Source organism: Pseudoalteromonas sp. SR43-3, from assembly GCF_014163875.1.
GTDB classification, from domain to species: Bacteria; Pseudomonadota; Gammaproteobacteria; order Enterobacterales; family Alteromonadaceae; genus Pseudoalteromonas; species Pseudoalteromonas distincta.
In genome coordinates this window covers 1-56,062 of sequence record NZ_JACJEC010000023.1, presented here as the reverse complement: position 1 = coordinate 56,062, position 56,062 = coordinate 1, and the positions used below count along the sequence as shown (strand labels likewise).

General features: G+C 39.8%; 52 protein-coding genes. 21 read left to right on the top strand and 31 right to left on the bottom strand.

The features are described from left to right. Positions 1-578 precede the first annotated feature (578 nt). From H5088_RS18160 to rpmH, 24 genes are all read right to left on the bottom strand, one after another. Positions 579-2,372: a choice-of-anchor I family protein gene (locus H5088_RS18160; protein ID WP_182754050.1), complete on the bottom strand. Its 1,794-nt coding sequence runs from the start codon at positions 2,370-2,372 to the stop codon at positions 579-581. 156 nt (positions 2,373-2,528) lie between these two features. Further along, positions 2,529-3,134 carry a DUF1240 domain-containing protein gene (locus H5088_RS18155; protein WP_182749652.1) on the bottom strand — a complete coding sequence of 202 codons (606 nt, stop codon included), beginning with the start codon at positions 3,132-3,134 and terminating at the stop codon, positions 2,529-2,531. A 138-nt stretch (positions 3,135-3,272) separates the two neighbouring features. After that, complete coding sequence (locus H5088_RS18150; protein ID WP_149605240.1) at positions 3,273-3,878, bottom strand: DUF1240 domain-containing protein; 606 nt, start codon at positions 3,876-3,878, stop codon at positions 3,273-3,275. Then, positions 3,878-4,816 (bottom strand): hypothetical protein, encoded by a 939-nt coding sequence (locus H5088_RS18145; protein WP_182754048.1) that lies wholly within the window; start codon positions 4,814-4,816, stop codon positions 3,878-3,880. The genes H5088_RS18150 and H5088_RS18145 overlap by 1 nt, the downstream gene beginning before the upstream one ends. 111 nt (positions 4,817-4,927) lie before the next feature. Next, complete coding sequence (glmU, locus tag H5088_RS18140) at positions 4,928-6,286, bottom strand: bifunctional UDP-N-acetylglucosamine diphosphorylase/glucosamine-1-phosphate N-acetyltransferase GlmU (RefSeq protein ID WP_182754046.1); 1,359 nt, start codon at positions 6,284-6,286, stop codon at positions 4,928-4,930. A 304-nt stretch (positions 6,287-6,590) separates the two neighbouring features. After that, entirely contained in the window at positions 6,591-7,013 is a 423-nt protein-coding gene (locus tag H5088_RS18135; RefSeq protein ID WP_004335277.1) for a F0F1 ATP synthase subunit epsilon, read from the bottom strand. A 13-nt stretch (positions 7,014-7,026) separates the two neighbouring features. Further along, positions 7,027-8,412 carry a F0F1 ATP synthase subunit beta gene (atpD, locus tag H5088_RS18130; RefSeq protein WP_004335274.1) on the bottom strand — a complete coding sequence of 462 codons (1,386 nt, stop codon included), beginning with the start codon at positions 8,410-8,412 and terminating at the stop codon, positions 7,027-7,029. A gap of 33 nt (positions 8,413-8,445) precedes the next feature. Next, positions 8,446-9,306 (bottom strand): F0F1 ATP synthase subunit gamma, encoded by an 861-nt coding sequence (atpG, locus tag H5088_RS18125; RefSeq protein ID WP_182673049.1) that lies wholly within the window; start codon positions 9,304-9,306, stop codon positions 8,446-8,448. A gap of 60 nt (positions 9,307-9,366) precedes the next feature. Continuing rightward, positions 9,367-10,908 carry a F0F1 ATP synthase subunit alpha gene (gene atpA, locus H5088_RS18120; RefSeq protein ID WP_004335270.1) on the bottom strand — a complete coding sequence of 514 codons (1,542 nt, stop codon included), beginning with the start codon at positions 10,906-10,908 and terminating at the stop codon, positions 9,367-9,369. A gap of 14 nt (positions 10,909-10,922) precedes the next feature. Further along, positions 10,923-11,456: a F0F1 ATP synthase subunit delta gene (gene atpH / locus H5088_RS18115; protein ID WP_004335267.1), complete on the bottom strand. Its 534-nt coding sequence runs from the start codon at positions 11,454-11,456 to the stop codon at positions 10,923-10,925. A 16-nt stretch (positions 11,457-11,472) separates the two neighbouring features. Further along, complete coding sequence (gene atpF, locus H5088_RS18110; RefSeq protein ID WP_004335264.1) at positions 11,473-11,943, bottom strand: F0F1 ATP synthase subunit B; 471 nt, start codon at positions 11,941-11,943, stop codon at positions 11,473-11,475. Between the two features lie 41 nt (positions 11,944-11,984). Beyond that, the gene (gene atpE, locus H5088_RS18105; RefSeq protein ID WP_008112128.1) at positions 11,985-12,227 is read right to left on the bottom strand and encodes a F0F1 ATP synthase subunit C; all 243 of its coding nucleotides are present in this window, start codon (positions 12,225-12,227) and stop codon (positions 11,985-11,987) included. Positions 12,228-12,287: 60 nt separating this feature from the next. After that, positions 12,288-13,145, bottom strand: coding sequence for a F0F1 ATP synthase subunit A (atpB, locus tag H5088_RS18100; RefSeq protein WP_024597178.1), 858 nt, complete (start codon positions 13,143-13,145; stop codon positions 12,288-12,290). A 14-nt stretch (positions 13,146-13,159) separates the two neighbouring features. After that, positions 13,160-13,540: an ATP synthase subunit I gene (locus H5088_RS18095; protein ID WP_182754044.1), complete on the bottom strand. Its 381-nt coding sequence runs from the start codon at positions 13,538-13,540 to the stop codon at positions 13,160-13,162. A 142-nt stretch (positions 13,541-13,682) separates the two neighbouring features. Continuing rightward, entirely contained in the window at positions 13,683-14,609 is a 927-nt protein-coding gene (locus H5088_RS18090) for a ParB/RepB/Spo0J family partition protein (RefSeq protein ID WP_154904168.1), read from the bottom strand. Positions 14,610-14,629: 20 nt separating this feature from the next. Then, a complete protein-coding gene (locus H5088_RS18085; RefSeq protein WP_004335235.1) occupies positions 14,630-15,415 on the bottom strand; it encodes a ParA family protein in 786 nt (261 codons plus the stop codon). A 14-nt stretch (positions 15,416-15,429) separates the two neighbouring features. Then, a complete protein-coding gene (gene rsmG, locus H5088_RS18080) occupies positions 15,430-16,050 on the bottom strand; it encodes a 16S rRNA (guanine(527)-N(7))-methyltransferase RsmG (RefSeq protein WP_004335232.1) in 621 nt (206 codons plus the stop codon). Positions 16,051-16,065: 15 nt separating this feature from the next. Further along, on the bottom strand, positions 16,066-17,955 hold the full coding sequence (gene mnmG / locus H5088_RS18075) for a tRNA uridine-5-carboxymethylaminomethyl(34) synthesis enzyme MnmG (protein WP_004335230.1): 1,890 nt from the start codon (positions 17,953-17,955) through the stop codon (positions 16,066-16,068). A gap of 428 nt (positions 17,956-18,383) precedes the next feature. Next, positions 18,384-18,833, bottom strand: a complete 450-nt coding sequence (gene mioC, locus H5088_RS18070; protein ID WP_024604761.1) for an FMN-binding protein MioC — start codon at positions 18,831-18,833, stop codon at positions 18,384-18,386. A 1,062-nt stretch (positions 18,834-19,895) separates the two neighbouring features. Continuing rightward, the gene (mnmE, locus tag H5088_RS18065) at positions 19,896-21,260 is read right to left on the bottom strand and encodes a tRNA uridine-5-carboxymethylaminomethyl(34) synthesis GTPase MnmE (protein ID WP_007584209.1); all 1,365 of its coding nucleotides are present in this window, start codon (positions 21,258-21,260) and stop codon (positions 19,896-19,898) included. Positions 21,261-21,655: 395 nt separating this feature from the next. Then, on the bottom strand, positions 21,656-23,293 hold the full coding sequence (yidC, locus tag H5088_RS18060; protein WP_024597181.1) for a membrane protein insertase YidC: 1,638 nt from the start codon (positions 23,291-23,293) through the stop codon (positions 21,656-21,658). 8 nt (positions 23,294-23,301) lie between these two features. Then, a complete protein-coding gene (yidD, locus tag H5088_RS18055) occupies positions 23,302-23,577 on the bottom strand; it encodes a membrane protein insertion efficiency factor YidD (protein ID WP_004335219.1) in 276 nt (91 codons plus the stop codon). 129 nt (positions 23,578-23,706) lie between these two features. Then, a complete protein-coding gene (rnpA, locus tag H5088_RS18050) occupies positions 23,707-24,129 on the bottom strand; it encodes a ribonuclease P protein component (RefSeq protein ID WP_004335217.1) in 423 nt (140 codons plus the stop codon). Between the two features lie 7 nt (positions 24,130-24,136). After that, on the bottom strand, positions 24,137-24,271 hold the full coding sequence (gene rpmH / locus H5088_RS18045) for a 50S ribosomal protein L34 (protein WP_004335215.1): 135 nt from the start codon (positions 24,269-24,271) through the stop codon (positions 24,137-24,139). Between the two features lie 518 nt (positions 24,272-24,789). Here rpmH and dnaA point away from each other — a divergent pair. The 7 genes from dnaA to H5088_RS18010 all read left to right on the top strand — a co-directional run bounded on the left by dnaA (position 24,790) and on the right by H5088_RS18010 (position 34,476). Continuing rightward, the gene (dnaA, locus tag H5088_RS18040; protein WP_182754042.1) at positions 24,790-26,172 is read left to right on the top strand and encodes a chromosomal replication initiator protein DnaA; all 1,383 of its coding nucleotides are present in this window, start codon (positions 24,790-24,792) and stop codon (positions 26,170-26,172) included. Positions 26,173-26,185: 13 nt separating this feature from the next. Further along, on the top strand, positions 26,186-27,289 hold the full coding sequence (dnaN, locus tag H5088_RS18035) for a DNA polymerase III subunit beta (protein ID WP_182754040.1): 1,104 nt from the start codon (positions 26,186-26,188) through the stop codon (positions 27,287-27,289). A 15-nt stretch (positions 27,290-27,304) separates the two neighbouring features. Then, complete coding sequence (recF, locus tag H5088_RS18030; RefSeq protein ID WP_182754038.1) at positions 27,305-28,399, top strand: DNA replication/repair protein RecF; 1,095 nt, start codon at positions 27,305-27,307, stop codon at positions 28,397-28,399. A gap of 12 nt (positions 28,400-28,411) precedes the next feature. Then, complete coding sequence (gene gyrB / locus H5088_RS18025; protein ID WP_024597183.1) at positions 28,412-30,838, top strand: DNA topoisomerase (ATP-hydrolyzing) subunit B; 2,427 nt, start codon at positions 28,412-28,414, stop codon at positions 30,836-30,838. A gap of 140 nt (positions 30,839-30,978) precedes the next feature. Next, positions 30,979-31,881 (top strand): glycine--tRNA ligase subunit alpha, encoded by a 903-nt coding sequence (gene glyQ / locus H5088_RS18020; RefSeq protein ID WP_004335201.1) that lies wholly within the window; start codon positions 30,979-30,981, stop codon positions 31,879-31,881. 1 nt (position 31,882) lies between these two features. Further along, positions 31,883-33,952: a glycine--tRNA ligase subunit beta gene (gene glyS, locus H5088_RS18015; protein WP_182754036.1), complete on the top strand. Its 2,070-nt coding sequence runs from the start codon at positions 31,883-31,885 to the stop codon at positions 33,950-33,952. 74 nt (positions 33,953-34,026) lie between these two features. Then, positions 34,027-34,476, top strand: a complete 450-nt coding sequence (locus H5088_RS18010) for a hypothetical protein (protein WP_004335197.1) — start codon at positions 34,027-34,029, stop codon at positions 34,474-34,476. 197 nt (positions 34,477-34,673) lie between these two features. Here H5088_RS18010 and tusA read toward each other — a convergent pair whose 3' ends face one another. The 3 genes from tusA to fadB all read right to left on the bottom strand — a co-directional run bounded on the left by tusA (position 34,674) and on the right by fadB (position 38,539). Beyond that, the gene (gene tusA, locus H5088_RS18005) at positions 34,674-34,913 is read right to left on the bottom strand and encodes a sulfurtransferase TusA (protein ID WP_182696209.1); all 240 of its coding nucleotides are present in this window, start codon (positions 34,911-34,913) and stop codon (positions 34,674-34,676) included. A gap of 292 nt (positions 34,914-35,205) precedes the next feature. Then, a complete protein-coding gene (gene fadA / locus H5088_RS18000; protein WP_024597185.1) occupies positions 35,206-36,375 on the bottom strand; it encodes an acetyl-CoA C-acyltransferase FadA in 1,170 nt (389 codons plus the stop codon). A gap of 4 nt (positions 36,376-36,379) precedes the next feature. After that, positions 36,380-38,539 (bottom strand): fatty acid oxidation complex subunit alpha FadB, encoded by a 2,160-nt coding sequence (gene fadB / locus H5088_RS17995; RefSeq protein ID WP_138489862.1) that lies wholly within the window; start codon positions 38,537-38,539, stop codon positions 36,380-36,382. Positions 38,540-38,732: 193 nt separating this feature from the next. On the opposite strand from fadB, the gene H5088_RS17990 reads away from it, so the two are divergent. The 8 genes from H5088_RS17990 to H5088_RS17955 all read left to right on the top strand — a co-directional run bounded on the left by H5088_RS17990 (position 38,733) and on the right by H5088_RS17955 (position 46,528). Beyond that, positions 38,733-40,619 (top strand): transglycosylase SLT domain-containing protein, encoded by a 1,887-nt coding sequence (locus tag H5088_RS17990; protein WP_182754034.1) that lies wholly within the window; start codon positions 38,733-38,735, stop codon positions 40,617-40,619. Positions 40,620-40,929: 310 nt separating this feature from the next. After that, positions 40,930-42,252 (top strand): Xaa-Pro dipeptidase, encoded by a 1,323-nt coding sequence (gene pepQ, locus H5088_RS17985; RefSeq protein WP_182754032.1) that lies wholly within the window; start codon positions 40,930-40,932, stop codon positions 42,250-42,252. Between the two features lie 86 nt (positions 42,253-42,338). Further along, positions 42,339-42,953, top strand: a complete 615-nt coding sequence (locus H5088_RS17980) for a YigZ family protein (RefSeq protein WP_182734642.1) — start codon at positions 42,339-42,341, stop codon at positions 42,951-42,953. 96 nt (positions 42,954-43,049) lie between these two features. After that, positions 43,050-44,501, top strand: coding sequence for a TrkH family potassium uptake protein (locus tag H5088_RS17975; RefSeq protein ID WP_004335179.1), 1,452 nt, complete (start codon positions 43,050-43,052; stop codon positions 44,499-44,501). Between the two features lie 45 nt (positions 44,502-44,546). Beyond that, entirely contained in the window at positions 44,547-45,206 is a 660-nt protein-coding gene (locus H5088_RS17970; RefSeq protein WP_182754029.1) for a flagellar brake protein, read from the top strand. 465 nt (positions 45,207-45,671) lie between these two features. Next, positions 45,672-45,884 carry an EF-hand domain-containing protein gene (locus H5088_RS17965; RefSeq protein WP_004335175.1) on the top strand — a complete coding sequence of 71 codons (213 nt, stop codon included), beginning with the start codon at positions 45,672-45,674 and terminating at the stop codon, positions 45,882-45,884. A gap of 140 nt (positions 45,885-46,024) precedes the next feature. Continuing rightward, positions 46,025-46,237, top strand: a complete 213-nt coding sequence (locus H5088_RS17960; RefSeq protein WP_004335174.1) for a calmodulin — start codon at positions 46,025-46,027, stop codon at positions 46,235-46,237. Positions 46,238-46,312: 75 nt separating this feature from the next. After that, the gene (locus H5088_RS17955; protein WP_024597191.1) at positions 46,313-46,528 is read left to right on the top strand and encodes an EF-hand domain-containing protein; all 216 of its coding nucleotides are present in this window, start codon (positions 46,313-46,315) and stop codon (positions 46,526-46,528) included. An 81-nt stretch (positions 46,529-46,609) separates the two neighbouring features. Here the strand turns inward: H5088_RS17955 and trkA are convergent, their stop codons facing one another. The 4 genes from trkA to def all read right to left on the bottom strand — a co-directional run bounded on the left by trkA (position 46,610) and on the right by def (position 50,842). Beyond that, entirely contained in the window at positions 46,610-47,986 is a 1,377-nt protein-coding gene (gene trkA, locus H5088_RS17950; RefSeq protein WP_154904167.1) for a Trk system potassium transporter TrkA, read from the bottom strand. 86 nt (positions 47,987-48,072) lie between these two features. Next, complete coding sequence (gene rsmB, locus H5088_RS17945; RefSeq protein ID WP_004335167.1) at positions 48,073-49,368, bottom strand: 16S rRNA (cytosine(967)-C(5))-methyltransferase RsmB; 1,296 nt, start codon at positions 49,366-49,368, stop codon at positions 48,073-48,075. Then, positions 49,361-50,314 (bottom strand): methionyl-tRNA formyltransferase, encoded by a 954-nt coding sequence (fmt, locus tag H5088_RS17940; protein ID WP_182738246.1) that lies wholly within the window; start codon positions 50,312-50,314, stop codon positions 49,361-49,363. The genes rsmB and fmt overlap by 8 nt, the downstream gene beginning before the upstream one ends. Positions 50,315-50,335: 21 nt before the next feature. Continuing rightward, complete coding sequence (gene def / locus H5088_RS17935) at positions 50,336-50,842, bottom strand: peptide deformylase (protein ID WP_004335162.1); 507 nt, start codon at positions 50,840-50,842, stop codon at positions 50,336-50,338. A gap of 118 nt (positions 50,843-50,960) precedes the next feature. Between def and H5088_RS17930 the strand changes: the two genes are divergently transcribed. From H5088_RS17930 to hemF, 6 genes are all read left to right on the top strand, one after another. Then, entirely contained in the window at positions 50,961-52,079 is a 1,119-nt protein-coding gene (locus tag H5088_RS17930) for a LysM peptidoglycan-binding domain-containing protein (RefSeq protein WP_004335161.1), read from the top strand. 31 nt (positions 52,080-52,110) lie between these two features. Then, entirely contained in the window at positions 52,111-53,202 is a 1,092-nt protein-coding gene (gene dprA, locus H5088_RS17925) for a DNA-processing protein DprA (RefSeq protein WP_182693018.1), read from the top strand. Between the two features lies 1 nt (position 53,203). Next, positions 53,204-53,677, top strand: coding sequence for a DUF494 family protein (locus H5088_RS17920; protein ID WP_004335158.1), 474 nt, complete (start codon positions 53,204-53,206; stop codon positions 53,675-53,677). Positions 53,678-53,791: 114 nt separating this feature from the next. After that, entirely contained in the window at positions 53,792-54,367 is a 576-nt protein-coding gene (locus H5088_RS17915; protein WP_004335155.1) for a type I DNA topoisomerase, read from the top strand. A gap of 25 nt (positions 54,368-54,392) precedes the next feature. After that, positions 54,393-54,956 carry an L-threonylcarbamoyladenylate synthase gene (locus H5088_RS17910; protein WP_004335153.1) on the top strand — a complete coding sequence of 188 codons (564 nt, stop codon included), beginning with the start codon at positions 54,393-54,395 and terminating at the stop codon, positions 54,954-54,956. Between the two features lies 1 nt (position 54,957). Further along, positions 54,958-55,908, top strand: coding sequence for an oxygen-dependent coproporphyrinogen oxidase (gene hemF / locus H5088_RS17905; RefSeq protein ID WP_024594982.1), 951 nt, complete (start codon positions 54,958-54,960; stop codon positions 55,906-55,908). The last annotated feature ends 154 nt before the right edge of the window (positions 55,909-56,062 follow it).

Here is a 56,062-nt window from a genome sequence, read left to right as displayed (position 1 = left end):
CTGAATTTTTTAATATCTTTCGATATTGAATTGACTGTGCCGAAGCAACTTATAAATAAGTTACTTCTGTTGGTCACTCAGTTTTCAATTGAGACTCTAATTTGTTTGCCTCGCTACCTAAGTAGGTTGGCTGTTAGAACTCAATCTGTACGAGTGCCCACACAGATGATTGCTTTATATTGTTAAAGAACGTTTTGAGTCGCTTTAGCGTCTCAAGGGATGCGAATAATACACCCTTTATTTTTCGAGTCAACACTTTGTTTTAAACTTTCTTTTTAGAAGATTTAAAACCGAAGTTTTATTTAACTCTGTGAGTAGTTCGTGCCTCGCTATGCGTTGCTGTTTCCCGTCTCAGTGGGGTCGCATTATAGGGAGATTCGAGCGGGGGTCAATGTTTTATTTCAGCTTTTTGACAATTAAATGAATTTAGTATGAAAGCTATACAAATAAAGGGCTACAGGATACTTTTAGTTTAAAAAACACGCACAATATAAGTATCTATTGATGAGGTATTAGTAAGGTTTAAACTAAGCTGTATGTTAAACAAACAACACACAGCTTTATTTTAAATTAAAGGTTTATTTAGATGCTATTTCCCATACGGCAATGGAGCCTGATATTTCATTTCCAACGATTAATAGTGGGTTTCCTGTAGCACTTTGCTCAGCTGGAACGAATTCCATTCCTTCAGGCGCTAAATCGCCTGTAATATTAGCGTCTTTAATTAAGCCTCTATTATAGAAGTAGTCTTCAAACTGCACATTATATGGATTGGTAATATCATAAACCATAATCCCACCCATACGCTCGAGCCCTATAAAAGCAAATGTACGATCGTCAATTTTACCAATAGTCAGCGCTTCTGGCTCTGCGCCTTTATCATCTGAACGTGAGTCACCTTTGTTTTCATCTTCATTGTTGTTAAATGCTTCACCATGAACCGATGCAGTAATACGACCTATATCATCGCCTGAATCAAACACCACCAGCCCATTGCTGTCCAAAATGGTAAACGAACGTGCACCATAAGCATAAAGCGATTCGTATTGACCATCATTATTAGTATCGCCTTTTATTGTTGTTACTTTTAAGCGACCAATATCATTATCGTCGTTATTTAAGTAATCAAAATTAGCTGCAAGCGTTAAGTCTTCAACGCGGCTCTCATCTATATAAGCTAAGCAGCCGTCGTCTTTATCGTAATCAAGTCCCCCCTTTGCTATACAATCTGCTTCATCCGTTGTATCAAAAAAGTATTCTCTTGCGTCACCTTCGTTGGCAGTGACTATAAAGTTAGCGCCTTTCCAACTAAAGCTTGAGATAGTATCGGGCTGGTACATACCATAGAGCCCTGGGTATGATTTAAAATTAACGCCGCCATCTTTATCTGAGGCATCAAGTTGTAAGCTTGACCAATCTTTAAAGCCTAAGCCCTTTAGCTCAAGGCTGTTGTCTTGTAGGTTAACTATTGCAAGTGCATTGTTTTCTTGAATAGATACATAAGCGTATTTGTTATCTTTAGAAATGCTAACGTACTCGGGTTCTAAATCCATAGCTACGGTGGTATTTATTAGATTACCGTTAATAGTACGACCATTGGGGTTTGCAAAAACTACCCCTTGTGCTTCTAGTTCGGTTTGTTTGTTGTTATAGGCTTTAAAATCAATATTTATTGCCGTATCGGCTATTACATTATTTGTTATATCGATAATACTAATAGAACCTTCAGGATCTACGCTGTAGTCGCCACTTGGTTCACCTTCGTTAGCAACCACTGCCTTTGCGCCATCGTGGGTGAACGTCACCATGTCTGGTAAAAATCCGACTGTAACATTTTTAATAAATACAGGTGAGTCGCCGCTTATATCGTAAAAAGCAATTTGACCTGCATCACCCGTGCTTTTAGCAGCCATTGCGACCGCTAGTAAATTATTATTTTCATCAATAGCAATGCTGTTTGCATCGCCTTGGGTATGCTCGTTTAAAGACAACGTAATAACGGGCGTTAAATTTGTGCCGTTTATAACCCCTTCGTTATCTTTAACAAGTGCGGCAGTATCAAAGGTATCGGCGGGTAAAATATTAATAACAGCGTCATCGCCTGAACTGTTAATAGCGTAAATCCATTTTTTAGATGCTTGGTAAGCAACTATTTCAGCGGCACCTTCTGGACTTTGTGCATTTAATACTCCTCTTCCTACGAGGCTAATATTTAATACTGAATTAGCATTTACACCATTTATCCCATTAATGCCATTTGCGCCTTGTTCTCCCTGTAATCCTTGAGAGCCGTTTTGGCCATCGTCACCATCAAGTGAGCAACCAGTAAGAACAGATATAAGTGACAGCGTAATAATTGATTTTTTAAACATGTGATTTTCCTTAGTATTGTATTTGCTAAATATCAACACACAGGCATGACAAGATTATGGCAATTTTATTTTGATTAGCTTTCGGCAATAAAAAAGCGAGTATATAACTCGCTTGAAGCTAAGGAGTACTTATTGCCCATGAAAGCAGGTTTGTAGCTAAAACCTATTAATATACTCATTACGCCTTTTTCGAGTTTCTTTTATAAACTCTTTTAGCTCATCAACAGAAGGCTCAATACCTTGTTGGTTTTTTTGCTCGAACCAATCGGCTATATCACTGATTATGACAGAGCCATCTTGTAAGCATAACTCATCGTTTTTTAGCCAAACATCAGGCGCTCGAAGTGAGGATCCTGTATACCAACTACAATAAGTGTAACCTTTGCTTTTTAAATTAGACTCTATGACAAGATTCGTCGGGATTGATAGAATTAATAAAACAATTAAACCTACAACTGCACTTTTAAATGCATTAATTAAAGTTAACTTTATATCAAACCCCAAAAAACGCTGTAAAGTCGATAAAAACGTTAGAAATAAGCAAGGTAATAATAAAAAAGATAATAGTATGGTGGCTTGCTCTTTGATAAAAAATTGAGGCTGACTAACTAAAAATATAGTTTCCACTTCGGAAAAAAAGTTTAAGGCTATTTTGTAGCACAGTCCCCCACTAACAATTAACAAGAAAAAAACAGATGCTAATTCTTTCATATTTGCAAGATATAACTTTTTATCTGCTTTTTTCCATTCTAAAATAGGCATTAGTTATAGCTCATTTCTGTTTCAACTTATATTCATCAACTACACTACAATTAACACAGCCCCTCGGTTGCATAAAAGTGAGCCATGAAATAGTTCTACATAGATGTTAGCTTATTACTCTTTAATGGTGACTTTTCACTACTTATAATTAGTATAATCATCACGACTTTTTCTAGTTTCTTTTATAAACTCTTTTAGCTCATCAACAGAAGGTTCAATACCTTGTTGATTTTTTTGCTCGAACCAATCGGCTATATCACTGATTATGACAGAGCCATCTTGTAAGCATAACTCATCGTTTTTTAGCCAAACATCAGGACCTCTAAAAGATGGACTAGTATACCAATGACAAAAACTATAACCCTTCCCTATTAATTTAGACTCGATATAAAAACTATTAGTAATAGATAAAGTTATATATAGAGGAATTGCCCAAAGCATAAGTTTTACCATTAGCTTTATTGTTTTCTCGTTGCGAAAATTGAATACCTTTTGAAAACCGGCAATTGTCATAAGCACAGGAAACGGTGTCATTGCTATTATTGGAGCCAACAGGCCACTTTCTCTAATATAATAAAGCGAGTCATCAAAATAAACATTTTCAACAAACCCGTAATAAGAGAAATAAAATAAAGTCATTGAGAATAATACAAACACAACCAAGCCTATAACAACTGTTAGCTTATGCTCGAAAGTTTGTTCTAAAAAGCGTTCTTCAGATTTCTGCCATTCTAAAATAGACATCAATTGTACTCATTTTTACCACGATTAAGATTTATTGTTGGAACTCCAAACATAAAGTTAAAAAAAGCATAAGGATCTTCACTAAAACCCTTTTCTAATTTTTTATTAACCTCAATAATCTCAGAGCGAAGATTGCTTTCAAGTTCTCGCAACTTATAAGCAATGGCATCCGCTATAGGATCTGTTGAAAAAACCATAGTTAAGGCAGTAAAAACTATACCTACACTGACAACAATAAGGAGAGGTATTGCAGCAGTAGTAACAATAATGGCCCCAGCAAAAGCGGTTGCAAAATAAGTAACTGCAAATGTTGTAGCTATAGCAGCTCCAACAACTGCCATATCGACAGCTATACCTGCGACTAAGTCATGCCATGTTTTTTGATCATTTAAAAACAAATCTACACTGTGGAATGTAACTGAAATTAATAAACTAACTACAAAGCCTCCTTTCATTGCTTTAGAAGCTTCTAGCTTGCCTACGCCGATAGTAAAAAGCCTAGGATTACTTGCTAAATAATGAGTTCCCGTTAAATGAGCTCTGATACCAGGGTAAGAAGTCATTATAATAGCGGGGGAACCATTATAAACTTTAATTTTAAACTTACCGAAAACATTACCTTGGCGCTGCATTGCAGCCGCTATAATGGCTAATGCCTTCATATCACCAAATAAAGGGTATAACCCACCTCCTGTCTTTAATGGATCTCTAATTCGTTTCCATTTACTTGATAGTGAATTATGCTCTTCCAGTAACTCATCAAGCCAATCAACCACTTCTGAACGAGATTTACCTTGCTTCATCTTTACAGAAATAATGTAGTCTACAAACTCTGCAGAGTTCATTTGTATCAGCGTGTGATTGTTACCTGATAGAAGACTTTTAATTTGATTTTGACGTTGCCTTTCGGCAATAGCACGGCGAGCATATGCAGACATAAGAGTCCTTGAGTGTATTTTTTAATCCGTTAACCATTAGTTTAAATAACAGCCAAAATATAAACAATAAAAAAGCGAGTATATAACTCGCTTTAAAAAGGTGTTGGCTTATTATTTTTTAACTGGGCGTTTCCAACCCGTTAAATTACGCTGTTTAGAGCGTGCTATTGCTAATTGGTCATCTTCAACGGTACTGGTGATCACAGAGCCTGCACCAATTGTTGCAGTTGCGCCTATATTTACTGGGGCAACGAGTGATGAATTAGAGCCAATAAAAGCATTATCGCCAATAATAGTTTTTGATTTATTAACACCATCGTAGTTGCAGGTAATAGTGCCAGCGCCAATATTCACTTTTTCGCCAATTTCAGCATCACCTAAATAACTTAAGTGGTTGGCTTTTGAGCCTTTGCCTAAACGGGTTTTTTTCATCTCAACAAAGTTACCAATGTGCGAGTCTTCTTCCATAACAGCGCCAGGGCGAAGGCGAGCATAAGGGCCCAGCGTACATTTAGCAGCTACGCTTGCATCTTCAATTAAGGTATTAGCTTTTATTACCACGTTATCGCCTATGGTACAGTTTTTAAGTACACAGTTAGGGCCAATTTGTACGTTGTTACCAAGGGTTACATTACCTTCAAAGATAACGTTTACGTCGATAAGTACATCTTCACCGGTAGTAACTGTTCCACGCACATCTATACGGGCAGGGTCGGCAAGTGTTGCGCCATTTAACATTAACTCTTCTGCTTGCCATGCTTGGTAAGCGCGCTCTAAGCCTGCAAGTTGTACGCGGTTATTTGCGCCTTCAACTTCCATTGCATGATCTGGTTGCGCTGAAGTGATCTCTACGCCTTCACTGTGAGCCATTGCAACGATATCTGTTAAGTAGTACTCGCCTTGTGCATTATTGTTAGATAAGTTACCTAACCATGTTTTTAATAGCTTACCGTTAACAGCCATAATGCCTGTATTTACTTCGTTAATAAGTAACTGCTCTGAGCTTGCATCTTTTTGCTCAACAATACCGACTAACTTACCACCAACACGAAGCATGCGACCATAGCCATTTGGGTTTACCAAATTTACCGTTAATACCGCTAAACCATTTTTAGGTGTTGCAGCTAATAAACGCTCTAGAGTTGATTGTTTTGTTAGCGGTACATCGCCGTATAAAATCAATACTGTGTCTTCATCGTTAATATGAGAGTTGGCTTGCGCTACTGCGTGGCCAGTACCGAGTTGTTCTGCTTGAAGTACCCAATTTACATCGTTATCGGCAAGTTGTTGTTGTAATAGATCGCCGCCGTGTCCGTAAACTAAGTTTGTAGTCGTTGCACCTAATGCCATCGCATTATCAATAACGTGCTGTACCATTGGTTTACCTGCAACATTGTGCAAAACTTTAGGTAGAGCAGAGCGCATACGAGTACCTTTACCCGCAGCAAGAATAACAGTTGTTAGAGCCATTAAAACAATTTCCTTTTTCCGTTGTTTTAGCTAAATAAGTATTATGTTTGTGCAGAAGATTACGTAAATCACTTCTTGTGCAGATACTCAGTAGGTTAGTTTATTCGTACTGAATCTTGACTGAAAAACACACTTAATTGGATGACGTTATTGTAGCGAGGATTGGTGAAGGATATAAGTGATAAAGCACAGATAATAGTCTGATAGACCTGTTATTTAACAATTATAAATAAGCGATACACCATGTTTAAATTACAGACACAAAAAAGCCCACATAAAGTGGGCTTTTCAAAACCGGATAGGCTTACTTGTGACGTAATTGCTGAATTACGCGTAACTGAGCAACTGCTTCTGCCAGTCGCGTAGCCGCTTGTTGATAATCAAACTCAACAGCTGACGAATTCGCCATATGTTCTTCAGCTTCACGTTTAGCTTTTTGTACAGAATCTTCATCTAAATCTTCACCACGAACCGCAGTATCTGCAAGAATCGTGATGTGATTTGGTTGAACTTCTAATGTACCGCCAGCAACATATAACACATCTTCGTGACCATATTGCTTAACTAAACGTACCATACCAGGTTTAAGGGCAGTTAGTAGTGGAGCATGACCTAGGTTTACACCCAGCTCGCCTTCACTACCAGATACTTGAATCGATTCAACAAGACCAGAGAACAAGCTCTGCTCTGCGCTTACTACGTCAAGATGTACAGTCATAGCTGTCATACTACCCTCCTAGTTACATGCCTTTGGCTTTTTCTTGAGCTTCTTCGATAGAGCCAACCATGTAAAACGCTTGCTCTGGAAGCTCATCAAACTCGCCGTTTAAAATGCCTTTGAAGCCAGCAATTGTATCTTTCAGTGATACGTATTTACCAGACGCGCCTGTAAACACCTCTGCCACGAAGAATGGCTGAGATAGGAAACGTTGGATTTTACGTGCACGAGATACAAGTTGCTTATCTTCGTCAGAAAGCTCGTCCATACCTAGGATTGCAATGATGTCCTTAAGTTCTTTGTAACGCTGAAGAACTGTTTGAACGCCACGTGCTGTATCGTAGTGCTCTTGACCAATTACTTGTGGGTCAAGTTGACGTGAAGATGAATCAAGTGGGTCTACCGCAGGGTAGATACCAAGTGATGCGATATCACGTGAAAGTACTACTGTTGCGTCTAAGTGAGCAAATGTAGTTGCTGGAGATGGATCCGTTAAATCATCCGCAGGTACGTATACCGCTTGGATTGATGTAATTGAACCAGTCTTAGTTGAAGCGATACGCTCTTGAAGCACACCCATTTCTTCAGCAAGTGTAGGCTGGTAACCTACCGCTGATGGCATACGACCAAGAAGTGCAGATACTTCTGTACCAGCAAGTGTATAACGGTAGATATTATCTACGAAGAAAAGTACATCGCGACCTTCATCACGGAACTTTTCAGCCATAGTAAGACCTGTTAACGCTACGCGTAAACGGTTACCTGGAGGCTCGTTCATCTGACCGTATACAAGCGATACTTTATCAAGTACGTTTGAATCGTTCATCTCATGGTAGAAATCGTTACCCTCACGTGTACGCTCACCAACACCTGCGAATACTGAGTAGCCGCTGTGCTCGATTGCGATGTTACGGATAAGTTCCATCATGTTTACAGTTTTACCAACACCGGCACCACCGAATAAACCAACTTTACCACCTTTAGCAAACGGACATACAAGGTCGATAACCTTGATACCAGTTTCTAAAAGCTCAACTGAACTTGATTGCTCTTCGTATGAAGGCGCTGCACGGTGAATAGACATACGGTCTTCTTCGCCGATTGGACCCGCTTCATCGATTGGCTCACCAAGTACGTTCATGATACGACCAAGTGTTGCTTTACCAACTGGAACTTGAATCGATTCACCTGTATTCATAACTAAAGCACTACGACGTAAACCATCAGTAGTACCCATAGCGATAGTACGCACTACACCGCCACCTAGCTGTTGTTGAACTTCTAAAGTCAAACCAGCTAAATCGCCATCTGTTACTCTTAGTGCGTGGTATACCGCTGGCACGCTATCTTGTGGAAATTCAATATCCACAACGGCGCCGATAATTTGGACGACCTTACCTAAACTCATGTCTATTCCTCTCGTTAATCTTTACCTGAAGCATTAAACTGCTGCTGAGCCAGAACAAATCTCACTAATTTCTTGTGTGATTGCTGCTTGGCGAGCCTTGTTATAAACAAGCTGTAGCTCGTCCATAAGGTCACCTGCGTTATCAGTTGCAGCTTTCATTGCAACCATACGAGCAGCCTGTTCTGAGGCAGCATTTTCTACCACACCTTGGTATGCTTGAGACTCAATAAAGCGTACTAACAAAGACTCTAAAATAGCCTCTGGGTTTGGCTCGTATAAGTAATCCCATGTGTGAGCAGATACTTCTTCTTCAGCTTTTGGCAAAGGGAGTAACTGATCTATAATTGGCTCTTGCTTCATGGTATTAACGAATTTGTTATATACCAAGAATAAACGGTCTATTTTGCCTTCAGAAAATGCATCAAGCATAACTTTTACAGGACCAATAACGTCTTGTACTGAAGGTTTATCTCCTAGGCCCGCTTTTTTAGCGAGTAGTTGACCACCAAAACGTTGAAAGAAGCCAGCTGCCTTACTACCTAAAGTAGCAAATTCAGCATCAACACCTTTCTCTTTCCACGCTTTAACATCAAGTGCAACTTTCTTAAACTCGTTTGAGTTTAGGCCGCCACACAGACCACGGTCTGTAGAGATAACAATATAACCAACTCGTTTCACTTCACGTTCTTTTAAGAACGGGTGAGTAAAATCAAGATTTGCTTGAGCAACACGACCAATTACTTCACGTAATTTATTAGCGTATGGACGGCTTGAAGCAACGCGTTCTTGCGCCCTTTTCATTTTAGACGCAGCAACCATTTCCATTGCGCTAGTGATCTTTTGAGTGTTTTTAATACTCCCGATCTTGCTTTTAATCTCTTTTCCGCTGGCCATGACTCTCTCTCCGAATCAAGGTGTGCTTTAGTTTCCTAAAGCGCACCATTAATAACTAAATTACCAAGTTTGCGTAGACTTGAACTTCGTAAGAAGTTCTTTAAGCTGCGCTTCGATCTCGGCATTCAAGTTACCAGTTTCATTGATTTGAGCCACAAGCTCTGCGTATGTGCTAGTTGCATAAGAAAGTAAAGCTGCTTCAAAGTCACCGATTTTCGCGATTTCGATGTCTTGAAGGAAGCCTTTTTCAGCGGCAAATAACGACAAAGACATTTCAGCAACAGACATTGGCGCGTACTGTTTCTGCTTCATTAGCTCTGTTACACGCTCACCATGCTCAAGTTGAGCACGAGTAGCATCATCAAGGTCAGACGCGAACTGCGAGAACGCAGCTAATTCACGGTACTGAGCTAGGGCTAGACGAATACCGCCACCTAGTTTCTTAACGATTTTAGTTTGTGCAGCACCACCAACACGCGATACCGAGATACCAGCATTTACTGCTGGACGGATACCTGAGTTGAATAAGTCAGTTTCTAAGAAGATCTGACCATCGGTGATAGAGATAACGTTAGTCGGTACGAACGCAGAAACGTCGCCGCCTTGAGTTTCAATGATTGGCAATGCCGTCAATGAACCAGTTTTACCTTTCACTTCACCATTAGTGAACTTTTCAACGTAATCTGCGTTTACACGCGATGCACGCTCTAAAAGACGAGAGTGAAGGTAGAATACGTCACCTGGGTATGCTTCACGGCCTGGTGGACGCTTAAGTAGTAATGAAATTTGACGGTAAGCAACTGCTTGCTTAGACAAATCATCATATACGATTAATGCGTTTTCACCACGGTCACGGAAGTATTCACCCATAGTACAGCCCGCGAACGGTGCTAAGTACTGAAGTGCCGCAGATTCAGAAGCAGATGCAACAACTACGATAGTATTTGCTAGTGCACCATGCTCTTCTAATTTACGAACTACGTTTGCAATAGTAGATGCTTTTTGACCAATCGCAACGTACACACACTTAACGCCTGTGTCTTTTTGATTGATGATTGCATCGATTGCTAGTGCAGTTTTACCTGTTTGACGGTCACCGATGATAAGTTCACGTTGACCACGACCAACTGGAATCATCGCATCGATAGATTTATAACCAGTTTGAACTGGCTCATCTACTGATTTACGCTCGATTACACCAGGTGCAATTTTTTCTACAGGTTCAAACCCGTCGTTATCTAAAGCGCCTTTACCATCGATTGGAGCACCTAGTGTGTTTACAACACGACCAAGTAGACCAGGACCAACAGGAACTTCTAAAATACGACCAGTTGTATATACTTTTACGCCTTCAGTAAGGTCAGCGTACGGACCCATTACTACTGCACCAATTGAGTCGCGCTCAAGGTTTAGTGCGATAGCATAACGGCTGCCAGGAAGCTCAATCATTTCACCTTGCATACAGTCAGCAAGACCGTGGATGCGGATGATACCGTCAGTAACAGATACAATAGTACCTTCGTTACGAGCTTCACTTACAACTTCGAACTTCTCAATACGTTGTTTGATCAGATCTGAAATTTCAGTGGAATTAAGTTGCATGCTCTTTTTCCCAATTACGATTGTAGTGTTGTAGCTAAGCGGCTTAATTTACCGCGAATAGTACCGTCGATTACAGTGTCGCCAGACCTAATAATAAGTCCACCAACCACTGACGCGTCTTCACTACAATTCAGCTTAACTTTGCGTGCGAAACGTTTTTCAAGTGCCGCTACCAATGACTCTTGTTGCGCAGCAACAAGAGGAGTTGCAGAAATCACATCTACTTCGATTTCTTTATCGTATTCTGCTTTAAATTCAGCAAATAACTCAGCAACGTCAGGTAGAGCTGTCAAACGTCCATTTTCAGCCATCACCTTAACTAGGTTCTGACCTTGTTCGTTGAGCTGCTCAGCACAAAGTTGAATAAATAATTCAGCTTGTGCAGTAGCTGTAGGCATACCTGCTAAAGCAGATGATGCTTGTTCATTGCTGGCTACGTGGCCTGCAAAGAACAACATATCATTCCAGCTTTCTAGAGTGCCTTTCTCAACGGCAAGTTCAAAAGCCGCTTTAGCGTATGGGCGAGCGATAGTAGTCAAATTAGACATGCTCATACCCTCCTAATTACAGCTCAGCGACAAGTTTTTCAACGATGTCACTATGTGCGGCTTGATTAATTTCACGCTCTAAAATACGTTCTGCACCAATCACTGCCAGAGTTGCTACTTGCTTACGTAGCTCTTCTGTTATGCGATTACGTTCAGACTCAACTTCAGAGTGCCCTTGAGCAATGATACTTTCACGCTCTTGCTGACCACGAAGTGTTTCTTCGTCAACAATTAGCACTGCACGCTTTTTAGCTTGATCAATGATATCAGCCGCTTGAGCTTTTGCATCTTTAAGCTGTTCAGCAGCTTTCTTTTGCGCAAGTTCTAAGTCTTTTTCGGCTCTATCAGAGGCAGCTAAACCATCTTCGATTTTTTTCTGGCGAGCTTCAATTGCACCGTTTAGTGGTGGCCATACGTATTTCATACAAAATAATACGAACACCGTAAACGCAATCAATTCACCGATAAGAGTGGCGTTTAAATTCACAACCGCTCCTCCTTAAATAGTAAGCTGTTCAAAAAATAAAATTAAAGTACGAACAACAATACCATAGCGATACCAACACCAATCATTGCTACAGCATCGATTAGACCAGCAAGAATAAACATCTTAACTTGTAGCGAAGGTGCAAGCTCAGGTTGACGCGCACATGCTTCAAGGAATTTACCGCCCATGTTACCAAAACCGATTGCAGTGCCGATTGCACCAAAACCGATTAGTAAAGCTACTGCGATGTATTTTAAGCCGTTTAATAATTCTAAAGCTTCCATTTATTTCTCCAAAGTTTCAATTGTAAAGTTAAAAGTAAAAGTAAAATTGTAAATATAAAATTAGTGATTATCTGAGCTAGCCATGCTTAGGTATACGATTGTTAGCATCATAAATACGAATGCTTGCAATACAATTACTAAGATGTGGAATACAGCCCAAACAAAATGCAATGGTAATTGCATAAATCCGATAGCGCCGATCAAGATGAAAATCAATTCACCTGCATATAAGTTACCAAACAGACGTAGCGCTAATGAAAACGGTTTAGAAACCAGCGCAATCAGTTCAAGTAATAAGTTAAACGGGATTAAAAGGATTTGTAATGCAGTATTATTTGAACTAAACGGATGAAGTGTTAGTTCTTTAATAAAACCACCGATTCCTTTTATTTTAATTGAGTAGCCTATCATTAAAATAAATACACCCAGCGCTAGCGCTGCAGTCATATTAATGTCAGTCGTTGGTACAATTTTCATGTACACATCGTGTGAATCCATACCAAACGCAGTTTCACCAACAAAACCAGCTAATGCAGGTAAAAAGTCAACCGGTATTAAATCCATTAAGTTCATTAAAAATATCCAAACGAATATTGTTAATGCTAATGGTGCAATAAGCTTGCTTTTACCATGGAAAGTATCACGTACGTTGTCACCAACAAACTCTACTACCATTTCAATGAAACATTGAAATTTTCCAGGTACACCTAGTGTTGATTTTTTAGCGGCACTACGAAAGATCCATAAAAATATAAGACCTAAACCGATAGACCATGCGAGGGTATCTATATGCCATGTCCAGAAACCACTATCCGTACATGCTTTATTGAAGGCGAGACCTGTATCGGTCGAACACATCTTAGCATTGGTCAAATGGTGCTGGATATGGCCAGATAGAGTAACTTCTTCTGCTGCCATGTTATATCCCAAAGTTAATGTTTAAAAAAAACGGGTGCGAACAATCCAGTAAAGAGCGCCAGTATATAAGTACTAAAAAAGGGTAATAAAATTACCGGAAAATGCTTCAGTACTAGCGCAAACAATACAATTGTTAGCATAAATTTTAATCCGTTGCCGCGTTTCAACGAGGCATACGCTTGATTTGCTCGACTTGCACCCATATGTCTGAATGCATAAAGACCAAATACAAAGTGCGGAAGTACTGCGACAACTCCACCAGCGAGTGATGAAAGCGCGGCATTGACTCCCGAACTAAAACAAATAATTACAGCAGCAACTAATGCTACAAAACCCTGAAGGCAAATTAACTTTAATACGGCAAGTCGATATGGACTCGCTAACTTATCAGTCACGTTTAGTTAACCTTTATTGCGTTCTAATTGTTAGGGTGTGAAAACTGGCGAAATTATACTTAATCCTGCCAGTTTTGCAACTTGAGTAGACGCTTTGTAACACGAAATAGCTACAAATGTCCCTTTTTAGACATGTAGAAAACTAATGGTGGGTATTGTCTTGATTAATGCGATTTAAAATGCCGTCAAGTTCGTCCAAATTAGTATAAGAAATAACAAGCTTACCTTTGCCTTTTTTGTTGTAATTTATTTCTACTTTGGCACCTAGGTTTTCAGCGAGTTGTTGCTCTAACTGTTTAACGTCTGGATCTTTTTCAGCTATTTCTTTAGCTGGCACGGGTTCTAAAATTGAACGAACTAACTTCTCGGTTTCACGAACGGTTAATGCTTTAGCAACAGCTAAACGAGCAGCATCTGATTGTGCTTCTCCTTCAAGGGCTAATAAACAACGAGCGTGCCCCATTTCAATGTCGCCATGTTCTAACAGAATTTTTACATCACTGTTTAAATTATTTAAACGAAGTAAGTTAGTTACTGTAGTGCGTGATTTGCCCACCGCATCTGCTACTTGTTGATGTGTTAGTTCAAATTCATTAAGTAAGCGATTTAACGCAACCGCTTCTTCCATGGCATTTAAGTCTTCACGTTGAATATTTTCTATTAGCGCAATAGCAACTGCAGCTTCATCTGGTACGTCTTTAATAATACAAGGTACTGTTTCAAGCTTAGCTATTTGCGCTGCACGCCAACGACGCTCACCGGCGATAATTTCAAAACTATTATGTGCAATAGGGCGCACGACTATAGGTTGAATAATACCTTGTGAGCGAATAGAACTAGCAAGCTCTTCTAGTGCCTCTTCGGACATGTCTTTACGAGGTTGATATTTACCAGAGTGTAAAAACTCGATTGGGAGTTTTTGTAATTCACTGTTATTTGGCCCAGCCGCATTTTTTACAGCTTCAGTCACGTTTGATGTGTCTTGTTCCTTGCTTGCGCTCGGTGTAGGCTTTGACGAACTTAAAAGTGCATCGAGTCCTCGGCCTAAACCTCGTTTTTTAGCAGACATGTTATTTTTTTACCTCAAAGTTAGGCGACAACGGACGCTGTTTTTTCTTTTCTACGTAACATTTCACCAGCGAGTGCTAAATATGCTTTAGCGCCACTTGATGCCCGGTCATAATACATAGCAGGTGTACCAAAACTAGGTGCCTCTGCTAAACGAACATTACGCGGGATCACCGTACGGTATACTTTGTCGCCAAAATGTTGTTTTAATTGTTCTGATACGTCATTCGCTAAACGGTTACGCGGATCGTACATAGTACGAAGTATGCCTTCAATTTGTAAGCTAGGGTTTACTAACTTAGCAAGCTGCGTAATCGTATCCATTAATGCGGTTAACCCTTCAAGTGCATAATACTCACACTGCATTGGCACTAAAATAGAATCAGCTGCGGCCATTGCGTTAACAGTTAACATATTTAAAGAGGGTGGACAGTCGATAAAAATAAATTCGTACTGATCCTGAATTTTTTCAAGTGCGTTACGTAAGCGCACTTCACGGGCAAATAATTCCATAAGTTTAACTTCTGCAGCGGTTACATCACCATTTGCAGCAATCATATGGTATTCGCCAGACGTTTCTTTGATAATAACGTCTTCTATAGGTTTATCTTCAATGAGTAAGTCGTAAATAGTTGGTACGTCGCCGTACTTATCTACGCCACTTCCCATAGTCGCATTGCCTTGCGGATCGAGATCAATTAACAGCACTTTACGTTTCGTTGCAGCCATAGACGCAGCGAGGTTTACAGCGGTTGTAGTTTTACCCACTCCACCTTTTTGATTTGCTAATGCGATGACTTTTGCCACAGTGTCTCTGATCCCTAGTCTTTAGAAAGAATAATTAAATGTCGTTGTGCATCTAACTTAGGTACTTCTAATGCAATTTTTTGCTCAAACTTAACGCCAGTAGGTAATGACTCTAGCTCTTCACTAGGGAACACACCTTTAAGCGCTATAAATTTACCCGAATGATCAATTAAGTGCGAACACCAGTCAACCATATCTTGTAATGAAGCAAATGCACGACTGAGTACGCCATCTAATTTAACACTTGGCTGATATTCTTCAACTCTTGACTGAACAGGTGTTACGTTATCAAGGCCAAGCTCATGTTTAACATGCATTAAAAAGCGAACGCGTTTACCTAGACTATCTAGTAACACAAATTGTGTGTTAGGTAATGCAATCGCTAATACAATGCCCGGAAGGCCAGGCCCTGTGCCAACATCAATATAATGATGACCGGGTAAGTGAGGTGCAACAACTAAACTATCCATAATATGCTTAATCATCATTTCTTCAGGTAAGCGTACCGAAGTTAAATTATAAGCTTTATTCCACTTATCTAATAACTCGACGTAACGAACTAGCTGTTGCTGTTGTTTTTCCGTTAGCGCAATATCAGTTTGCGCTAACAATGTAGTTAATTGTTGCTGTAACACTATGTACCCTTATCGTTACGCAGATTTGCGTAATAAGCCTTGCTTCTTCAGATACACTAATAATAGCGAAATCGCCGCTGGGGTGATACCAGAAATACGCGATGCTTGGCCAATAGTGTCTGGACGTGACTCAATAAGCTTAGCAACAACCTCATTTGATAAACCTGATACAGTTTTGTAATCAAACTCTTTTGGTAAAATTGTTTGCTCATGACGAAGCTGCTTATTGATCTCATCTTGTTGACGCGCAATATAGCCTGCGTACTTAGTATGGATCTCAACTTGTTCAAGTGCTGCTACGTTTGTAAATTCAGATCCTAAACCGTCAATAGCCATAAGATCGTTATAACGAATCTCTGGACGACGAAGTAATTCTTCTAAACTTGCTTCACGAGTTAATGGTGTTTTTAGTAATGCATTTACTTGATCAACAACGACGTGATCTTTATGAATCCACGTATCTTTAATGCGTTGTTTTTCTTTCTCAATTACTTCCATTTTTTCGTTAAATGCCTGCCAACGTTCGTCATTAACTAAACCCAGCTCACGGCCTTTTTCAGTTAAGCGAATATCTGCATTATCTTCACGAAGTAGTAAACGGTATTCGGCACGGCTAGTAAACATGCGGTACGGTTCTTTCGTACCCAGTGTTGCTAAGTCGTCGATTAATACACCCACGTAAGCTTCATCGCGACGTGGCGTCCAAGAATCTTTACCTTGCACTTTTAACGCAGCATTCATACCTGCGATTAAGCCTTGTGCACCCGCTTCTTCATAACCGGTAGTGCCGTTAATTTGACCCGCGAAAAATAAGCCTTCGATAAATTTTGTTTCTAAAGACTGTTTTAAGTCGCGTGGATCAAAGTAGTCATATTCTATTGCATAGCCTGGTCGACAAATATGTGCATTTTCAAAACCAGAAATAGATTGCACAATCTCAAGTTGTACATCAAACGGTAAACTAGTAGAAATACCATTTGGATATAATTCGTATGATGTTAAGCCTTCAGGTTCAACAAATATTTGGTGCTTATCTTTATCCGCAAAACGTACAATTTTATCTTCAATTGATGGGCAGTAGCGTGGACCAATACCTTCAATAACACCTGAGTACATAGGTGAGCGATGTAGGTTTTTACGAATAACATCATGTGTTTTTTCGTTTGTGTAAGTGATGTAACACGGTATTTGTTGTGGGTGATCTGATTGTTTACCCATAAATGAAAATACAGGTGTTGGCATATCACCAGGCTGTGCTTCCATTTTTGTAAAATCAACAGTACGTGCATCAATACGTGGCGGAGTACCTGTTTTTAAGCGATCCACTCTAAAAGGGTGTTCGCGTAAACGTTCAGCCAATGCAATTGATGGTGGATCACCAGCACGACCGCCTTTGTAATTTTCTAAACCAATGTGTATTTGGCCACCTAAAAAAGTACCCACGGTTAAAACAACACTTGGAGCACTAAAACGTAAACCCATTTGAGTTACTACGCCAGTAACACGATCGTTTTCAACAATAAGATCATCACATGATTGTTGAAAAATCTTAAGGTTATCTTGATTTTGTAATGTTGTTTGAATAGCTGCTTTGTACAAAGCGCGATCTGCTTGTGCTCGAGTTGCACGAACAGCAGGTCCTTTTGAAGAGTTTAGTGTGCGAAATTGGATCCCGCCTTTGTCAATGGCCTGTGCCATTGCACCGCCAAGCGCATCAATTTCTTTTACCAAATGACCTTTGCCAATCCCACCAATCGCTGGGTTACAAGACATTTGACCAAGGGTATCCATATTGTGAGTCAGTAGCAGGGTATTCATCCCCATACGGGCAGCTGCTAATGCGGCTTCAGTGCCAGCATGTCCACCACCTACTACGATAACGTCAAAATTTTCGTGAAAAATCATTAATGGGATCCTACTTAAATCAAACCGGTAAACTTCAAAAGGGAGCGTATTCTACCTAGAAATTGGCAGAAGATAAATGATTAAACAAAGAGCAAGATCTAAGTATGTGATCTCTAATAATATAAAGGATCTTTTAAAGAGATCTTTTATTACTATAACTACTACTGATCAGCTTTTCTGTTGATAAGGTTTAGATCTTCATTTAAAACATGAAATTAGATCAGATCTAAAGGTGTTAATATGATCGGATCATCCCGCAAATAAGCTCTGATCAAAAAGGCACCTTATGCACAGGGCTGAATCAGTTGGATCTTATCCCATGGATAAGCATGCTTTAAAAAGCAGTTTATTCAATCTTTATCCACAAAATCTATTAAATTATTAGTAAATTGTGGGTAACTTTATATATAACTTTTTACTTGATCTATCTATTTTAAGCCTGTTTTGGTTATCCAAGAGTCTAACCATGCTAATGCTGTGTCTTCTGGTAGTGCTTCATCGAGAATATTAAGCTCTAAGCGTTCTGCTACTTTTATAGCGCCTTTTTGAGATAATAAGGCATCTATATTACGTCCAGCTTGGTTATAAGTGTCATAACTGGTATCACCTAAAGCGATTACTGAGTATTTTAATTCTGATAAATCATTAGCTTGAGTCACATCTTCAACAAAGCTAATAAAGTTTTCAGGATAATCACCTGCACCATAAGTAGATGTGCAAATTAACCAAATGGTATTTTGCTGATCAATATCGCTAAATTCAGGTTGATCATGTAGTTGTGTAGTAATACCAAGGTTATTAAGCGCGTCGCTTAGTTGCTCTGCAACATACTCGGCTGATCCCATTTGGCTGCCAACAATAAGATTTACTGAACTCATGAATATTAGTGATCACATTGGTTTTAATTGCTGCCTATGATAACTGAGTGTGAGTAACAGTAAAGTTAAGAGTGCTTTTTTGTATAACTATTTTTGTGCTAATTTTACTCTTATTTGAAAGCGCCTCCTTAAGTTGTTGATATTATAGAAATTAACAAAATATCTTTAAATGTAATCTTCTGATCAAGTTGTTGATAACATTGGGGAAAGCTCTGTTTAAACACACCTTTTAGGTTGTTTAATAATCGCTAAGTTATTGATATTACTATTTAGTGAAAGATTTAATTATAAATCTAGGCATAAAAAGCACAAGGTGATCATAATGTGGATATAAAGGTTGTTGATAACCTTAAATTTAGATCGAAAATAATTTTATTAAATGATCTAATTGAGCTGATCTAACGAAATTAATTAAAAATAAGCTTATAAACAGATAATTTTTAATAGAGCATTAGGTTTTTCTCTGCGAGGTGGCTCAATTTACTATTTATTTGAGCTAAAAATTAGGTTTTGTGGATAAGTGATCTCAATATATTTAATTTAATGCGTATTTATAGCTGCTTTTTTTATGTATTTTGCTGGTGGATTAGTAGATCAAAAGTTTGATGCACTCAAATCTCGAGTCATTTTTATTAAAAAGCCGCAGTGATCGTCTGTCCATATGTTGTATAAAGTTGATTATTTAGAGTGCTTATCGTCACGTTTTAGCTCTTAAATTGAGCAAATAATATTAGTTTTTATGAGCTAGGTAATTATAAAAAAGCTATTTATAACTAACTTTTGTGTGGAGGATAACGATTTTAAAACGTATTTTTGTTTGAAATCTGTATCGGTTTTGACCTTAAAATGGGTATTACTTGCGCTATTAATACCTTACTTAAAGGCTCTTTTCACTGTCTAATCTACATGATCTGGCTGGTAATAATTATCGCTTTGGGTATGATTTTATTGGCAGAACTGGCTGGGATTGACGGTACAAATACATATTTTATAGTGAATATTTTACATAAAAAAAGAGCACCTAAGTGCTCTTATAATAAACATATATCTGTAATAAGGTGCTTATTTACCAATACAAAATGAGCTAAATATCTTGCCAAGTAAGTCGTCTGAGGTAAATTCACCGGTTATTTCGTTTAAATACTGCTGTGTTAAACGCAGTTCTTCAGCCAATATTTCACCAGCAATGTGCATTTCTAATTGTGTTTTACCTGTTTCTAAATGATACGCAGCACTCTCTAGTGCATCCAAATGACGACGGCGCGCCATAAAGCCACCCTCTGTTGCGCCTTGAAAGCCTATACAGGCTTTTAAATGCTCGCGAACAAGTTCAATACCGTCAGCATTTTTAGCACTTAAGCTGATGACCGGGTATTGTTGCTCTTGCTCCATTCCGACTATATCACCCGATAAATCAGCTTTATTTCTGATGACCGTAACCCCCATACCTTCTGGTAATTTGGCCATAAATTCAGGCCAAATTTTATGCGGGTCAGTATCTATAGTGTCAGTGCCATCAAGCATAAATAAAACGCGATCGGCTTGGTTTATTTCATCCCACGCCCGTTCAATACCTATTTGTTCTACGCGGTCAGGGCTCTCTCGTAGGCCTGCGGTATCTATAATATGCAGTGGCATACCATCTATGTGTATATGCTCTCGTAGTACGTCGCGAGTGGTACCAGCTATTTCTGTTACGATTGCAGCTTCACGACCGGCTAGGGCGTTTAGTAGGCTTGATTTACCGGCATTTGGGCGACCAGCAATAACAACACGCATACCTTCGCGCATGATGCTGCCTTGCTTGGCTTGGTTGGTTACAGTGTTAAGCTGAGTAATAATAGCGTCTAAGTCGCCTGATACCTTACCGTCTGATAAAAAATCAATTTCTTCATCTGGAAAATCTATTGCCGCTTCTACATACATACGTAAGTGAATTACTTTTTCTACAAGCGTTTCTATGTGTTTAGAAAATTCACCTTGGAGAGACTGTAGGGCGCTTTTGGCAGCTTGTTCGCTCGTAGCATTAATTAAGTCGGCGATGGCCTCTGCTTGTGTTAAATCAAGCTTGTCATTCATAAATGCGCGTTCAGAAAACTCACCAGGCTTTGCTAAACGAACGCCCTCTATTTTACTAATTTCTTTAAGTAACATATCCAACACTACAGGACCGCCGTGGCCTTGTAGTTCAAGTACGTCTTCGCCTGTAAATGAGTTAGGACCTGCAAAGTAAATGGCAATACCTTGATCAAGTTGCTCGCCAGCTAGGCTTTTAAATGGCACGTAATCGGCGTAGCGAACTTTAGGAATTTTACCTACTACTTTTTCGGCGACACTTTTAGCAAGGCTGCCTGAAACGCGAATAATACCAACACCACCACGTCCTGGGGCAGTTGCTTGTGCTGCAATTGTATCTTGATTGATCATGCTATTAATTTGCCAACGATAAGTAACTTTATGGCGGTATTGTAACCTATGAAATAAACACTCGCGAATACTCTGGTGAAAAACAGGCAATAAAAAAGGCGACCGAAGTCGCCTTTATATAAGTAATATACCCAAGCCATCTCAAGATGCGAGTTTCAGTTGGAGTTAAAAGCTATTTAGGCAAGGCATTGATTGAGAATAATAGTGGTTCTATTGTTAAAATCAATAACGCAGTATAAATCGCTTTTAAACCAACCCTTTGGGCGTTTCACAGGTACTTAATTTCATCGTTGTTACTTTTTAAAAGGGACTGCCATTCTTGCAAAGTAACGCCTTGATCTTAAGCCCCTGTGAAACGCTGAATTTTGCATCTTGATGTGGCTTGGGTATAGGCGCTAGCCTCTTACTTTAATTCCTTTCTTTTCCATGCCACGGTAGATGATTAACATCTGGACAATAGAAATAAGGTTAGACACTAACCAGTAAAGAACTAAACCCGATGGGAACCATAAGAAGAATACAGAGAAGATAACCGGCATAAAGGTCATCATTTTTTGCTGCATTGGATCAGTTACCGTCATAGGCTGAAGTTTTTGCGTCACAAACATACTCGCACCAAATAAGATTGGTAATACGTAGTACGGGTCTTGTGCAGAAAGGTCTGTTAACCAAAAAATAAATTCAGCATGGCGAAGTTCAGTTGACTCTAAGAATACGTAGAACAAGGCTAAGAAAATTGGCATTTGTAGCAAAATAGGGAAACAGCCACCCATTGGGTTAACTTTTTCTTTTTTGTACATTTCCATAGTTGCTTGGCCGAACTTTTGACGGTCGTCACCAAACTTTTCTTTAAGAGCTGCCATTTTAGGCTGTAGCGCACGCATTTTTGCCATTGAAGTGTATTGCGCTTTAGTAAGTGGGTACATTAACGATTTAACGATAATAGTGATGGCAATAATTGCTACACCCCAGTTACCTAAAATGCTATGTAGCCATTTTAGCAATACAAATAAAGGTTGCGAAATAAACCATAACCAACCGTAATCTACAGTTAAGTCTAAGTCTGGGTGAATCGCTTCAAGAATATCTGACTCTTTCGGACCCATATAATAAGTAGCAGTTAGTGTTTGCTCACTACCAGCTTGAATATTTACAGCGGGATCTTTAGCACCAATAATAGCGGCATTACTTTTTGTAATTAAGCTATAAATTGTATTTGTTTGATCCTGCATTGGAACCCAAGCACTTACAAAGTAATGTTGTATAAATGCAACATAACCACCTTGCGTGTTTTTGTTTAGGTTTTTATCAGCCATATCTGAAAAACTATACTTTTCATATGGTTCTTCGTCAGTACCGTATGCAGCACCTAAATAGTTTTGATCAACCATGCTACCTTTTTCTTGTACGGTACGCTTAATTTGCGTGTATAGCTGTACTTGAAGAGGTGCGCTGGTAGTGTTGTTGATTTTGTATTCTAAGCCTACGTCATACTGACCTTTTTTGAATACATACGTTTTAGTAAAACTAACACCATTACTATCAGTAAACTGAAGTGGAACGCGAAGCTCATCACCCGTTAAGGTATATGATTTTTGTTCGGTACTATAAGTAGGGCGACCGTTAGCTGATGCGTCAGGGCCATTTAAGCCAATTAAGCCACTTTGTGAAAAGTATTGTTTGCCACTATCAAGCTGACCAAGAAGCATATAAGGTGTTTCACTTCCTTTAGTTTCTTCGTATTGAAGAAGGTCTGTTTCAACAATGTCACCGCCTTTGGTGTCAATTTTAACTTTAAAAACGTCAGTTGTGATTTCAATAACTGAACGTTTAGCTAAAGTTGCTGAAGCGGGTAAACCTGAATCTGACGATGAAGGAATATAATCATCCGACTCTGGTGAATTTGCTTGTAGTGTTTGTGTTGTGGCACTTGGATCGGCTTTAGGCTTGTTGTAATCATTATCCCATTCTTGGAACAATAAAAACGACACTAGCATTAGGCCAATTAATAAAAACGTGCGTTGCGATTCCATAACAGCTCTTATTTCTCGTGTTGGTGGTTAATATGGGTTAATTTTTCAGGTACGGGATCGTCTCCACCTGAATGTAAAGGATGGCATTTTAATATGCGTTTTAAAGCTAACCAACTACCTTTTATAAATCCATGCAAATTAATTGCTTGAATTGCATAATGTGAGCAGCTTGGATTAAAACGACAATGCGGACCTAACAGCGGGCTAATCCACTTTTGATAACCGCGGATAAATAACACTAAACAAATCTTAGGAAAAGCAACAAGTGGTTTAATTAACCTCATGATGTTTATGCCCCTACTTAAGTTTAGTGAGATAGATATCATGTATTTAAAGACTTAATTAGAAATTTTAAATGCATGATTAAAAGGTGAGCTAAAGATACATTAATTAACCCTGCAATTCTATTGCAATTAGGTTTGTTTATTAGATTTAGCTGATTTGTTTGGGCGTTTCTTAAAAGGTGGCGGTTTAGGTGCACCTGGTTTACAGCGTTCGTTAATTTTTCGCCATAATTTAGTAAGTTGTTTGGTTAATTCTTCATTAGACTGTTCATCAATACCACTTTTCACCATAAGCACAATATCAATATTATCGATGCTGTGTTGATTTAAACGAAAACTTTCGCGAGCGAGACGTTTAATACGGTTTCGTTGGCATGCCTTTTTTACGCGTTTTTTAGCAACAGTAAGACCTAACCGAGGTTTTTCTTGGTCATTTGGTTTAGCTAATAGAGTAAAGAAAGGAGTTGCAGCCCGAGCGGGTTCATTAAATATGCGAGAGTAATGCGAGGGAGTTAACAGACGTAACTCCCTGCCAAAGCTAAAGTCTTCCACTTATAAATTAAGCAGAAAGAACTTTGCGGCCTTTAGCGCGGCGACGTGCTAATACTTTACGGCCATTTACAGTTGCCATGCGAGCACGGAAGCCGTGTGCACGTTTGCGTTTTAAAACGCTAGGTTGAAAAGTTCTTTTCATAACAATCTCATCCGATCGGTTAAAGTTAAAACATCCTATACAGGTCGCGATCCTGGCATAGGTGCCATTGCGAGCGCGAGATATTATAGAGTAAGTAACGTAAAGTCAATCATAATTACGTTCGCAGTATATAGCCTACTTATGGTCCATAAAGAGATCATGTAGAGCGATCTGATAGGATCATCATAAATAAGAAGTTTTCCACAGCCCCTGTATAAAAAGTGAATAAAAGCGGGGGAAAAGAAAATTGGATCGTAAATTTGGTTCGCGATCTTGGTGTTATTTTGTTATGATCTCCTCTTCGGATCTAAAATAAAAACTGTTTTAAATCAGGTTGTTAATGATTTTATACATCGATATCAACAATTTTATAAAAATCAATCTTTTACTTGTGGATAAAGTGCCTTCATAATACGCGGTCTTGGGTCGCTTATTGGACCATTTGAACGCAATAAATGTATGATTTATAATCATTAATGATGTGCGGGAATAAAAATTATATCTCTGGGAGTTTAACTGTGTATCTGTCGGTTTGGCAAAGTTGTTTATATGTATTGCAAGATGAGCTGCCTTCGCAGCAATTCAGTATGTGGGTAAGACCACTACAAGCAGAAAGTACCGAAGATACCTTGACGATTTATGCACCTAATCGCTTTGTGCTTGATTGGGTAAGAGAAAAGTACCTAAATAGAATTAACGAATTATTAGTAGAAATTTGTGGTGTTGAAGCACCAAAGCTACGTTTTGATGTAGGTAGTAAGCCTTTATTAAATGCACAAGCTGCACCGGTTATAGAAACACAAGCAGCACCACAAGCTTCTACAAAACACCAGCCTCGTGAGCAAAAGCCTGTTGTTGAACCTGCACCTAAGTCAGGTTACAAATCTAACATTAAAGAAAACTATACCTTTGACAGCTTTGTTGAGGGTAAGTCAAACCAATTAGCAAAAGCAGCGGCCACTCAAGTTGCCGATAATCCTGGCTCTGCTTTTAACCCTGTATTTATTTACGGTGGTACTGGTTTAGGTAAAACTCACTTATTACATGCTGTAGGTAACGGCATTATGGCAAACAAGCCAGATGCTAAAATAGTTTACATGCATTCAGAACGCTTTGTTCAAGACATGGTAAAGGCACTACAAAATAATGCGATAGAAGAATTTAAGCGTTATTACCGCAGTGTTGACGCATTAATGATTGATGATATTCAATTTTTTGCTAATAAAGAGCGTTCACAAGAAGAGTTTTTTCATACCTTTAATGCATTGCTTGAAGGCAACCAACAAATTATTTTAACCTCTGACCGTTATCCAAAAGAGATTGAAGGGGTCGAAGACCGTCTTAAATCACGTTTTGGTTGGGGATTAACAATCGCGATTGAGCCACCAGAGCTTGAAACTCGCGTTGCTATTTTGATGAAAAAAGCACAGCAAAGTAAGATTAACTTACCACATGAAGTTGCCTTTTTTATCGCCAAAAAATTACGTTCAAATGTACGTGAACTAGAAGGCGCACTTAACCGTGTAATTGCTAATGCTAATTTTACAGGTCGTCCAATTTCGATTGATTTTGTAAAAGAAGCACTACGCGATTTACTTGCCTTGCAAGATAAGCTGGTTACTATAGATAATATTCAGCGCACCGTTGCTGAGTACTACCGAATTCGAGTGTCAGATCTATTGTCTAAGCGCCGCAGCCGCTCTATAGCAAGGCCACGCCAAGTTGCCATGGCATTATCTAAAGAATTAACTAATCACAGCTTACCTGAGATTGGTGACGCATTTGGTGGACGCGATCATACGACCGTATTACACGCATGTCGTAAGATAAAATCACTACGTGACGAAAGCCACGAAATTAAAGAAGATTACCAAAACTTAATAAGAACATTGTCATCTTAGGGCTGACTTTATTATGCAAATAACAATATCAAGACAACAATTTTTAAAGCCATTGGTGCAAGTGTCGGGTGCAATAGAGCGCAAACACACGCTACCAATCTTATCTAACGTTTTGTTAGTGGTAGAAAACGGACAACTTTCAATGACGGGTACTGACCTTGAAATTGAATTAGTTTCTGGCGTATTTGTAGGTGATGATATTGCCGATACAAAACTAACGTTACCCGCTAAAAAGTTACTCGATATTTGTAAAAGTCTACCAGACGGTTCAGACATTACTTTAAGCTTGCAAGATCACCAATTACTTTTAACCAGTGGTAAAAGTCGTTTTTCATTAACGACTTTATCAGCTGATGATTTTCCTAATTTAGAGCAGTGGGATGGTGAGGTTGAATTTCAACTAACTCGTTTAGAGCTTCGTAAGTTACTTGAAAGCACGCATTTTTCGATGGCGAATCAAGACGTACGTTATTACTTAAACGGTATGTCTTTTGAAGTAGATAATACAGACATAAAAACAGTAGCAACAGATGGTCACCGTTTAGCTATTGCACAAAAGCAATTAACGCAATCGCTTAACACTCAACGTCAATTAATTATACCTCGCAAAGGTGTGCAAGAAATTATGCGCCTTATGGTAGCTGACGACGAATTGGTAACAATTCAGTTTGGTGCTAACCATATCCGTATTATTGATATTGAGTTTACATTTACAAGTAAGCTAGTTGATGGACGCTTTCCTGATTACCGTCGTGTATTACCACGTGGTGGCGACAAAGTAATTACAGCTAATCGAGAATGGTTACGAAATGCGTTTCAACGAGTGTCTATTTTATCGAATGAAAAATTTCGTGGTGTACGCTTAAACCTATCAAACGGTTTATTAAAAATTACTGCCAATAACCCAGAGCAAGAACAAGCTGAAGAAGTTGTTGAAGTAAGTTACGAAGGCGCGGACCTAGAAATAGGATTCAACGTGTCTTACGTATTAGATGTACTAAACACATTAAAAACAGAAGACGTACTATTTACATTAGCCGACTCAAACAGCAGTGCATTAATTGAAGGTGCAGGCGATGAAGAAGCAATGTACGTTGTTATGCCTATGCGTTTATAAGACTATAAATACATAATGAGCTTAAGTCATTTGAGCCTCAAATATTTTCGTAATATTGAGGCGCTGACGCTAGAACCAGTCAACGGCGTTAATATAATTTATGGTGAAAATGGCAGCGGAAAAACCAGCCTTTTAGAGGCTATATATTACCTTTCTCATGGCAAATCTTTTCGTACTCCAAAACACAAAAGTATTATTGCGCACCAGCAAGAGCAATTTGTAATTCACGGGCGTAAAACAATACACGATTTATCAATTCCAATTGGTATTAGTAAAACGCAAACGGGTGAGACTAATTTAAAAATTCAAGGTAAGGCGAGCCGTAAGATATCAGAACTCGCTCAACTTATGCCTGTACAAGTTATTACACCAGAGAGTTATTCTTTGTTTTTTGGTGGACCTAAAGAGCGCAGAAAGTTTTTAGATTTAGGTTTGTTCCACGTGGAACATGAGTTCTTTTTTTTGTGGCAATCATTTAATAAAGTACTTAAACAACGTAATGCATTATTAAAAACTAAGCCCAAGAATTATTTTGACCAAATTAAGTTTTGGGACAAAGAATTTGTTAGACTGGCTGAAGAAATAAATAAATTAAGATTGGCGTATATAAGTAGGTTTAAGCAGCAATTTTTTGATAAAATGTGTGCAGAATTGACGCTTGTACGTGATTTAGAAATGACCTTTAGCGCCGGCTGGAAAGAGACTGAATCTCTTGCAGATGCGTTAGAGCAAAACTTTGAGCGAGATGCTCGCCAAGGGTTTACAAGTAAAGGCCCTCATAAGGCCGATTTTAGTTTTAGTGTCGCTGGCAACAGTGTGGAGAATACATTCTCACGCGGTCAATTGAAGCTATTATTGTATGCGTTGAAAGTTACGCAAAATAGCTTAATTGAGTCAGAGACAGATAAGCAATCTATATTGCTAATAGATGATCTACCTTCAGAATTAGGCGAAGATACAAAAGAGAAAGTGGGACAATTACTTGCTCACTGTAGTTCTCAAATTTTTATCTCTTCAATTTTATCTGAAAGTATTTCTGCTGTGGTGGAACCCATGCAACGAGAACTACAAATGTTCCACGTGAAACATGGCAACCTAATAACAAGATAAGTGGGATTAACCATGTCTGAGAATTATGACTCGTCGAGTATTAAAGTACTTAAAGGATTAGACGCAGTAAGAAAGCGTCCTGGAATGTATATTGGGGACACCGATGATGGCACAGGCTTACACCACATGGTGTTTGAGGTCGTTGATAACTCGATCGATGAAGCCTTAGCAGGTCATTGTGATGATATTTATGTAACGATTCACTTAGACGGTTCTGTCTCAGTTCGAGATAACGGTCGTGGTATACCAACTTCTATCCATGAAGAAGAAGGCGTATCTGCAGCCGAAGTTATTATGACGGTACTTCATGCCGGTGGTAAGTTTGATGATAACTCTTATAAAGTATCAGGAGGCTTACACGGTGTTGGTGTTTCTGTTGTAAATGCACTTTCAGAAAAACTAAAACTGACTGTTCGTCGTGAAGGAAAGCTTCATGAGCAGTTTTATACTATGGGTGTTCCAGATGCACCTTTAGCTGTAATTGGTGACTCAGAAACAACTGGTACAGAATTACGTTTTTGGCCAAGCGCTGAAACATTCACAAATTTAGATTTTCATTACGACATTTTAGCTAAGCGTTTACGCGAGCTTTCATTCCTAAACTCAGGTGTGAGCATCATCTTAAATGATGAGCGTGAAGAAAATAAATCTGACCACTTTAAATATGAAGGTGGTATTCAAGCTTTCGTAGAATACTTAAACCGTAATAAAACACCTATACATAAAGGTGTGTTCCATTTTACTCACGAACGTGAAGAAGATGGTATTAGTGTTGAAGTATCAATGCAGTGGAATGATGCATACCAAGAAAACATTTACTGTTTCACAAATAATATTCCACAACGTGATGGTGGTACTCACTTAGCCGGTTTTAGATCAGCGCTAACACGTACACTTAATAACTACATGGAAAAAGAAGGCTTTAACAAAAAAGCTAAAACAACCAGCAATGCTACCGGTGATGATGCCCGTGAAGGCTTAACGGCTGTTGTTAGTGTTAAAGTTCCTGATCCTAAGTTCTCATCACAAACTAAAGACAAGCTAGTATCAAGTGAAGTTAAATCTGCGGTTGAACAAGCAATGGCTGAAAAATTCACTGAGTTTTTACTAGAAAACCCAACTGATGCCAAAATTGTTGTAGGTAAGATTATTGATGCCTCACGCGCACGTGAAGCGGCGCGTAAAGCCCGTGAAATGACACGACGTAAAGGTGCAATGGACTTAGCAGGCTTACCAGGTAAGCTAGCTGATTGCCAAGAAAAAGACCCAGCACAATCTGAACTATATATAGTGGAAGGGGACTCTGCTGGCGGATCAGCCAAGCAGGGACGTAACCGTAAAAACCAAGCTATTCTTCCGCTTAAAGGTAAAATATTAAACGTAGAAAAAGCACGTTTTGATAAAATGCTATCTTCGCAAGAAGTAGCAACACTAATTACTGCATTAGGGTGTGGTATTGGTCGTGACGAATATAACCCTGAGAAATTACGTTATCACCGTATCATCATCATGACCGATGCGGACGTGGATGGTTCTCACATTCGTACGTTACTACTAACCTTCTTCTATCGTCAAATGCCTGAAATTGTAGAACGCGGTTATATTTATATTGCTCAACCACCACTTTATAAAGTGAAAAAAGGTAAGCAAGAGCGTTATATTAAAGATGATCCAGCATTAGTAGAGTACTTAACGTCGCTTGCACTTAATAATGCTGCTTTATATCCAAGTGCAGATGCTTCTGCGCTAGAAGGTGAAGCGCTAGAGAAAGTCGTTCACGATTACCAAAATACAGTTAAAGTTATTGAGCGTTTAAAGCGTAAATATCCTAACACGGTAATGGAACGCTTAATCTACCAAACAGAGTTGAAAACTGATGACCTTTCTGACGAAGCTAAAGTAATTGCTTGGACAAAAGAGTTAGTTGATGACCTGATTGCACGTGATGAAGATGCAACTATTTTCCATGCAGGCACAGAGTTTGACGCTGAGCGTAATATGTATTACCCGGTTGTGAATATTCGTCAGCACGGTGTTGATAAAGCACATGTACTTCATTATGACTTTATTGCATCACGTGACTACCAACGCATTGCTGTGACTGGTACTAACATTGCAAACATCCTAAAAGAAGGTGCTTATATTCAACGTGGTGAGAAAACAAAACCTGTTGATAACTTTGTGGATGCTTTGGAATGGTTGATCACAGAATCTAAGCGCGGGATCTACATTCAACGCTATAAAGGACTGGGTGAAATGAACCCAAGCCAGCTTTGGGAAACGACAATGGATCCTAGTGCTCGTCGTATGTTACAAGTAACGATTGAAGATGCTGTTGGCGCGGATCAATTATTTGCCACCTTAATGGGTGATCAAGTAGAGCCTCGTAGAGAGTTTATCGAAACTAACGCTCTACGCGTAGTTAATCTAGACGTGTAAAAATATCACTTGCACCGAAAAAGGAGCCTAATGGCTCCTTTTTTATTTTTTCAATTACACAAACTGCTTAAAACCTGAGTGTACACACGGTATACTAAGGGTAATTTTCACGCTACTTCTTAGATAGTAAAAAGCCAAATATGCAAAAATATGACGTAAAAACCTTTCAAGGTTTGATCCTGGCTTTACAGGATTATTGGGCGCAGCAAGGCTGTGTCATTATTCAACCACTTGATATGGAAGTGGGCGCCGGGACATTTCACCCGCAAACATTTTTAAAGTCTATTGGCCCAGAGCCAATGTCGAGCGCGTACGTTCAGCCGTGTCGTCGTCCTACGGATGGCCGCTATGGTGAAAACCCAAATCGCCTACAACATTACTACCAATTCCAAGTAGTTTTAAAGCCATCACCAGATAACATCCAAGAGCTTTACTTAGGCTCATTAGCGGCAATGGGTATCGATACCCTTACTCACGAAGTTCGCTTTGTAGAAGATAACTGGGAATCACCTACGCTAGGCGCATGGGGCTTGGGATGGGAAATTTGGTTAAACGGCATGGAAGTAACGCAGTTTACCTACTTTCAACAAGTGGGTGGCTTAGAGTGCTCACCAGTAACAGGCGAAATTACTTACGGCCTAGAGCGTTTAGCAATGTACATTCAAGGCGTAGATAGCATTTACGACCTAGTATGGGCAGACGGTCCACTAGGGCGCGTAACATACGGCGACGTGTTCCATCAAAATGAAGTAGAGCAATCTACTTATAATTTTGAACATGCAAACGTAGAAGACTTATTTGCACAGTTTGATAAGTGTGAAGCAGAAAGCCAAAAGTTAATTGAAGCTAACTTACCACTACCTGCATACGAGCAAGTAATGAAAGCATCGCACGCATTTAACTTACTAGACGCACGCCACGCAATTTCGGTAACCGAACGTCAGCGTTATATTTTACGCGTTCGTGCGTTATCAAAAGCGTGTGCACAAAGTTACTATGACAAACGTGAAGCGCTTGGTTTCCCGCTGTGTAAGGATAAGTAAAATGTCAGCACAAAATTTATTAGTAGAAATTGGCACTGAAGAGTTACCACCAAAAGCACTGCGTAAATTAGCAGAAGCCTTTGCTGTAAACTTAACTCAAGAGCTAGAAACATTAGAATTAGTACACCAAGGCGTAAGCTGGTATGCATCGCCTCGTCGTTTAGGTTTACAAGTAAAAGCGCTTGAAGCTAAACAACAAGACAAAGAAGTTGAAAAGCGTGGCCCAGCAACAAAGGCAGCATTTGACAGCGAAGGTAACCCAACAAAAGCAGCAATGGGTTGGGCACGTGGTTGTGGTATTGAAGTAAAAGACGCACAAACACTTGAAACTGATAAAGGCGCTTGGTTATTGCACATTGCTAAAGTAGCAGGGCAAGAAACTAAAACCCTAATGACAGATGCAATCACAAAAGCATTAAGTAAATTACCAATCCCTAAACCAATGCGTTGGGGCGCGAATAAAACACAATTTATTCGCCCTGTACATACAGTAACTATTTTATTTGGTGATGAGCTACTTGAAGGCGAAATTCTTGGTAAGCAAATAACTAACCAGCTTCAGGGTCATCGTTTTCATCACCCAGAAAAAATTAGCATTAACCATGCAGATGAAGTTTTTGACGTACTTAAATCTGCTTACGTTATTGCTGATTACGAGCAACGTAAAGCGCAAATTCGAGCACAAATAGAAGAGGCTGCAAGCGCAGTTAACGCTGTTGTTGCAATGGATGAAGATTTACTAGAAGAAGTAACATCACTTGTAGAGTGGCCAGTTACTTTGACGGCAACATTTGAAGAAGCATTTTTAGATGTACCAGCCGAAGCGTTAATTTACACCATGAAAGACGATCAAAAATATTTCCCGTTATTAGATCAAAACGGCAAACTTTTAAATAAGTTTTTGTTTGTATCTAACATCGAAAGTAAAGATCCAAGTGTGGTTATTTCTGGTAACGAAAAAGTAGTGCGCCCGCGTTTAGCCGATGCACAGTTCTTCTTTGAAACAGATAAAAAGAAAACCCTAGAAAGCCGATTAGAGTCGCTTGATAGCGTATTGTTCCAAAAGCAACTTGGTACGCTTAAAGATAAGTCTGAGCGCATTAGTGAACTTGCAGGTTATATTGCTGAGCAATTAGGTGCTGATAAAGACCTAGCACAGCGTGCAGGCTTATTAAGTAAAACTGACCTAATGACTGAAATGGTTATGGAATTTACCGACGTGCAAGGTGTAATGGGAATGCATTACGCTCGCCACGATGGTGAAGCCGAAGATGTAGCCGTAGCGCAAAACGAGCAGTACATGCCACGCTTTGCAGGTGATAACTTACCAACAAACTTAATTAGCTGCGCAGTAGCGATTGCTGATAAGTTTGACACGCTGGTGGGTATTTTTGGTATAGGCCAAGCACCTAAAGGTGACAAAGATCCATTTGCTCTTCGTCGTGCTGCTATTGGTGCACTGCGCATCATGGTAGAAAAAGAACTACCACTTGATATTTTAGACCTAGTAGCTAAATCGCAAACATTGTTTGGCGACAAGTTAACTAACTTAAATGTATCAACTGACGTATTTGAGTTTATGCTAGGGCGCTTCCGTGCTTGGTATCAAGACGAAGGTATTGAAGTAGACGTAATTCAAGCAGTGCTTGCACGTCGTCCGACTAAACCTGTTGATTTTGACCGCCGTGTTAAAGCCGTAAGCCACTTCCGTACATTAGACGCAGCAGAAGCGCTTGCAGCAGCTAATAAGCGTGTAGGTAATATTCTGGCTAAAAACGACATTACCAGCCAAGGTAGTGTTGATGAGAGCTTATTAAGCGACGACGCCGAAAAAGTATTGGCATCACAAGTAGCAAAATTTGCCACTGACCTTGCACCACTTTACGCAGATGGAAACTACCAAGAAGCATTAAGCCAATTGGCGGGTATTCGTGAAAGTGTTGATAACTTTTTTGACAACGTAATGGTTATGGCCGACGATGAAGCTGTTAAGCAAAATCGTCTTGCGCTATTAAGCCAGCTAAGCGGATTGTTTTTAGGTATTGCAGATATTTCTGTTTTACAAAAATAACACCGATTAGCAATTTTAAAAGCCAGCGTTTTGCTGGCTTTTTAGTTTTCACTGTATGCAAAGGATACCCATTGATGATTTCTATGAAACGAATTTTAACTTTAGCAATTGCTGGTTTACTTACTGCCTGTACAAGCCAAATTTCGATTAACGATGTATTGCCACAGCAAGAGCTTGACCGCACAATTTACTTACGTGGCGACTTTACATTGTGGGATGCAGAACCCCAGTATCAGTTTGCGCCAGTTGGCCCTGCGCTTTATCAAGCGCAAGTTAAATTTTCGACCCCAGGTAAAGTGTACGAATTTAAAATAGCCGATGCCGATTTTAGTGAAGGTTACAACTGTGGTTACAGCGACGCACAACCAGCAGGACAAAAGCTAACACTGGGCCAGCCAGCTATCGCAGACTGTAATACTATTTATAACTACTTTAGTTTTACACCAGCAATAAAAGGCACGTACATAGTAAGTATTGATTACAGTGACTACGATAAGCCACAAGTGACGATAACGAAGAAGTGATTTTTAGCTATTTAATAGCCCTAGTGGGTTGATGGATTTGTGGCAAGGACGTTGTAGGATTTATTCAGCATTAACACCAAGGGGGTTTCGTAGTTTGGGTAGAGTGAAGCGAAACCCAACATGTGTGGCGAGCAAAACTATTTTGGTGGTTATTAAATACGTTGGGTTTCGTAAAACTCAACCCGACCTACGTGAGTTTAAAGCCCTTTCTTCACCACATATCTATACGGTGCTGCTTCTGCATCTTTAGCTACCAGCGTGTGATCCATAAACGTACAAAAGCTCGGAATATCGCGAGTGGTTGACGGGTCATCAGCAGTTATTAATAACGTTTCACCGTCATTCATTTTACGAATAGCAGCACGTACCATCATTACTGGCTCTGGGCAGCGAAGGCCTATGGCATCTAATTGGTGATCGGGATTATCAAAGCTCATAATAAATTGGCCTGTTTAATTAAAGTGATTGCTGTGTACGCGAGTGCTTAGGTATAGCAATTAATAAGTTTGGCAGTTTAACGCAATTTTATGTGTAATTTAACTATTTTACTTAATGCTTTTAGCAGTTTCAAAATGCTTTATTTAATAATACGCCCGATCACATAATTACGCTGTTACATGCTTGTTTGATAAAGGGACGTTTTATAAATTGAAGCTAATAAAAAAGGCGAACTGAATAAAATTAGTTCGCCTTTTTAATCACCAAGATGGTTTTACATGTTTAAACTAATTAGTCTTGAACACGTTCAAATACAGTTGCAATGCCTTGGCCTAAACCAATACACATAGTTGCTAAACCGTATCGTACATTTTTGTCTTCCATTAAGTGAATAAGCGATGTGCTAATACGCGAACCCGAACAACCCAGTGGGTGACCAAGTGCGATTGCGCCGCCATTTAAATTCACTTTTTCGTCAACAACATCCATTAACCCTAAATCTTTCATTACAGGTAATGATTGTGCTGCAAAGGCTTCATTAAGTTCTACTACGCCTAGGTCATCAATTGTAATACCGGCTTGTGCAAGTGCTTTTTTACTTGCTGGTACTGGGCCGTAACCCATAATTGATGGATCGCAACCAGCGACTGCCATTGCTTTAATGCGCGCACGAATTGGTAAACCAAGTTCTTTTGCTTTTTCTTCGCTCATTACTAACATTGCAGATGCGCCGTCAGAAAGTGCTGAAGAAGTACCGGCTGTTACCGTACCTGATGCAGGATTAAATACTGGGCGAAGCTTTGATAGACCTTCTACTGTTGTTTCTGGGCGAATTACTTCGTCGTCTTCAACTAAGATAAGCGAACCATCTGCATCGTGACCTTCCATTGCTAAAATTTCGCGACGGAAGCGGCCTTCAACAGTTGCAGCTTGTGCACGTTGATGTGAACGGTAAGCAAATTCATCTTGTTGCTCACGGCTAATGCCATGAAGCGTTGCAAGGTATTCTGCTGTTAAGCCCATAGAGCCAGACGCTTGTGCAATTGATGTTGCTAAGCCTGGGTGAAAGTCGTTGCCGTGAGTCATAGGTACGTGACCCATGTGCTCAACACCACCAATTAGGTAAGTGTCGCCAGCGCCTGTCATTATTGCGCGTGCTGCGTCATGCAATGCTTGCATAGAAGAGCCACATAAACGGTTAACCGTAACAGCAGGAACGCTGTGCGGAATACCGGCAAGCAATGATGCGTTACGTGCTACGTTAAAGCCTTGCTCTAATGTTTGCTGTACACAACCCCAATAAATATCGTCAATTGATGCAGGATCAACTGCAGGGTTGCGATCTAGTAAGCCTTTCATTAAATGTGCGCTTAAGTCTTCTGCACGTTTATGTTTGAATACACCACTTTTAGAGCGACCCATTGGTGTGCGGATACAATCTACAATTACTGGATTATTCATGATATTAACCTTCCACCTTATAGAAAACACGACCTTCTTCGGCCCACTTGCGAGTTTGTTCAGATACTTGGTAAATCGCACCTAGGTGAGCGTATTTGTCTGCTGCTGCAACAAAGTTAGCTAAACCAGTTTGATCTAAGTAACGGAACGCGCCGCCTCTAAATGGAGGGAAACCAACACCGTAAACTAATGCCATATCTGCTTCTTGCGGCGAGGCAACAATGCCTTCTTGCAAACACAGTAGCACTTCGTTAATCATTGGAATCATACAACGGTCGATGATTTCTTGTTTATCAAATTCTTTTGGTGCGTCTGTAATTGGACTTAATAGCTCAATTGCTGTCTCGTCATGAGACTTTTTAAGACGACCGCGACGATCTGTTTCGTATTTATAAAAACCGGCTTTGTTCTTTTGACCAAAACGTTTTTCGTTGGCAAAAATAGTCACTGGGTCTTTATCAGCACGCGCCATACGCTCAGGGAAACCGTCAGCCATTACGCCAGTACAATGGAACGCTGTATCAATACCTACAACATCAAGTAGGTAAGCCGGACCCATAGGCCAGCCAAATACGTTTTCCATTACTTTATCTACTTTTGCAAAGTTAGCGCCTTCAACCACTAATTTGCTAAAACCTGCAAAGTAAGGGAATAAAACACGGTTTACAAAAAAGCCTGGGCAATCGTTAACAACAATTGGCGATTTACCTAATTTAAGCGCGTAATCAACTACTGCATTAATTGTTTTATCTGAGGTTTTTGCACCACGGATAATTTCTACTAATGGCATTTTTGGCACAGGGTTGAAAAAGTGCATACCACAGAAGTTTTCTGGCTTATCTAGCGCTTGTGCTAGTAAATCAATACAAATAGTCGATGTGTTTGAAGTAAGTACAGTGCCTTCTGGCATGTTCTTTTCAAGATCAGCGAGTACTGCTTGCTTAACTTTAGGGTTTTCTACAACGGCTTCAACAATGATGTTGGCACTTTGTAGGTCTGACTCGTTAAGTGTTGGCTTAATTTTGCTAAGTGTTGCCAACATTTTTTCCATTGGCATGTGACCACGCTTAACTTTTGCACCTAATAACTTAGATGCTTCACCCATACCTAAATCAAGCGCATCTTGTTGGATGTCTTTCATTATAATAGGTGTGCCTTTATAAGCAGACTGGTATGCAATACCGCCACCCATAATACCAGCACCTAATACAGCGGCTTGTTTAATTTCTACATCGCTGTGCTTAGCAAATTTACGTGCTTTACCTTTAATGTATTGATCAGCTAGGAATATACCTGTCTGTGCAGCTGCTTCTGGTGTGCGTGCTAATTTAGCAAAGTTAGCGTTTTCGATTGCCATTGCTTCATCGCGAGTACAGTTTGCCGCTGCTTTAATAGTACGTACAGCCATAACCGGTGCAGGATAGTGGCCTTTGGTTTTACCCATTACCATACCTTCTGCCATAGCAAAGCTCATGCCTTGCTCAACACGGTTTAATTTAAGTGGCTGTAGTTTTACGTTGCGTTTTGCTTGCCAATCTAGCTTGCCAGCAATCGCCAGTTCAAGTGTTGATACACTTGACTCTAGAAGTTTGTCAGCACTAACTACCGCGTCAAACGCACCTACTTTAAGGGCATCTGCTGCGCGGTTTTCTGCGCCTGAGGTAATCCACATCATCGCGTTATCGGCGCCAATGATACGTGGTAAGCGCACTGTGCCACCAAACCCTGGCATTATGCCAAGTTTAACTTCTGGTAGGCCCATTTTAGCTGTTTCGCTTGCCACACGATAATCGGTAGCAAGTGCCCACTCACAACCACCACCAAGTGCCATACCGTTTATAGCGCTTAGAGTTGGGAATGGTAAATCTTCAATTGCATCAAAAACGTCGGTTGCGTTTTTGATCCACACTACTAATTCTTCTTCAGGTTTAGTAAATGTAGGTAAAAATTCGAAGATATCGGCACCAATAATAAAGTGGTCTTTATCACTGGTAAAAATCATGCCTTTGATATCAGTATTGGCGGCTAATTCTTTTAATGCTGCTGCGCAATCTGAAAGAGTTTTTTGAGATAGTGTGTTTACAGAACCTGCAACACAAAACTTAAACTCGGCGATGTTTTCCTTTAGGAAGCTAACTTCAAAGGAATCGCTTTTATATAACATTATTATTCTCCCTAGTTGACGAACTAAGACTGGTACGATGAGTTTGCATTTCAATCAGTGTGCTTGCTTTAAATTAAAAATGCAACGAAAAATTTAACTCGGTTACAATCGACTGGTTAAAATATAGCTGGTTTGGTGCTAAGGTGGTTGAAAAGTTTTTATTCACTACTTTAATTTTTTATTAAAGGACATTATGAAAAAATATTTATTAAGCATTGCGGCAGCTGCATTCATTTTCCCTCTTCATTCTGCCGAGGCAAGTATTGATAACGATGCATTTTTAGATGCCGAAAAAAAAGTAAGGTACGGCAGTTACCAAGACTTTAAACAAGCGGTTAGTAACCTAAATCATCCGTTAAAACCTTATGTTGAAAAAACGTATTGGCAACGCCATCCGAGCATTAAACATCAGGCAGAAATAGAAGAATATTTAAATATATACCAGCATACGCCGCTTGAGTGGCCGGTCCGTAAAGCGTGGTTAGAGTATTTAAAAGATAACAACGAAAAGGCGGCGTATATCCGCAACTATCGTGATACGTCTAATACGGAGCTTACTTGTACTTATTTAGATTTTCAGCTTGATTTAGGTGCGCCCGAAAAGGCAATTCTAAATCAGGTGACCGACTTATGGGCTGTAGGTAAATCGCAACCTAATGGTTGTGATAGTTTATTTTCTACGTGGCGTAAAAAAGGCTACATGAAAGAAGAAACGGTTTGGAAGCGTGTAACACTTGCTGCACAAGGCGGAACGCAAAGCTTATTACCTTACTTAAAAACTTTATTACCAAGTAAGGAGCGTTACTTAGCTGACTTATATTTAAAAGTGCGAAAAGATCCAAGCGCAGCCGCTGGATTATATAGATATAAAAACAAGTCGGCTAAAGAAGGGCAAATAGCTATTTATGGTGTTAAGCGTTTGGTTTGGCGCGATAAAGAGCTAGCTTTAAAAGCATGGGGAAAGCTAGAAAAAATATTTAAGTACAGCGATGAAGAAAAAGCGGATGTGTATTACACTTTTGCATTGTCACTTGCCTCTAGCGGGCATAAACAAGCGAGCTTTTGGCTAAATAAAGTGCCAAAAGAGCGACTAGACAGCAAGCTTATTCAGTGGCAACTGGGCAATATGCTCAAAACCCAAGATTGGGAAGGGATTGCTGCATTTTTTACAGGTAAAGAAAATTTAAGTCTTGGTCAGCAATATTGGTTAGCTTATAGCTATGCACAACGTGGCGAGCAACAAAAAGCAGACGACATCTGGAAAAAAGTAGCGGCTAATCGTGATTATTACGGCTTTTTAGCCGCAGCACGTTTGGGGTTGCCCGTTGATTTAAATAATCAGCCTTTAGCAGTCGATAAGGTACTTGTAGATAAAGTGAGTAATGCACCAGGCTTTAAGCGTGCAAAAGCACTTTATGATATTGAGCGCTTTACGTCGGCGCGCCGTGAATGGAATTACTTAACGGATACCTCTAGCGATGAAGAAAAGCTGGCAGCATCACAGTTATCTACCGACTTAGGTTGGCACGACAGTACTATTTTTACTTTAGCAAAAATTAAAGCATGGGATAATGTAGAGCAACGTTTTCCGTTTGCGTTTCAAGATGTTTTTGAGCGCTACAGTAAACGTAGCAAGATAGATGTTGCTTGGAGTATTGCTATTGCAAGGCGCGAAAGCTCTTTTGCGCCAGATGCGCGCTCGCATGCTAATGCGCGTGGTTTAATGCAGTTATTACCTAGTACTGCTGAGTATGTAAATAAAGGCAGTGTGACAAGTAGTCGTTTATATCAACCTAAAACAAATATTAGGTTGGGTACGAGTTACTTACAGTACTTAAAAAAGAAAAACCATGGCAATGAAGTGCTGGCTACGGCTTCTTATAATGCGGGTTATCACCGTATAAAGCGTTGGTTACCTGATGACGCTATTCCGGCTGAGTTATGGGTAGAGCTTATTCCGTATCGCGAAACCCGCGATTACGTAAAAAATGTATTTGCGTACAGGCAGGTTTACCATACAAGAATGGGCCGAGAAGGTAATGTATTAGCGCCGCTACTCGAAATGAAAATGGGCGGTTGAATATATGATACCAATCTACCAATAACTTAACACGATAGGTATAGGTATTAATAAGGGGGATGTTTACATGTTAAATATCCCCCTTTTTTGAGCGCTGAGGGTAATACCAATTTTATTAAAAAAATGATCATTCTAGCGTATTAAATAACTCAATAACTGCGTTAAAAATTATTTATATAGAACAACTATGTATCATAATTTTAGCCTTGTTATTAAGCTATTTTCTTATCGCTATAATAGATCATTAATTTAATGCAATTGGTATAAGTGATAGACTCATAGCAAGTTAAATTTAACAGATGGATTAACAATGGATAAATTAGCCGTTTTATACGCCGAACATATTTCAACACTGCAACAGCGTACTCGTACAATTTGTAATAGCGAAGGGTTAGAAGGATTAGTAATTCATTCAGGCCAAGCTAAGCGCCAGTTTTTAGATGATATGTATTATCCATTTAAAGTTAATCCACAGTTTAAAGCATGGTTACCGGTTATTGATAATCCTCATTGCTGGATTGTGGTAAATGGCAGCGACAAGCCAAAACTCATATTTTATCGCCCGGTAGATTTTTGGCATAAAGTACCAGACGAGCCTCGCGACTTTTGGGCAGAGTACTTTGATATAGAGCTACTACTTCAGCCTGATCAAGTAGAAAAGTTATTACCATACGATAAAGCTAAATATGCTTACATGGGTGAATACATTGAAGTAGCGCAAGCACTTGGTTTTAGTATTATGAACCCTGAGCCTGTACTTAACTATTTTCATTACCACCGCGCTTATAAAACCCAGTACGAACTTGAATGTTTACGCAACGCTAACCGCATTGCAGTAGATGGGCATAAAGCTGCACGCGATACATTCTTTAATGGTGGTAGCGAGTTCGACATTCAGCAAGCGTACTTAATGGCGACACGTCAAAGCGAAAATGAAATGCCGTACGGCAACATTGTTGCGCTTAACGAAAACTGCGCTATTTTGCACTACACGCACTTTGATCCAAAAGTGCCGCACACCCACAACTCATTTTTAATTGATGCCGGTGCAAACTTTAATGGTTACGCTGCTGATATTACTCGTACGTATGATTTTAAAAAGCAGGGTGAGTTTGCTGAGCTTGTACAAGCGATGACTGTTCAACAAATCGAGTTAGGTAAAGGTTTAAAGCCGGGTATGCTTTATGGTGATTTACACGTCGAATGCCATAACCGTATCGCACAAATACTCAGTGACTTTAAAATTGTTAACCTACCCGCGGAGGAAATTGTTGAGCGTAAAATTACATCTACTTTCTTCCCGCATGGACTAGGACATCACCTAGGTTTACAAGTGCATGATATGGGCGGTTTTATGAGTGACGAAAAGGGCACACATCAACCATCGCCTGAAGGGCATCCGTTCTTGCGTTGTACTCGCCTGATCGAAAAAAACCAAGTGTTTACTATTGAGCCAGGTTTATACTTTATTGATTCACTGCTTGATGATTTAGCGCAAACCGATAATAAGCAGTTTATTAACTGGGAAAAGGTAGAGTCATTTAAACCATTTGGCGGCATTCGTATTGAAGATAACATTATTGTTCACGAAGATAGCCTAGAGAATATGACGCGTAATTTAGAACTCGATTAATTTCTATAAAGACGAGTTAGCGAATAAACGTTAAAATATGCATATGAACGGGGCCTTTAGGCCCCATTTTTAATTGAGCTTTTAATATGTCTGAATATAAATATCCTGCTGCTGACGTTTTTCATCAAGAAGAAATAAAAAAAAGTACGTTTATAGTCCACATTGCACACACCCCCGATTTAAATTCAGCAAAAACATTTATTAAAAGCATTGAAGAAAAGTATAGCGATGCACGTCATAACTGCTGGGCACATGTGGCAGGCAACCCCGGTGGCAGCCATGTTTATGGTTTTTCGGATGATGGTGAACCTAATGGCACTGCAGGAAAGCCTATGCTAAATGTGCTGGTGGGTTCGGGCCTTGGCGAAATTACTGCCGTGGTGACACGTTATTTTGGCGGCATAAAATTAGGCACCGGCGGACTAGTACGTGCTTATGGTGGCTCATTAAATAATGCACTAGTAAAATTGCAAACGGTGCTTAAAGTTCCCTGCGTTGAAATTACTGGGAGTAGTGAGTACAGCATGCAAGGCGCGATTGAGCAGTTATTAAAAACAAAGTATCAAGTGCTTAATATTGATAAGCAATTTACTGCTAATATTGAGTGGGTGATTACAATCGATAGCCGCGAAGCCAAGCAAGCAGTCAAAGATATTTTTGATTTAAGTCACGGCGCAGTTGAGTTAACTATTAAAGAGTAATAACCTACACAAATTGCATATAATGCATACTGACCCTATTTAATTTGGTTGATACTACTCAGCCTGAATTTACTAATAATAAAAGCGACAAGCTAAATGCAATTTCGTACCATCATAAAAATTCTTGGCCAACTTGTTGCGCTGTTTAGTATTACCATGGTGCCTCCGGCACTGGTGTCTTTAATATACAAAGACGGTGGTGGTGTTCCTTTTGTTTTAGCATTTATCTTTAGTGTTGTTATTGGCATGATGGCTTATTACCCAAACCGCCATGAAAACGGTGATTTAAAAGCACGTGAAGGCTTTTTAATTGTTGTTTTGTTTTGGCTGGTACTTGGGGCGTTTGCGTCCTTGCCGCTTATCTTTTTACAAGAACCTAACTTATCGCTCGCCGATGCGGTATTTGAAGCATTTTCTGGCTTAACAACCACCGGCGCTACGGTGCTTACCGGTATTGAGTATTTACCCAAGTCGGTATTGTTTTATCGCCAGCAACTCCAGTGGTTTGGCGGTATGGGTATAATCGTACTCGCTGTTGCTATACTCCCAATGCTAGGTGTTGGTGGTATGCAGTTGTACCGCGCTGAAATACCAGGGCCTGTAAAAGATTCTAAAATGACCCCGCGAATTGCCGATACTGCAAAGCACCTTTGGTATATTTATGTGTCGTTGACTATTACTTGTATGCTGGCTTATTGGGCTGCGGGAATGGAGTGGTTTGATGCTATATGCCATGCATTCTCAACGGTGGCGATAGGTGGTTTTTCTACTTACGACGCCTCCATGGGGCACTTTGACAGCCCTGTAATTAACTTTATTTGTGTGTTCTTTTTAATTATTGCCGCTGTTAACTTCTCCCTGCATTACGCCGCAGTGGCGAGCCGAAATATACAAGTTTATATTAGAGACCCAGAGTTTAAGGTGTTTTTGTGTATTCAATTAGCGCTGGTGGTTATTTGTTTTACCGTACTTTCCTCTAACGAAATATTTGCTAATGGCGATGAAACCCTCGATCAGGCGTTATTTCAAGCTGTTTCAATGAGTACAACAGCAGGCTTTGCTACTGATAACTTTTCAACATGGCCTTTGTTTTTACCTATTTTACTTATATTTTCGAGCTTTATTGGTGGCTGTGCAGGCTCTACCGGTGGTGGTATGAAAGTAGTGCGCGTATTTTTACTTTATTTGCAGGGCGTGCGTGAGCTCAATCGTTTAGTGCACCCACGGGCTATATATTCAATCAAGCTGGGTCGTAAGGCGTTGCCAGACAAAGTAGTAGAAGCCGTGTGGGGATTTTTCTCTGCATATGCGCTTGTATTTATTATTATCATGTTAGCGCTTATGGGCACGGGTATGGATAACATAACTGCGTTCTCAGCCACTGCGGCTTGTTTAAATAACTTAGGGCCTGGCTTAGGAGATGTAGCGTCGCATTATGGTGCTATAACCGATGGTGCTAAATGGTTGCTTACTATTGCAATGGTGTTTGGTCGCCTAGAAATATTTACTTTATTAGTGTTATTTACGCCTACTTTTTGGCGTGGATAAACGAGCGGCTTAAGTTTTAAATTACAAAATATTGGAAAAAGGGATATGCCAACAAATTTAGAAAAGCTAAAGCATATAGGTGTAGGCAGTTTAGTTGACCTAGAAATATTAACACCTACAAGCAGTAAGCGTGTTAAAACTGAATTAGTTGGTTTACTCGATAAACAGTTTATTATTTTAAATTATCCCAATGCTAAGCGTTTACCTGCAGCGAGTGACTATTTACGTGATGGTGTAATGGTTGTTGTAAGAGCACTGATTGAAGGCAGTGGCGGGCAAGTTATTGCGTTTCGCCAGCAAATTATGTCAGTAGCCTCTCATCCCGCTAAACTCGTCTTTATTAATTTTCCTAAGCAAGTGCAGCTATTTGCGCTACGCTCGCAAACACGCATACCTACCTTGTTACCTGCAAAGCTAAAACTAAGTGACGATAGAGTGCTTGAAGGCCTTATTAAGGACATTTCACTCACTGGTGTAATGTTTGATATTAGAGGCGATCAGCAAGCTGAAGGTATTAAAGATATGCAATGCACTGTCGTACTCAATAGTAGTGATAAAGATTTTGAAGGTGAAATTTGCAGTGTTAAAGAGCATGTCGCAGGTGTGCACTGCGGAATTAAGCTACTAGCAAGCGAGGATGAAATGAAAACCTTTATGAAAGAGCATTTTATAGACCCATCTGCGCTTGATCCCACCGTTGACTAAATCGTTTTTCGCTTATTTGCAACAAAATGTCGTTTTACGTGAGTATTTATAAAGTGTTTTTTTGTTTTTATATAATTAAAAATATTATTCAGATAAAACAATGTTTTACGTATTTTTTGTTATGGCTTGTTTTTTGTTGTTATAGCTACTTCGTTAAAATTAACCTTAATTATTTTTTAAAATCCCTCCTTTTATAGCTCTACATTTTAAAATGTATCTTTTTATATAAACATAACTATTTGTTTTTAATGACTTTAGTTTTTCACCTCTAAAGCGTGTTGCGAAAAGGCAACAGTAATGACTCTGAAAATTCCTACTTATTGTATGTTTTGTTTTTAACTTGTTGAAAGTTAATGGCTTTTCAATGTTGGCATTTAAGTTGTAATAGTCAGGGTGTACTGAACGAAATCATGATTCAAAGTGAAACACTTAATCGCACACACATAAATTTGAAGGATACATATTATGAAAAGCATTAATAAAACTTTAGCACTTATCGCTATTGCATCTTCTTCAGCCGCTTTTGCAGCAACAGATTTTGACACACTTGATGTAGACGGCAGTGGCACAATTAGCCAAGCAGAAGCATCAGTAGACGCAAAATTAATGAGCATGTTTTCTGAGCTTGATACTGACCAAAATGGTGAGTTATCAAAAGAAGAATTTTCAGAAGCTTAATTAAAAAGTATTTATCCTGAGTTGCCAAAGACAACCTAAGTAGGCAAGGGAGCTTACGAAAGAGGATAACAAGGAAGTGAAAAATTACGTTTTAAGTTAAACGAAGCAATTTTTTTGATAGAACATTGAAGGATTAAGTTATGAAACATTTAAATAAAGCATTAGCACTTATAGTACTAGCATCTTCTTCAGCTGCATTTGCAGCATCAGATTTTGACAGCCTTGATATCGATGGTAGCGGCACAATTAGCCCAAGCGAAGCGGCAGTCGATACCGATTTAATGGCTGAATTTATTGAGCTAGACACAGATGGTAGCGGCGAGCTTTCTAAAGAAGAATTCGCTAATTACTAATCTTTTTTCAGATTAAACATTTTTCACAGTCAGGGATCTTTGAAAAGGACTTCCCATATTACTAGGAATATTATTATGAAAACATTCAATACAACACTTGCAGTTATCGTTTTAGCATCTTCATCAGCAGCATATGCTGCAGTAGATTTTGCCTCTTTTGATGCAGATGGCGACGGTGCGATTACAATGGAAGAAGCGAAGGTTAACCCTCAACTTGTGAAGATTTTTGATGATTTAGATACTGATGGAAATGGTGAAATCTCTAAAGAAGAGTTTTCAAAGGTACAGTAATCAATATTCCAAGATACTCCACTAAAGCCGCCTTAGTCAGCGGCTTTTTTGTATTTTAAATTAACTAATTAGCGTAACTAGTTAAAGGAATATAGCACTTACTTGGAATAGTTTTTCTACAACGGTAATATGTTTTTTGTCGATTAAAAACATAATGACATGATCGCCCGACATAATAATTGTATCATCGTGAGCTATCAGTACATCGTCATTACGTACTATTGCGCCAATAGTTGTACCCGCTGGAAGTTTTATGTCGGCAATCGCGCGACCAACAACTTTAGATGTGCTTTCATCACCATGAGCAACCGCTTCTATGGCTTCTGCCGCACCTTTACGCAGTGAATACACATTAACAATATCACCACGGCGTACGTGCGTTAATAACGCTGATATTGTTGCTTGTTGTGGCGATATGGCAATGTCTATTTCGCCGCCTTGTACCAAATCAACGTAAGCACCACGCTGGATAAGCACCATGGTTTTCTGTGCGCCCATACGTTTTGCAAGCATGGCTGACATAATGTTTGCTTCATCGTCGTTGGTTACGGCAATAAACACATCTACTTGTTCAATATGCTCTTCTGAGAGCAGTTCTTGATCAGATGCGTCACCACAAAAAACGACCGTGTTATCGAGCATTTCTGAGAGTTGCTCAGCACGTTCTTTACTGCGTTCAATTAGTTTAACGGTGTGGTTTTTTTCAAGTGAGCGGGCAAGGCCTGCCCCAATGTTACCGCCACCAGCTATCATAATTTTTTTGTACGAACGCTCAAGTTTTTGTAGCTCGTTCATTACTGCGCGTATATGTTTTGTAGCGGCAATAAAGAATACTTCGTCATCGGCTTCAATAACGGTGGTACCCAATGGTTTTATTGCTTTACCTTGACGATAAATAGCGGCAACACGAGTTTCTACATTAGGAATATGTTCTTTAAGTGCAGATAACGCATAACCTACAAGTAAACCGCCATAGTAAGCTTTTACGGCTACTAACGAGAGCATGCCATCAGCAAACTGCAATACTTGCAGAGCACCAGGGTAGTCAATTAAACGGCGAATATACTTAGTGACCAGTGCTTCGGGAGCAATGTAATGATCGATTGGTAAATCATCGTTTTGAAAAAGTTTTTCGCGGTATTTTAAGTATTGCTCTGAGCGAATACGAGCAATTTTAGTAGGCGTTTTAAAAATACTGTATGCCACTTGGCATGCAACCATGTTCACTTCATCTGAACTGGTTACCGCTATAATCATATCGGCATCTTCAGCACCTGCGCGGCGTAATACATCAGGATGCGCGCTGTGGCCCATAACCCCTTGTAAGTCGTACTTATCTTGAAGTTCACGTAATCGGTTACCGTCTATATCAACAACGGTAATTTCGTTTTGTTCGCCAACTAAGTTTTCAGCAAGCGTAGCACCAACTTGCCCGGCACCGAGTATAATTATTTTCATTATTTACCCGTGGTATTGATCATAATTTAATTAAAAAAATAGCCATTTAATGTTTCATAAATGGCTAACTATTTAGTGTACGGCTATTAGGCTTTTTTAACTAGCTTAGCGTAATAAAATCCATCACTTTCACCGGGCAGTAACTGCAAACCTGGCGTTGTTACGGTATCGTTTTCGTGTAGAGGTATATGTTCTACATCATCGTTATTAGCTAAAAACTTAGCAACTTGCTGTTGGTTTTCTTGTGGAAGAACCGAACACGTAGCATATACCAATGTGCCACCTGGTTTTAACAGTGGCCAAATGCTATCAAGAATATCGCTTTGTAACTTGGCTAAGTCTTCGATATCTGATGCGCGACGTAACCATTTTATGTCAGGGTGACGGCGAATTACGCCAGTGGCCGAACAAGGCACATCAAGTAAAATACGATCAAATAATTTTTCATCCCACCAGGTATGTGGTTGCGATGCATCGCCACATTGTAGGTCTGCACCTAAGCCAATACGAGTTAAGTTTTGCTTAACACGTTCAAGGCGAGTTGAGTCGCTATCAAGTGCAAGTACATCAGCATCAGCAAGCTCTAAAATATGACATGTTTTACCGCCAGGGGCTGCGCAGGCATCCAAAATATAGTCGTCTGCTTTAGGTTCTAAAAAGCGGGCTGCCAACTGTGCTGCAGCATCTTGTACTGAACATGCACCTGTATCAAACTCAGGTAACGAAAATACATCACGTGGTTTGGCAAGCTTAATCCCATCAATAAAATCAGGGTTTAAGGTGTGTTCAATATCGTTAGCGCTGAGCATGTCACTGTATTCTTGCGTGCTAAATTGGGCTTGATTGACACGAAGCCACATTGGCGCTTGTTGCTGGTTTTCTTCAAGTAGTGCTTCCCAGCTATCTGGGTAGGCTGTTTGCACCTGTTTAATAAACCAATTTGGATGGTTGTATAAACATACCGGAATAAGCTTCGCTTTTTCTTCAAGCTCAGCTTGTTGACGCTGAAAGCTACGTAAAATGGCGTTTATCAGTCCTTTTAATCCTAAAGCGCGTAGTTGAGCCAGTGCGTTAACCGTTTCTGAAATGGCAGCATGAGGTGGTACGCGCATATGCTGCAGTTGATAAATACCTACGTATAATAAAAACTGAAATATTCTACGTTTACCTTTTAATGGCTGCTCTACTAAGTGTTGGCAGTAATTTTCAAGGCTCGGTAAGTAGCGTAAAACGCCATAACAAATTTGCTGTAGCAACGCTTTATCTTTAGGCGGCAAGCCTTGGCTTGCAAATGGAAGTTCTTGATTAAGCGATGCGCCTTTATCAACTACGTTATATAAAGTTTCAGCGGCAAGCGCTCGTACGTTTGGAACATTACTCATTGTTTTCGCCTAATATTGTGCCAGGAGTAACCCAGTCACTACGACCATTTAAAAAGTCGTTAATTGCCATTGGTTTTTTACCTTGCGGCTGTAATTGCGTAATACATAAAGCGTGTTCGCCACACGCCACTACTACGCCATTTTTGTCGCTTGATAAAATTTGCCCAGGATCACCTGATTGCAGCATAACCTGCGCTTGATGAATCTTTACTGTTTGCCCACCCATTTGGGTAAAGCACATTGGCCACGGGTTAAAAGAGCGAATGTTTCGCTCGATTTGAAGCGCACTCATGGACCAGTCGATATCAGCTTCCTCTTTAGAAAGCTTTTTAGCGTAGTTAGCAAGTTCATCGTTTTGAGGTTCAGGGGTGATCTCACCATTAGCTAATTTATTAATGGTTTCAATTAACGCATCTGGACCTAGCTCAGCAAGCTTTGTATATAAGCTTGCGCTAGTTTCTGTTGTGCTAATAGGGCAGCGGCTTATATGTAGCATATCGCCGGTATCTAGCCCTTCATCCATTTGCATTATTGTTACGCCGGTTTGTTCATCACCTGCCCAAATTGCGCGTTGAATAGGTGCAGCACCGCGCCAGCGCGGTAATATAGAGCCATGCACATTTAAACAACCTAAACGTGGCGCTTCTAAAATAGCTTTAGGTAAAATTAAACCATATGCTACAACAATCATAATGTCGGCATTTAAGCTTGTTAGCTCAGCTAGTGCTTCATCATTTTTTAATGACTGTGGCTGAAAAACCGGTAAGTTGTGCTCAAGCGCTAGCTCTTTCACTTCACTGGCTTTTAATTTTTTACCACGACCTGCAGGGCGATCTGGCTGGCTATATACACCCACTATTTGGTGTTCGCTTTGTATCAGCGCTTGTAAATGACGTGCGGCAAAGTCCGGCGTACCGGCAAATATAATGCGTAATGGTTGAGTCACTGAGTTTTCCTAAGGTGCTTATTACTGTTCTGCAAACTTGGCTTCTTTTTCAAGCTTTTTACGAATACGTTGGCGCTTTAATGGAGATAAGTAATCAATGAATAGCTTACCTTGAAGGTGATCTAGTTCATGTTGAATACAAATAGCCAATAATTCATCTGCATCTAGTACAAATTCTTCACCGTTTTCGTTAAGTGCAGCGACTGTTACTGTTTCTGCGCGATCTACTTTTGCATACGAGTTAGGTACTGATAAACAGCCTTCTTCGCTAACGGTAGAGCCGTCTTTTTTAATGATTTGTGGATTAATTAATACCAGTGGCTCATTGCGCTCTTCTGATACATCAATAACAACGATTCGTTGATGAATATCTACTTGCGTGGCCGCAAGACCAATGCCATTTTCATCGTACATTGTCTCTAGCATGTCTTTTACAATTTGGCGTACTGTGTCATCAACTTGTACAACATCTTTTGCTACAGTACGTAAACGTTCATCTGGAAATCTTAAAACTTCTAACCTAGCCATAGTTACCTTTTTCACTTGTGCTTAATTTAGGGTATTGTATGCTCTTATTTTAGCCATTCGCGTTCACCTTTAACAGGTTTTGGGCAATAATAATGAAAAAACAATACAAGGAAGCTCGATGAAATCTCCACTACTTGCAATCATGCTTACGTTAAGCGCTGCGTTTCCCGCAGTTGCTGATGTACTTAAAATAAAAAAAGACGCACCAAAACAGTATGTTGTAAAAAAAGGCGATACACTTTGGGATATTTCTGGCATCTATTTAGATGAGCCTTGGCTATGGCCTGAACTTTGGCAAATGAATCCACAAATTGACAACCCACACCTAATTTACCCCGGTGATGCATTAGCGTTGATATACGATGCAGATGGAAACCCACGTTTAGTGATCAATAAAGGATATAGAAAGCTATCTCCTCAGGGTCGTATTACACCAAAAGGGCGTGATGCTATTACTACTTTGCCGCTTGAAATGATCAAACCTTATATCAGTTACGAGCAAGCAATGAACAGTGACGATATTAAAGGTAAACCTTATATTTTAGGTGCAAACGAAAATACTAAAACACAAACGCTAGGTCATATTTTATATGTTAAAGGCGACTTACAAGTACATAAAGCATATGCTATTTACCATAAAGGTGACCCCTACACTGATTTAACCGGTGAAGTGTTAGCAACGCGTGCATCTTACGTGGGTATAGCACGTGCTTTTAGAGCGGGCGATGAGAAAAATGGCGTGCCTTCGTCATTACGCGTTGAGTCTGTTAAACGAGAAATTCAGCAAGGTGATTTTTTAATGCCGGCAATGGAAGGCCAAATGCTTCCTGCGTACTTTGATATACACCGCCCTTCAGAACCTGTAACAGGTAATATTATTGCTTCACCACGCGAAGTTAGAGAATTCAGCACAATGGATGTTGTGGTGCTAAACTTAGGCAGTGAACAAAATATAGAAGCGGGTCATGTATTAGATCTAGAGCGTCAATCACCAACGGTTATTGATGGTCCTCGTGGCCCTCGTTACCCAGAAGATTCTAGTAAATATGAGAAGCTTTTATCTGATGTGAGCCAATTATTTGGTGATGAGTCTGACGAACAAAACACAACGTGGACCATGCCTAAAGAAAAAGTTGGTGAGCTAATTGTCTTTAAAGTGTATGACAAAGTAAGTTATGCATTAATAACTAAAAACCAGCACCCAATTCGCATTGGAGATATTGCAGTTATTCATTAAGAAGTAGCGAGTCGGTGCTCTAGGAGAGAGCATGGATCAGTCATCTGGCAAGCTAGCCCACTGGCTTGCCTTTTATATGTGTAAAGGGTTGGGTATAAAAACCCTTTTAGCACTATCTACAAACTATTCCCTTGGGTCGTTATTCGACTTATCTCATGACAAGCTTTTACAGCTTGGGTTAACCGCTAATCAAGCGAGCAATTTACTCAACACCAATTGGCAACAAGTCAGTCATTATGAGCAATTAATAGCGCTGAACAACATTACTGTTGTCTGTATTTTTGATCCGCTTTACCCAGAAGATCTCCGGCAGATTGCCAGTGCGCCTTTATTACTCTTTTGCAGGGGAGATGTCTCGTTATTATCAACTCCACAGATTGCAATTGTAGGCAGCCGTAATGCTACACCTACCGGGCTTGAAATAGCCTCAGAATTTGCATACGAGTTAACTTTGGCGGGTATTACGGTTACTTCAGGTATGGCGCGGGGAATAGATGGTGCAGCACATAAAGGCTCTCTTGCTGGTACAGGTAAAACCATAGCGGTGCTTGGTACTGGGGTTGATATTTACTATCCCAAACGCCATAAACTATTAACAAACCAAGTTTTAGAAAGCGGTTTGCTGGTGAGTGAGTTTTTACCAGGCACAGCTGCTCATGCGCACAACTTTCCGCGCCGTAATCGTATTATTTCTGGGTTATCGTTAGGAGTGCTTATTGTTGAAGCTGAAATTAAAAGTGGTTCGTTAATTACAGTACGCTATGCGCTTGAACAAAATAAAGAGGTATTTGCAGTACCGGGTTCTATTAAAAACCCGTTAGCGCAGGCAAGTCACTTTTTAATAAAGCAAGGTGCTAAGCTGGTAGAAAACGTGGCTGACATTCTTGATGAGGTGAGTTTTACTTACGACAATAATGTATTTAATAAAGAGCAGCCGATTCAAGCCAATTCTCAATGTGAAGTTTTAAATAGTATTGGCTTTGAAGTAACCAGTGTAGATGACATTGTGCGTCGTGCGCAGTGGCCAATAGATAAAGTACTCAGTAGGTTGCTCGATTTAGAATTAGACGATCAGATTGAGCGAGTGTTAGATGGTTACATCAAGTTAAGCGCAGGAAGGTAATATGTTTGATATTCTTTTGTATCTTTTTGAAAATTACATTCATAGCGAAGCGGATATATTTGCAGAGCAAAATGAGTTAACCGATGAGCTACTGCGTGCTGGCTTTAATAAGCCTGAGATATTTAAAGCTCTTGATTGGTTAGAGCAACTAGCCGATTTACAACACAGCGATGAGTCTCCTTATCTTATTGCTAACCCTAAAGATGCTGTGCGTATATTTACCGATAGTGAATGCCAAAGGCTCAGCGCTGAGTGTCGTGGCTTTTTAATGTTTATTGAACAAATAGGCGTAATTAACAATGTAACACGTGAAATGGTAATGGACTGTTTAGCCTCTCTCGATAAACCTACTATAAGCCTAGAAGACTTAAAGTGGATTGTACTTATGATCTTGTTTAACGTTCCTGGCTCTGAAGAGGCATATGAGCAAATGGAAGATTTGATTTTTGATGAACCCAGCGAACTTCTTCATTAGAGATAATTATCTTGATTGTACTCAAATTACTTAAAAGGATAAGCACGGCATTGCTTGTATCTTTAAGTGGTTTGGGTATATTAGGCGAAAATTCACCAACCTATTAGGATCACCATGAGTAAAATCGACCATTCGCTTTTCTCGGCGAACAAGCACGCCCTCGAAAAAGAATACGAGATATGCCCACAGTGTGGTTCAGAGTTAGTGATCCGCAATAGTAAATCAGGCCCTTTTTTAGGATGCGCAAGTTATCCCAAATGCGACTTTATTAGGCCGCTGGCACATCACGACAGTAACGAAATCAAAATATTAGAAGATTCAGCATGTCCTGAGTGTAGCAAACCGCTGGTGGTTAAAAATGGCCGCTATGGTATGTTTATTGGGTGTACGGGCTATCCAGAGTGTCATTACATTGCTAACGAAAATGAAGAAAAGCAAAGCGAAGATACTTTGCCTAGTTGCCCTAAATGCAAAAAAGGTCATTTAGTCGCGCGCAGTAATAAGTTTGGTAAAGTATTTTATTCTTGTGATTGCTACCCAAGTTGTAAATACACGCTTAATAATAAACCGGTTGAACATCCGTGTCCTGAATGTGACTGGCCTATCGTCATAGAAAGAAATATGGCAAACGGCATATTATTGCAATGCCCACAAAAAAGCTGCATGCATAAGCTCACCCCAACTGAATAACGTTTAATTATATCTGGAGACTACTTTGTCAGACCTTTCAAATACGCCCACTGCAATAACATGCTTAACGCAAGGCGAAGTTATTTTATACCCAACAGAAGCTGTATATGGTTTAGGTTGTGATCCAGATAATCAACAAGCCGTTGAGGCACTATTAGCTATTAAGCAGCGCCCGGTTGAAAAAGGGCTTATTTTAATCGCTGATAACTACGGACAATTATTAAAATACGTAGATGATGCAAAAATACCAATGGATAAACGCGCTGATATTTTTTCGAGTTGGCCTGCTGCAATTACATGGGTTATGCCTGCATCTAAAAATACGCCTAAATGGCTCACAGGGCAGTTTGATACCATCGCGGTAAGAGTAACAAACCATCCAACAGTAAAGCGTTTGTGCCAAGAGTTTGGTAAGCCATTAGTATCAACCAGTGCAAACTTAACCGGTCAAGAAACGGTAATTAGTATTGAGCAAGCCAAAGCGCAATTTGCAGAACAAGTTGGCTTTTACGTTGACGAGCCGTTAGGTGGTAATACTCAACCAAGCACAATAAAAGACGCCATGACTGGCAAAATATTTAGAGGTTAATATGCAAAGCGAATTATTAAATCAAGTAAAAGCATACTTTATGGCTTTGCAAGACACTATTTGCCAAGGTTTGGAGGCTGCAGATGGCAGTGCTAAATTTATAGAAGATAACTGGCAGCGAGCAGAAGGCGGTGGTGGTCGTACACGCGTAACCACTAATGGCACTGTAATAGAGCAAGGCGGAGTTAATTACTCTCATGTATTTGGCGCTTCAATGCCTGGTTCGGCAACAGCGCACAGACCAGAGCTTGCAGGGCGCAGCTTTCATGCGTGTGGTGTGTCGTTAGTTATTCACCCTAAAAACCCTCATGTACCAACAAGTCATGCCAATGTGCGCTTTTTTATAGCCGAAAAAGAAGGCGAAGAGCCAATATGGTGGTTTGGTGGCGGGTTTGATCTCACTCCTTTTTATCCAGTATTAGAAGACGTACAACATTGGCATCAAGTTGCTCACGACATTTGTGCGCCTTTTGGCAGCGACGTTTATCCAAAATACAAAACCTGGTGCGACGAGTACTTTTATTTAAAGCACAGAGATGAGACTCGCGGAGTAGGCGGTTTATTCTTTGACGATTTAAACGAACTTGGTTTTGAAAAGAGTTTTGCGTTTATGCAATCGGTGGGTAATGGATTTTTAGATGCCTATTTACCTATTATTGAACGTCGCAAAAATGACGAATACACAGAGCAACAACGTGATTTTCAGCTTTATCGTCGCGGGCGCTACGTTGAGTTTAATTTAGTATGGGATAGGGGCACTTTATTTGGATTACAAAGTGGCGGGCGCACTGAGTCTATATTAATGTCTATGCCACCACTTGCACGCTGGGAATATAACTATAAACCAGAGCCAAGTAGCCCAGAAGCTAACCTATATCAGTATTACTTACGCCCGCAAGAGTGGTTAACGAGTCAACCAAGTGAGCTGATAGCCAGAGAGTGGCAATTATAAAAATTAAACAATAATCAAAAAGGCGCTAATTAGCTGTCTCTTGATCACAAGTCTGACTCAAGAGATTTTGCTAAATCGTAGCCTTCCAGGATGGCTTGTAACTTAAGCCATCCTTGCCATAACACTTTCACAGATGCACGCCCTGTGCGCTTGG

What these genes read in the sequence shown, in the direction of transcription:
- H5088_RS18160 (WP_182754050.1), bottom strand. Translation starts at nt 2,372, where the DNA reads ATGTTTAAAAAATCAATTATTACGCTGTCACTTATATCTGTTCTTACT.
- H5088_RS18155 (WP_182749652.1), bottom strand. Translation starts at nt 3,134, where the DNA reads ATGCCTATTTTAGAATGGAAAAAAGCAGATAAAAAGTTATATCTTGCA.
- H5088_RS18150 (WP_149605240.1), bottom strand. Translation starts at nt 3,878, where the DNA reads ATGTCTATTTTAGAATGGCAGAAATCTGAAGAACGCTTTTTAGAACAA.
- H5088_RS18145 (WP_182754048.1), bottom strand. Translation starts at nt 4,816, where the DNA reads ATGTCTGCATATGCTCGCCGTGCTATTGCCGAAAGGCAACGTCAAAAT.
- glmU (WP_182754046.1), bottom strand. Translation starts at nt 6,286, where the DNA reads ATGGCTCTAACAACTGTTATTCTTGCTGCGGGTAAAGGTACTCGTATG.
- H5088_RS18135 (WP_004335277.1), bottom strand. Translation starts at nt 7,013, where the DNA reads ATGACAGCTATGACTGTACATCTTGACGTAGTAAGCGCAGAGCAGAGC.
- atpD (WP_004335274.1), bottom strand. Translation starts at nt 8,412, where the DNA reads ATGAGTTTAGGTAAGGTCGTCCAAATTATCGGCGCCGTTGTGGATATT.
- atpG (WP_182673049.1), bottom strand. Translation starts at nt 9,306, where the DNA reads ATGGCCAGCGGAAAAGAGATTAAAAGCAAGATCGGGAGTATTAAAAAC.
- atpA (WP_004335270.1), bottom strand. Translation starts at nt 10,908, where the DNA reads ATGCAACTTAATTCCACTGAAATTTCAGATCTGATCAAACAACGTATT.
- atpH (WP_004335267.1), bottom strand. Translation starts at nt 11,456, where the DNA reads ATGTCTAATTTGACTACTATCGCTCGCCCATACGCTAAAGCGGCTTTT.
- atpE (WP_008112128.1), bottom strand. Translation starts at nt 12,227, where the DNA reads ATGGAAGCTTTAGAATTATTAAACGGCTTAAAATACATCGCAGTAGCT.
- atpB (WP_024597178.1), bottom strand. Translation starts at nt 13,145, where the DNA reads ATGGCAGCAGAAGAAGTTACTCTATCTGGCCATATCCAGCACCATTTG.
- H5088_RS18090 (WP_154904168.1), bottom strand. Translation starts at nt 14,609, where the DNA reads ATGTCTGCTAAAAAACGAGGTTTAGGCCGAGGACTCGATGCACTTTTA.
- mnmG (WP_004335230.1), bottom strand. Translation starts at nt 17,955, where the DNA reads ATGATTTTTCACGAAAATTTTGACGTTATCGTAGTAGGTGGTGGACAT.
- mioC (WP_024604761.1), bottom strand. Translation starts at nt 18,833, where the DNA reads ATGAGTTCAGTAAATCTTATTGTTGGCAGCCAAATGGGATCAGCCGAG.
- mnmE (WP_007584209.1), bottom strand. Translation starts at nt 21,260, where the DNA reads ATGATCAATCAAGATACAATTGCAGCACAAGCAACTGCCCCAGGACGT.
- yidC (WP_024597181.1), bottom strand. Translation starts at nt 23,293, where the DNA reads ATGGAATCGCAACGCACGTTTTTATTAATTGGCCTAATGCTAGTGTCG.
- yidD (WP_004335219.1), bottom strand. Translation starts at nt 23,577, where the DNA reads ATGAGGTTAATTAAACCACTTGTTGCTTTTCCTAAGATTTGTTTAGTG.
- rpmH (WP_004335215.1), bottom strand. Translation starts at nt 24,271, where the DNA reads ATGAAAAGAACTTTTCAACCTAGCGTTTTAAAACGCAAACGTGCACAC.
- dnaN (WP_182754040.1), top strand. Translation starts at nt 26,186, where the DNA reads ATGCAAATAACAATATCAAGACAACAATTTTTAAAGCCATTGGTGCAA.
- recF (WP_182754038.1), top strand. Translation starts at nt 27,305, where the DNA reads ATGAGCTTAAGTCATTTGAGCCTCAAATATTTTCGTAATATTGAGGCG.
- gyrB (WP_024597183.1), top strand. Translation starts at nt 28,412, where the DNA reads ATGTCTGAGAATTATGACTCGTCGAGTATTAAAGTACTTAAAGGATTA.
- glyQ (WP_004335201.1), top strand. Translation starts at nt 30,979, where the DNA reads ATGCAAAAATATGACGTAAAAACCTTTCAAGGTTTGATCCTGGCTTTA.
- glyS (WP_182754036.1), top strand. Translation starts at nt 31,883, where the DNA reads ATGTCAGCACAAAATTTATTAGTAGAAATTGGCACTGAAGAGTTACCA.
- H5088_RS18010 (WP_004335197.1), top strand. Translation starts at nt 34,027, where the DNA reads ATGATTTCTATGAAACGAATTTTAACTTTAGCAATTGCTGGTTTACTT.
- tusA (WP_182696209.1), bottom strand. Translation starts at nt 34,913, where the DNA reads ATGAGCTTTGATAATCCCGATCACCAATTAGATGCCATAGGCCTTCGC.
- fadA (WP_024597185.1), bottom strand. Translation starts at nt 36,375, where the DNA reads ATGAATAATCCAGTAATTGTAGATTGTATCCGCACACCAATGGGTCGC.
- fadB (WP_138489862.1), bottom strand. Translation starts at nt 38,539, where the DNA reads ATGTTATATAAAAGCGATTCCTTTGAAGTTAGCTTCCTAAAGGAAAAC.
- H5088_RS17990 (WP_182754034.1), top strand. Translation starts at nt 38,733, where the DNA reads ATGAAAAAATATTTATTAAGCATTGCGGCAGCTGCATTCATTTTCCCT.
- pepQ (WP_182754032.1), top strand. Translation starts at nt 40,930, where the DNA reads ATGGATAAATTAGCCGTTTTATACGCCGAACATATTTCAACACTGCAA.
- H5088_RS17980 (WP_182734642.1), top strand. Translation starts at nt 42,339, where the DNA reads ATGTCTGAATATAAATATCCTGCTGCTGACGTTTTTCATCAAGAAGAA.
- H5088_RS17975 (WP_004335179.1), top strand. Translation starts at nt 43,050, where the DNA reads ATGCAATTTCGTACCATCATAAAAATTCTTGGCCAACTTGTTGCGCTG.
- H5088_RS17970 (WP_182754029.1), top strand. Translation starts at nt 44,547, where the DNA reads ATGCCAACAAATTTAGAAAAGCTAAAGCATATAGGTGTAGGCAGTTTA.
- H5088_RS17965 (WP_004335175.1), top strand. Translation starts at nt 45,672, where the DNA reads ATGAAAAGCATTAATAAAACTTTAGCACTTATCGCTATTGCATCTTCT.
- H5088_RS17960 (WP_004335174.1), top strand. Translation starts at nt 46,025, where the DNA reads ATGAAACATTTAAATAAAGCATTAGCACTTATAGTACTAGCATCTTCT.
- H5088_RS17955 (WP_024597191.1), top strand. Translation starts at nt 46,313, where the DNA reads ATGAAAACATTCAATACAACACTTGCAGTTATCGTTTTAGCATCTTCA.
- trkA (WP_154904167.1), bottom strand. Translation starts at nt 47,986, where the DNA reads ATGAAAATAATTATACTCGGTGCCGGGCAAGTTGGTGCTACGCTTGCT.
- rsmB (WP_004335167.1), bottom strand. Translation starts at nt 49,368, where the DNA reads ATGAGTAATGTTCCAAACGTACGAGCGCTTGCCGCTGAAACTTTATAT.
- def (WP_004335162.1), bottom strand. Translation starts at nt 50,842, where the DNA reads ATGGCTAGGTTAGAAGTTTTAAGATTTCCAGATGAACGTTTACGTACT.
- H5088_RS17930 (WP_004335161.1), top strand. Translation starts at nt 50,961, where the DNA reads ATGAAATCTCCACTACTTGCAATCATGCTTACGTTAAGCGCTGCGTTT.
- dprA (WP_182693018.1), top strand. Translation starts at nt 52,111, where the DNA reads ATGGATCAGTCATCTGGCAAGCTAGCCCACTGGCTTGCCTTTTATATG.
- H5088_RS17920 (WP_004335158.1), top strand. Translation starts at nt 53,204, where the DNA reads ATGTTTGATATTCTTTTGTATCTTTTTGAAAATTACATTCATAGCGAA.
- H5088_RS17915 (WP_004335155.1), top strand. Translation starts at nt 53,792, where the DNA reads ATGAGTAAAATCGACCATTCGCTTTTCTCGGCGAACAAGCACGCCCTC.
- hemF (WP_024594982.1), top strand. Translation starts at nt 54,958, where the DNA reads ATGCAAAGCGAATTATTAAATCAAGTAAAAGCATACTTTATGGCTTTG.